Below are 57671 nucleotides of genomic sequence, written 5' to 3' on the forward strand. Positions count from 1 at the left end.
GATGTCCGCCGTCAGCGCGTCGGGTCGGTGCAGTGTCGTCGTGCCGTCGGGCAGGAGGTAGAGGACCGTCTCGGCCGTCACCGGCACGCGGACCAGTTCACCCGAGGTCGTCGACACCACGACGGCCGTCGACGTCAGATCGGTGATGTGGATCCCGGTGGCTCGGGTGATCGGTGCGGCGTCGTGCCCGGTGTTCATGCGTGTACCCGTCGTTCCTTGTCCTGTGCGTAGCCGGCCGCGCGGAGCATCGATAGCATCTGCGAGCGCGACTGCGCTCCCAGACGTCGACGGATCCGTGCGACGTGGTGCTCGACCGTCTTGGCCGAGATGTACATCTGGGCGCCGATCTCGCGGTACGTCAGGCCCAGTACGAGATGATGCGCCACCTCCGCCTCGCGCTCGGTCAGCGCCCCCAGCGACGCGGAACCGGGCTCGGTGGGCTCGGCCGTCGCCGCGACGGCACCGATGTCGCGGGCGATCTGCAGCAGGGCGGTGGCGTCGCGGGTGTCGGCGACGCGCAGGGCGGCGTCACTGGCGAGCCGTGCCGCGTCCCAGGCGTGCCCGAACTTCTCCAGGGTACGAGCGGACGTCTCGACCTCGGCGACGTCGGGCTCGCCCTGCAGGACGCGGAGCCATGCCTTGCCTGCGGAGGCGAGTGCTGCGGCGTGGGGACTGCGGTCGGCGAACGAGCCGAGCGCACGAGCGTGGGGAAGCAGGTCGGCCGGGGCGCCGCCGAGGATGGCGGCCTGTACGCCGTACCAGTGCCACGTGGCCGCCCAGGTCGGTGGTTCGCCGAGCGAGGCGACCAGTGCGGTGGCCGCGGAGACGGAGTGCGCGATGCGTGCCGTGTCCCCGAGACGCACTGCGGCGAGCCACAGTTCACCGAGCGGGATGAGGGAGAAGAGATCGGGCTCGGCCTCCGCGACGGTGCGCCGGGCCTCCTGCCACGCGGACATGAGGGCGCCCGTGTCTCCGCGCCGGCGGGCGGTGGCGACGCGAAGTGCGAAGTAGGACAGGGCGTCCCGTTGGGGGAGCGTGGCCGGGTCGACGCCCGAGGTGGGATCGACACCCGTGTCGCCGGCCACGAGGGCCGACCAGGCGAGCAGCAGACGGCACCGCGTGGACACCGCGCACCCCGGATCCGCGGCGATGGTCTCGGTCAGCACCGCTCGGGCGGTGGCGGGGTCGCCGGTGTGCAGAGCGATCAGTGCCGCGATCACCGCGGGATGTTCCGGCTCGGCCCGGGCGCCCACCGCGGTGTCGGCCATCGAAGCGGCGCGCAGCAGCGAACCCGTTGCCACAGTGGCGGGTTCGGTCAGCGAGTCGAGTAGCCCGCGGGCCACCAGCGTCGAGCGGGCGTTCGCCGACGTGGGCGGGACGGGGCGGAGGCCGCCGTGCGCGCGGACGAACGTCGCGGCGCAGTCGGCGTCCCCCACGGCGAGAAGCGTCGTCACCGCGTACGCCGCATCCGGTCCGATGCGGTCCGGCCCGAGCCACCGGTAGAGGTCGGCGGCGTGCGACGCGGTGCCGCGCATCAGTGCGACCGTGGACGCGACGCGAACGGCTCCGCGTACTCCGTCGGGTGACGGCGCCTCGGCGGACAGCACCGCGTCCACTGTGAGCGCCGCGGTGTCGAGATCGCCGCTCGCGAGCAGGGCGTCGGCGTAGGGCACGGAGATGTCGGTGCCCTGCGCGCCCGCCGCGGCGGCCGCGTCCCACAGTCGTCGTGCGTCGAGACGGTCTGCGGCGGAGGCCAATTCGACCAGGTGCTGTGCGAGATCCGGATCGCGCAGACCCGCATCAGCGAGCGAGACCGCGAGATCACCACCGAGACCGCCACTGTCGAGGTGCACCCGTGCCAGGCGACGCAGCACGCCGAGCATTCCGTGCTCGCCCATCACCACGCGCAGCGCATCGCGTGCGGAGTCCGACAGCAGACCCTCGTCGGACAGGACACCGCACTCCCGCGTGCGCTCCACGGCGGCGACGGCCTCGGGCATCGCGACTTCGGCGACATCGGCGACGAGGTACGGATCCGGAGCCAGACCGACCGACGCGAGCGTCACCACCACGAGGGCGGTGTGATCGTGCGCGGACAGCAGAGCGTCGAGAGCCGACCGCTCGTCAGGGGAGGTCACCGCTGCGGAATGATGAATTCAGTGACACCGTTCACGGCTGCACCCGTGTTACCGAGCAGCGCGCCGGGTAGGCCGAGCGCCCCCTCGACGAGACCTTGACCGGGAAGTCTGGTGGGTACCGACGGCAGGGTGGGTAGCTGAGCCGAGGGAACCTGCACTGACGGCACCTGCGCGGTGGGAAGATTCGGTGCCGTGAACTGAGGCACCTGCACATCCGGCGCCTGCACATCCGGCACAGCAGCGTTCGGCGCGGTGGCGCCCGGTACCGCGGCCGATCCGGTCGAGCCGGGCGCGGTCGCGCCGGGCGCCGCAGCCCCCGGTGCTGCTGCGGCGCCGCTGGTCGGCGCTCCGGCGGCTCCGGTGGTGCGCGGCTGTCCCGTCACGGGGTCGACGCCGGCGGCGGCGGTGGTCGGGGTCGCGCTCACGGAACCGTCCGCGGCGGCCGGGGCCACCGCGCTGCTGGTGGAGGGGCCGGTGTTCTCCGATGATCCGCCGACGAGGCCGGTGCCGACGGAGAGGCCACCCGCGGCCAGCAGGATCACGGCAGCGGCGACGCCACCGATGACGGCGGTGCGCTTACCGCGCGACGGGGCGTCCTTGGCGTGTGCCGAGCGCGACACCGGTGCGGGCGTGGAGGTTCGGGCCGAGGCGGGGCGCTCGGTGACCGGAGGGAGCAGGTCGGTCTCGTCGTCGTCGACGGTGGAACCGGCGGCGACGGCAGCGAGTGCCGCTGCGCCCGGGCGGTTCAGTTCTGCCCCGGCAGAAGCGATGTCGGCGGCGAGCAGTGCGGCTCCGGTCGCGGCGGTGGCCGCGGGCTGTTCGCCGACGGTCACCGGCTTGCGCAGCGCGGAGGACACGGTCTCGGTGAGCATGGGGATCGACGCGCCGCCGCCGACCAGCAGCACACGGTCCACCGCGTCGCCGTCGACACCCGCGGTGCGCAGCGCCTCGCCGATTACCCGGGTGACGTCGTCGAACGTCTCGCGCAGTAGTTCCTCGATCTCCGACCGCACCAGTCGCACGTCGGTGTCGATGCCGGGCAGGTGCACCGGCACGACCGTCTCGGTGTCGGAGGACAGTGCTTCCTTGGCCGTCGCGCAGTGCGTGCGCAGGGTCGTGAGGGCTTCGACCGTCGCGGGATCGAAGGGATCGAGCGACGAGGAGTCGACGTTGTCGAGCACGTGCGCCAACACGACCTGGTCGATGTGAGCGCCGCTGACGTCCTCGCTGCGCGCACCGCGTCCGAGGATCGCCGAATCGGCACCTGTGCGCACGACCGACACGGTCAGGGCGCTCGCACCCAGGTCCGCGACCAGCACGACGCCGTCCGCCACCGCGTCCGGCGACTGCTGCATCCATGCCGTCGCGGCGAGAGCGTCGGGAACGAAGGTGACGTCGGTGAGGCCGTGGCGGGCAGCCGCGTTGCGGAGCCGGTCCACCGTGTACTCGGGCCACGACGTCGGGTAGGTCACCACGATTGCGGCGTCGTCGTCGGCGCCGGCCGTGCGTGCCTCCCGGACGAGGCAGTCCAGCGTCGTCGCGTAGAGCTCGTCGCCGGTGTAGCTGCGTCCGTCCTCGGTGACCAGCGCGACCGGATCGCCGACGCGGCCGGCGAAGCCGGTCAGGGCCGTGGTGTCGACGGTGCCCGGCGCGGCCAGGGCGGGTTCACGGTCGGGCGTGACCGACAGTGCGGTGGATCGAACGACGGTGACGGCGTCACCGAGGTGTCCCGGACCGTCCACGGCGACCGCCGTCGAGGTGCTCGAGCCGACGTCCAGTCCCAGACCTGATGACCGTCCCTGATCCGTTGCCATGGCGCCGACTCCGTTTCCGTGCTCGTCGATATTCGTGCTCGTCAAGGCTGTGTCGGACCTGCTGTCGGGCACGTCGCCGTGACGCCGTAGCTGTCCACCGGCACTGTCGTCCCGATGGTCCGTTTCGTTACAGGTCACAAGAGTAGAGCGGTCCTATCCCCTATGCCCCCTAGTCCCCCCGATCTGCCCCGGGTCGACCCCCGGGGTGCAGGAAGGGGGCTGCGCCCCGTTGGGACACCTCACTAGTCGACCTAGTTTTGATCTCAACGTGCCGAGACAGTCGGCCCGACCACCTCGACGCCTGCACACACACCGTCTGCCGACACCGGTTCACACACACCCAGGAGATCCCGATGGCCACGAACGCCGTACTCGACTTCATCCTCAGCCTTCTTCGCGACGACAAGGCCGCCGCCGCCTACTGCGCGAACCCCCAGGCCTCGCTGGACGCTGCCGGCCTGCCCGACGTGTGCCACGCCGACATCGTGGCCGTGGCGCCCATGGTCGCCGAGTCCGGACTGTTCGCCGGCGGATCGCGTCTCGCCTCGATCGTGAACGCGGGCAGCTCCTCCAACGTCGTGAACTCGACCGTCGTGAATGCGGGCAGCGTGAACAACAGCACCGTCTTCGGCGGCAACAACGTCGCCGTCGGCGGCCCCACGTTCGGCAGCAACGCGGTGAACTTCGGAAACAACAACAACAACGGAAATTTCAGCAACAACAACTTCGGGGGCTTCGACCTGGGCGGCTTCACCTTCAGCCCGACCCTCATCGGTGGCGGCCTGGCGATCGGCAGCATCGGCAACATCGGCAACCTGAACCTCGGTGACCTGGATCTGAGCGGCCTGAACCTGGCCTCGCTCGACCTCAGCGGCCTGAACCTGGCCTCGCTGGACCTCGGCGGGATCGGCGACATCGACCTGCTCGGCGGACTCGACCTCAGCCTCATCGACCTGGGCGACCTCGACATCGCGGGCCAGTTCACCACGGTCCTCGCCCTCGTCCTGGCCAACGGACTCTCCCTCGGTGGCGACCTCGCCGCCGAGTTCGGTGCCGCACTGGGCGCGGCGTTCGACGCCTTCCTCGCCCTCGGCGGCGTCCTCGACCTCGACACGCTGGTCGACCTCAGCGCCACCCTGGCCGGTGCGCTCACCGCAGCGCTCGGCCTCGGCGTGGGTGCCGGAGCCCAGCTCACGGCCGCCCTCGACGCCGTGCTCGGCACCGTCGCCGGTCTCGACCTCGACGCCGTCGTCGGTCTGTCCGGCGTTCTCGCCAACGCACTCTCGGTGGGCGGTGTGCTCGGCGCGAATGTCGGCGCCGCACTCGGTGGCGTGCTCGGCGCGGCGGTCACCGCCGGTGGCTCGCTCGGCGCCGATCTGGCCGCCGCCCTCACCGCCGGACTCGATGTCGCCGGATCGCTCGGTGTCGTCGTCGGTGGCGCGCTCGGTGTGACCACCGACATCACCGCTGCTCTCTCGGGTGCACTCGCCGCTGCCGTCGACGTCGCCGGTGATCTCGGCGCGACGCTGACCACCATCCTCGACGCGAACGTCGTCGCCGCGCTCGCAGGCACGCTGACCACCGAGCTCTCCGCGGCTCTCGGCGCAGCCCTCGCTGCCGGCGGAGACGTCGCCGGTGAGTTCGGCGCCTCCCTCGGCGCGCTCCTCGGAGCCGTCACCGGCCTGTCCGGCGCACTCGACCTCGACGCTCTTCTCGGCGTCGGCGGCACCCTCGGCGCGACCCTCGCCGGTGTGCTCGGCCTCGGCGGCGGTATCGGTGCGCAGCTCGGCGCCGCGCTCGACGGTGTCCTGGAGTTGGCCGGTGGCCTGGACCTCGCGGCCGCCCTGGCCGGCGGAGCCGACATCGCGGCCACGCTCGGCGCCACTCTCTCCACTGCCCTCAGCGGCGTGCTGGTCGCCGGCGGTACCGTCGCCGGCACGCTCGGCGCGGCCTTCGGTGCCGCCCTCGGCGGCGTCCTGGGGGCCGACCTCGGTGCTCAGCTCGTCGGACTGCTGGCCGGTGAGCTGGACCTCGGTGCGGCACTGGCCACCATCCTCGACGGCGCTCTCGGCCTCGGCGGTTTGCTGGACATCGGCGCTCTCGCCGATCTCGGTGCCCTGCTCGACGTCGACGGCGCACTCGGCCTCGGTGCCGGTGTCCTGGCCACGCTCGGCGGTTCCCTCGAGGCTCTCCTCGGTGCGGGCGGCCTGCTCGGTGGCGATCTGACCGCACTGCTCGGTGCCGATCTCGGTGCTCAGCTCGCTGCCGCGCTGGCCGGCGCTCTCGCCGTCGGCGGCGACCTGGGCGGCGACCTCGGACTCGCCCTCGGCGGCGTGCTCGCCGGACTCGTGGACGTCGCGGGCGGTCTCGACGTCGACGCGGTGGCCGGACTCGGTGCCACCCTCGCCGCAGCCCTCACCGGCGCACTCGGTGTCGGCGCAGGACTCACCGGTGGACTCGCAGCGGGCCTCACCGCTCAGCTCGGTGCCGCTCTCGACGGTGTCCTCGGCCTGGCCGGCGATCTCGACCTGCTCGGCGGACTCGGCGTGCTGGGCGACCTGAACGTGCTGAACGACCTCAGCGTCCTCGGCGACCTGGACCTCGCGGCCACCCTCGGTACCGCACTCTCCGGCGCTCTCGCCGCCGGCGGCGCGGTGGCAGCCAACCTCGGTGCCACGCTCGGCGCGGCCCTCGGCGGTGTCCTGTCCGGCGACCTCGGCGCCGAGCTCGTCGGCCTGCTCGCCGGTGGTCTGGACCTCGGTGCCGGCCTCACCACCCTGCTGGGCGGTGTCCTCGATCCGTCCGGTGCCCTCGGCCTCGGCGGCGACCTCGTCGCCACGCTCGGCACCTCGCTCGCAGCCGTGCTCGGTGCGGGCGGTCTGCTCGACGCCGATCTCGCGGGCCTGCTGACCGGCGGCCTCGCCGCGCAGCTCTCCGCCGCACTCGCGACGGCTCTCGCGGCCGGCGGCGACGTGGCGGCGAACGTGGGCCTGGCCCTGGGCGACGTGCTCGGCACGGTCACCGCGGGTCTGGACCTGGACGGCGTCCTCGGCGCCGACCTCGCAGCGGCGCTCACCGCGGCCCTCGGCCTCGACGGCGACCTGACCGGTGGACTCACCGCGCAGCTCGCCGGCGCGCTCGACGCCGCACTCGGTGTGGTCGGAGGCGCCGACATCACGGCTGCGCTCACGGGCGCACTCGCCGCCGGTGGCGACGTCGCCGCAGGACTGGGCGCGACACTCGGCACCACCCTCGCTGCCGTGCTCGGCGCCGACCTCGGCGCCCAGCTCACCGGACTGCTGGCAGGCGGCGCCGATCTCGGCACCGCACTGACCGCCGTCCTGGGCGGCGCTCTCGACCTCGACGGGGTCTTCGGCATCGGTGCCGACGCGGCCGCCGGCCTGGTCGGCACGCTCGGCACCACGCTCGCCGCCGCACTGAACGTCGGCGGCCTGACCGACGTCGACCTCACCGCACTGCTCGGCGGCGACCTCACCGCCGTTCTGGGTGCCGCACTCTCCGGCGCCCTGGGCGCCGGCGGCGCACTGGGTGGCGACCTCGGCCTGGCACTGGGCGGGCTCGTCGGTGCTGCCACCGACCTCACGGCCGGCGCCGATCTCGGACTGGTCCTCGCCGGCGCACTCGGTGTCACCGGCGATGCCGCCGCCACGCTGTCGGGCGCACTCGACGCGATGCTGGGAGCTGCGGGCGGTCTCGACCTCACCGCGATCCTCGGTGCCGACGCGGACGTCGCCGCCACCGTCGGAGCCGCGCTCAGCGCAGCACTGTCGGCCGGTGGCCCGCTGGCCGCGAACGTGGGCGCCGCCCTCGGCGGCGTGCTCGGGACCGCCCTGTCGGGCGACCTCGGCGCACAGCTCGCAGGTCTGTTGGGCGGCGGCGTCGATCTGGACGCCGCACTCGGCACGGTCCTCGGCGGCGCACTCGGACTCGGCGGGCTGGTCGATCTCGACGGGCTCGCAGATCTGGACGGGCTCGGAGCCGTCGGCGGTCTGCTCGACGCCGACCTGCTGGGCGGCCTGACCGGCGCACTGGACACCGACATCGTCGGTGCGCTCGCCGGCTCGCTCGGCGCTGCCCTCGGCGCCGGCGGGCTGCTCACCGGTGACCTGCAGGCACTGCTCGGCGGCGATGTGGCGGCGCAGCTGTCCACCGCCCTCGGCGTGGCTCTCGGCCTCGGCGGCGACGCTGCCGGTGAACTCGGACTCGCCCTCGGCGGCGTCCTCGCCGGCGTCACCGACCTGACCGCGGGTGCCGATCTGGGTGCCGCCGTCACCGCCGCTCTCGGCATCACCGGTGAGGGTGCGGCCACCCTGGCCGGCGCCCTGAACACGGCGCTCGGACTCGGCGGGGCGCTCGATCTCGACGGCCTGGTCGGCGGAGATCTCGCCGCCACGGTCGGCGCTGCACTCGGCGGTGCTCTGGCCGCCGGCGGCGACGTCGCCGCCACGGTCGGCGCCACCCTCGGTGCCGCTCTCGGGGGCTCCCTGACCGCCGATCTGCAGGCCCAGCTCGGTGCACTGCTGGCCGGTGGGCTGGACCTCGACGCCGCGCTCGGCACGGTGCTCGGTGCGGCTCCGGATCTCGATCTGGACGCAGACCTCGCCGGCCTGCTCGGCGGCGCTGTCTCGACCGGCCTCGGCCTGGTCGCGGGAGTCGGCCTGCCCGACACGGAGCTGCCGGACCTCACGGGCAGCCTGGCCGCGGCACTGGGACTGGGCGGCGCAGCCGCAGCAGGACTGGGAACCGCACTGGGCACGGTGCTCGGCGGCACGGTGCTCGCCGATCTGGATGCGAACGGACTGCTCGAGGGTGACCTCGGCGGCATCGTCTCCGCCGCACTCGGCGACGCACTGAACGTCGGCGGTGTCCTCGACCTGGAGACCGACCCGGTCGGCCAGTTCGGCGCGGCGCTCAACGGGGCGCTCGGCCTCGTCGGCGGCGTGGACACCGGCGCCCTGGGCGACCTGCCCGCGACGCTGACCGCAGCATTCGGCGTCGGCGGCACGGCGGGTGCGGAGCTCGGCGGAGCCTTCGGCGCTCTGCTCGACATCGCCGGCGGCGGCGATCCGGTGGCGTCCCTGGGAACGGCACTCGGAGCCACGGGTGACCTCACCACGATGCTCGACGCCGCACTCGACACGGCGGTCTCCGCCGGCGGCGCGCTCGACGCCGAGGGTCTGCCGATCAGCGGACTGCTCGACGCGAACACCGGCCTCGACGGCAGCCTCAGCGCACTGACCACCCTGACCGGTGGCCTCGGCGCCGTGGGTGCGGTCGCCGGCGGACTGGACGGCACCCTCACCGGTGTCGGCGGCGCGGTCACCGATCCCGACGCGGTCACCGGTGCGGTGGCGAGCCTGGGCGGCGGCCTCGCCAGCGGCCTCGGGCTGGGCCTGAACAGCGTCACGCAGGGCGGGCTCGAGCTCGGCTCGGAGCTGCAGGGCGGCCTGACCGGCGCTGCGACCGGCGCGGGCGGCGTCTTCGGCGGCTTCGAGATCTCGCCCGACGGCGAGGTCACCGGCGGACTGGACAACACGTCCGAGTTCACCGGCGCACTCGACGGCGGCATCGACGCCACCGCCGACGCCGTGGGCCAGTTCCAGAACTCCACCGACGCCGTGCTCGGCGGCGTCACCGGAGCGACAGACGGACTGGGCCTGAGCGCGGTCACCGACGTCACCGGCGACGCGCTCGGCGCCGTGACCACGGACGGCGGACTCGGCGGCGACATCGCCGGCGAGGCCACCTCCTGGCAGGACGTCGACGCCGAGGGTGCCTTCGACGGCCCCGCGGCGGCGGTCGGCGGAGTCGGCGACGGCCTCACCGACACCGTCTCCGGGCTCGGCGGCGGACTCACCGGTGGCCTGACCGACGGCCTGTCGAACACCCTCGGCGGCGGACTGAGCTCCGCGGACGACGGCCTCGACACCGGCGCTGTGGCCGATGACAACGCGGCCGACGCGGGAGACGCCAACTGATCACCCGCGCTCTGTAACACCGACGACCCCGTACGCGCTTATGCGTACGGGGTCGTCGGCGCTTACCGTGAGGGTCACACCGCCGCAGATGGTGAATGCTCACAGACGCGCTCGACCCGTTGCCATCGCAGACAGATCGGGACCACATGCAGAACGACGCACCACCCGCCGTGCAGACCGGCGCCGGGAAGACCCCCGCGCCGACGCAGGCGACGCAACTGGCCGAGCTCCTGTCCCGGATGGGCGAGGTGGCGTCCGGTGCCGGTCGCCGCGACCTTCTCGACCGGTTGACGGCGGCGCGTGAGCGGGTGCTCGATCCGCGCCTGCGCATCGTCGTGGTCGGACCGCTCAAGCAGGGCAAGAGCCAGTTCGTGAACTCGCTGCTGGGCCTCGACGTGTGTTCGGTGGGCGACGACGAGACCACCGCGGTGCCCACGATGGTCGCGTACGCGGAGACCGAGCGGGCGGAGCTGGTGGTCGGCGAGATCGGCGCCGACCCGGTGCGCATCGACATCCCCATGGCGGACATCCATGCCGTCACACCGACCGACCCGCGCGCGGAGGGTCGCGAGATCCTGCGCCTCGAGATCTCCGTGCCCAGCCCGCTGCTGAAGGACGGGCTCGTCGTCATCGACACCCCCGGCGTCGGCGGCCACGGCAACCCGCACGCCAACAGCACCCTGGGTCTGGTCACGTCGGCGGATGCCGTTCTGGTGCTGTCCGATTCGAGTCAGGAGTTCACCGAGCCCGAGGTGGCCTTCCTGCGCCAGGTGGTGACTCTGTGCCCGGCGGTCGCGTGCCTGGTGACCAAGACCGACCTGTACCCGCACTGGCGGCGCATCGTCGAGGCCGATCGCGGGCACCTCGCGCGGCAGGGCATCGACGTCCCGCTGATGCCGATCTCGTCGATGCTCCGCTCGCACGCGCTGCGGCTGAAGGACGATTCGCTCGACAAGGAGGCCGGCTTCCCGGCTCTCTACGACTTCCTCCGCGGTGTGGTGCAGCGCGCCGACGCCACCACTCGCAAGGCCGTCGCTCTCGACGTCCGCTCGGTGTCCGAGCATCTCGCCCTCGCCCTGGGCAGTGAACTCGCGGCGCTTCGCGATCCGGAGACCGCCGCCGCGGCGGTGGCCGGTCTGCAACAGGCGCGGGCCAACGCCGAGGACATGCAGAAGCGCAGCAGTCGGTGGCAGCAGACACTCAACGACGGCATCACCGATCTGGCCGCCGACATCGACCACGACCTGCGAGACCGGCTGCGCGTCATCACCCGTGAGGCGGAGGAGGCGGTCGACGGGGGAGACCCGGGCAAGGACTGGCCGCGCATCGGTGAGTGGCTCGAGGACCAGATCGCCTCCGCCGTGGGGGACAACTTCGTCTGGGCGCACGAGCGGTCCCTGTGGCTCGCCGAGACGGTCGCTCGGCACTTCGCCGAGACGGCCGATGCGCACATCCCGGCGATGAACATCGCGAACGTCGACGGCGTCATGGACCCGGTGACCTCACTGGGGGACCTCGAGTCCGGCCGGATGGGCATCACCTCGAAGGTGCTCGTGGGCATGCGCGGCTCCTACGGCGGCGTGCTCATGTTCGGACTCATCACGACGATGATGGGACTGGCGCTGCTCAATCCGATCTCGCTCGGCGCCGGAGTCCTGTTGGGCAGCAAGGCCTACAAGGACGACAAGGAGGCGCGGGTGCTCAAGCGGCGGGCCGACGCGAAGGTCGCCATCCGCAAGTTCACCGACGACGTCAGCTTCCAGGTGGGCAAGGAGTCCAAAGACCGCCTGCGGCTCGTCCAGCGCCAGCTCCGTGACCACTTCACCGACATGGCCGATCAGACGGTGCGCTCGGTGAGCGACTCGCTGCGGGCCGCGCAGGAGGCGGCGACCGGCGCCTCGTCCGAGCGTGCCGCGCGCACAGCCGAACTGGAGCAGTCACTGAAGAAGATCTCTGCACTGCGCAGCATCGCGCAGAAGCTCGACCCCGAGGCCGTCGAGGCCGCCGAGGCAGACAAGGTCGTCGAGGCGGCTCGTGCGGACCGCACGCAGATCGGTACCGGCTCGTGAGTGTCACGCTCGACCGTGCGCGGGAACTCGTCGCGGCGGCGCAGGCGGAGTACGTGCGGGAGCCGGACGTCCGGGATGCGTTGCGCGTCTGCGCGGACCGGCTCGACGAGCCGCTGCGCGTCGCGCTCGCCGGATCACTCAAGGCCGGCAAGTCGACGCTCCTCAACGCGCTCGTCGGACAGGACATCGCCCCCACCGACGCGACCGAGTGCACCCGCGTGGTCACGTGGTACCGCCGCGGGACGTCTCCCTCGGTGACGGCCCGGTACGACGGGGACCGCTCGATGAGCATCCCGGTGTTGCGACGGGGTGGTCGACTGTCGTTCGACTTCGGCGATCTCACCGCGGACCGCGTGGACCGCCTCGACGTCGAGTGGCCGGCGCGAACCCTGGCCCGCAACACCATCATCGACACCCCCGGCACGTCGTCGCTGTCCCTGGACGTGTCCGAGCGGACGTTGTCGATGTTGACGCCCGAGGACTCCGCGTCCGGCGCCGACGCCGTGGTCTATCTCCTGCGCACCCTGAGCGCGTCCGACACGTCGTTCCTCACCCGCATCAACGACGCGGTCGGTGGCGACTCCGGCCCCCTCGGCGTGGTCGGCGTCGTCTCGCGTGCCGACGAGGTGGGCGCCGGTCGCATGGACGCGATGATGTCGGCCAAGGAAGTGGCGTCCCGCTTCGCGGTGGAGCTCGAGAAGACCGGTCTGTGCCAGGCCGTCGTGCCCGTCGCCGGCCTGCTCGCCCTCGGGGCACGGACGTTGCGGCAGAGCGAGTTCGGCGCGCTCGTCGCGTTGGCCGACGCTCCGCCCGACGACCTCCAACTGGCGATGCTGTCGGCCGACCGCTTCTCCCGCCCGGACATGCCACTCCCCGTCGATGCGGAGACGCGCGCCGGACTCGTCGACCGTTTCGGGCTCTTCGGCATCCGGATGGCCGTCACGCTCATCCGCATGGGCACGCGCGATTCGCCCTCGCTCGCACGGGAACTCGTCGAGCGCAGTGGACTCGAGGAGCTACGGCACATCATCGACGTTCAGTTCGGCGAGCGAGCCGACCAGCTCAAGGCGCACTCGGCCCTCGTCGCTCTCGATCGCGTGCTGCGCGCCTCACCGGCCGCGGGATCGCGCGCCATCATCGACGAGGTGGGATCCACCCTCGCCGACGTCCACGGGTTCAAGGAACTGCGTCTGCTCGGTCAGCTACGGGCACGCGAGGTGCGGCTGCCCGAGCCGGAGAAGGCGGAGCTCGCTCGACTGGTGGGTGCGCAGGGCACCGAGACGACGACGCGGTTGGGGCTCGATCCGGACGACTCGGTGGAACTGCAGCGCAAGACGGCCTTCGACGCGGTCCGCAGTTGGCGCTCCCGCGCGTCCCATCCGCTGCTCGACCGGTTCACGGCGCGGGCGTGCGACATCGCCGCGCGCAGCGCCGAGGGCATCCTCGCGGAGCTCGACCGCCGCTGAGATCAGCGCCGGACGGGAGCGGCTGCGAGCCATCGCCCGACGGCGGGGACGAACAGCGGAGCGGTGCCCAGCAGAGCGAGGGCCGCGACGACGAACGGCGCATACGTCGTGGGCTGCTCCAGCGCATCGGAGGTCGCGATCCAGAACGCGATCGATCCCGCGGCCGCGACGATGCCGACCACGGTCAGCGTGGATCGTCCGGTGGGGCGTCGGCCGCGGATCTGCAGGATGCCGGCCAGTCCCACCAGGAGAACGACGGCGCCGACGGCAGCACCGGCGACGAGCGTGATGAGGACCGTCGAGTCGATGTCCTCCGTCGAGGTGCCGGGGGCGTCGGCCGAGAGGACGTCGGCGAGGCGCGACCGTAGTCCCTGGTGGTCGAGTCCCAGCAGCGCGCCGGTGGCCGCCAGGACGACGAGGCACAGACTCCACAGGATCACGGCGGCATCGACGGCGCGTGGGCGCTCGTCGGGAACCGGCTCCCGCATGGGCGTCACGTGCACCGACGGGCGGGGCGGCTTCGGGGGTTGCGAGCCTTCGACACTGTCCGACGCGTTCATGGCTTCAGGCTAGAGGGTCTGTTTCCGCCCGACCCTGTTGTGGTCCGGCCCCGTCCGTTCGGGCTCGCAAAGTGATCGAGCACGAAGTCCGCGGTCGGGGTCACACGGGCTTCTAGGAAGTGGGCCCCATCACTTACGGTCAGGGCGGTAGTGGGCCCGCCTGGGCCCCGTTGTCGATGGGATGAATGTGCGGAAACTGCGGTCTGCCGGCGTCGGTCTGGTGATGTGTCTCGGTCTGTTCGGCGCGGTGGTGCCCACGGCGACCGCCGAACCCCCCGGCCCGGCGTCGAGCTTCTACACGCCCCCCTCACCGCTTCCCGCCGGGAACGACGGTGACCTCATCCGTACCGGGCCGTCGAATCTCGCACTGTCGCTTCCCTTGCCGCAGGGACCGATCCCCGGCACCGCGACGCGCCTGATGTACCGGTCGCAGGACGCCAACGACGCGCCGGTGGCCGTCACCGGGACGTACATCGACCCGTCGGCCGAGTGGACCGGCCCCGGTCCGCGCCCGCTCGTGGTGATCGCCCCCGGCACCCACGGCCAGGGTGATCAGTGCGCGCCGTCGCACCAGCTCAACAACGTCCTCACCTACACACCCGTTCTCGGACTCATGGTCGAGTACGAGCTCCTCTCCACCTACGCGTTGCTGGCCCGCGGCTACGGCATCGTCATCACCGACTACGACGGTCTGGGCACGCCGGGGGCGCACACCTACGTCAACCGCGCCGCGGAAGCGCACGCGGTGCTCGATGCGGCCCGCGCCGCGCAGCAGCTCGGCAACACCAAGGTCGGTTCCGATTCCCCGGTCGGCCTCTGGGGTTACTCCCAGGGCGGCGGCGCCGTGGCAGCGGCCGTGGAGCTCGCTCCCGAGTACGCCCCGGAGCTGGACATCAAGGGCACCTACGCCGGCGCGCCCGTCGCCGATCTCGCCGCGACGCTGGCGCAGGTCGACGGCACCATCCTCACCGGTGTCATCGGCTACACCCTGAACGGTCTGCGCCGGTCCAACCCCGAGTTGGGCCCGATCATCGACGCGTCGACCAACCCGGCCGGCAAGGCTGCGCTGGCGGCACTCGAGAATCAGTGCGTCGTGGAAAGTGCACTCACCGTGGGCTTCCACCGCACCAACGAGTGGATCACCACCGGCGAGTCGCTGTCGGACTACCTGAAGCGGATTCCCGAGGCGCAGACGGTTCTCGCCGAGAACAAGATCGGTAACCGCACACCCACCACGCCGGTCTACATCGACACCGGCACGGGCGACGACATCGTGCCGCACGGCCAGGCCGTCGATCTCGCCGCAACCTGGTGCGGGAAGGGCTCGAACGTCCAGCTGAACACGCAGCAGTTGCCGTTCTTCCTCCCCGGGCTCGCGCTCGGCCACGTCCTGCCCGACTTCATCGGACTCGGCGCCGGCACCAACTGGCTCGACGCCCGGTTCCGCGACGTCCCCACAGCGGGCAACTGCGCCTGACCCGTCACCGCCGAAGCGCCTCGATCACAGTCGATCGAGGCGCTTCGTCGCGTTCCGGACCCTCGAGGTCGACGCGTCCTTCTCCGACGCCGCCTCGGAACGCGCGTCCTGCGCCGCCTCCAGGTCCTCGCGTGCCTTCTCGAGTTGCTCGGTGAGGGCGTCGACCGACTCCTGCAGCTCGTCGACGCGATGGTCGGCGTGCTCCAGCGCCTCGGTCGCATCCTGCAGCGCAGCCTCGGCGTCGTCGAGTTCGGCCTGTGCGCGGGCTCGCTGCTCTTCCATCTCCCGTTCGGCCGTGTCGTCGGGTGCGGGTTCCGGTTCTTTCGCGGGTTCGGGATCGACGGACACCAGCCCCATCGGGCCGAACCGGCTGTACTCGGCGGCCCCCAGCATCCGGCCGCGCCGCACCTCGTCGGCGATGTCCGCATCGGACAGCGCCGCATTCAGGCTCTGGGTCACCTCGCGCCCGACGTCCTCGCCGATCGGGTGACCGCGGTCTTCTGCGATCTTCGCGGCGCGGTTCGCCAGTGCACGCACGGCGCGCTGCCGCTGCTTCGTCAGCGTGCGGAGGGTGGCGCCCGACGGTCGACCGGCCGGCCTCCGGCCTTCCCGCAGATGTTGCTGCGCCTCACGAAGTGCTTCGCCGAGGTCGAGCAGGTCTGTGACGTCGTCCTCCGCGTCGCGCACCGTCACGTTCAGTACCCACCCGACGATCGTCGGTTTGCGCAGCGCACCGATCTGCTTGGCCAGGTCCTTGTCGCCGTCGGAACGCGCCTGCTTCTGCCGGCCGGTGCGGGTGGCGACGAAGTCGGACGGGTCCAGCCCGTACAGCTCGTCGGCCACCTCGTCGAACGTCATGGTGGTCGATTATGCCGCCACGCTGTGGCCATAGAGATTATGAATAGCAAGTCCCGAAACTATCGATAGCGCGATGGGATGATGCTGCGGGCCCAGTGCGCTGAACCTTCCGTGGCCGCGAGAGACGGGGCCGCGGAAGGGACACACCGTCATGAGCACCCTGCAGAACACCCGCATCCTTCTCGTCGGCGGCTCGTCGGGCATCGCGCGGCGCATCGCCGAGGACGCGCTCGCCGCCGGCGCGGAAGTCGTCCTCGGCAGTCGACGCCCGGAGGCCCTGGCCGACACTGTCGCCGAGCTCGGCTCGGGCGCATCGGCGGTGCACTTCGACCTCGACGACGAATCGTCCATCGCCGCCGCCGTCACCACGCTCGGACCTCTCGATCACGTCGTGTCGCTCGCGGCGAACCACGCCAACGGCCCGGTCGCAGACCTCGACCGCGCCGCCGTCGAGCGCGCGTTCGCAGCCAAGGTCGTCGGACCGATCCTGCTGACCAAGCACTTCGCTCCCACGCTGCGGGACGGCGGCTCGTTCGTGTTCTTCTCCGGTGTCGCCGCATGGAAGCCGGCGCCGGGCCTCGCCGTCATGGCCACGACCAACGGTGCTGTCGCATTCCTCGCGGAAGCGTTGGCCGTCGAACTGGCACCGTTGCGGGTCAACGCCGTCTCGCCCGGCATCGTCGACTCGGGTTCGTGGGACGGCATGGGAGACGGGAAGCAGAAGATGTTCGACGCGACGGCTGCCTCCAATCCCGCACGGCGCGTGGGCCGCCCGGAAGACGTGTCGGCAGCGGTGCTGCTCGCCCTGACCAACACCTTCGTCACCGGAACCACCCTCCACGTCGACGGGGGTGGACGGCTGAGCTGAGCGCCTCAGGCGATCCGCACGCCCCTCGGCAAGGTGCGGGCCGGAACGCGGAGTCGCCGCGCGGCGACCGTGACTCCGAGAGCTCCCAGGATGACATTGACGGCCAGCCCGAGGTACCAACTGTCGCCGACCTTTCCGGATTCGAACGCGACCTGCTCGTCGTAGAAGCTGCGGTTCGAGGCGCTCACGCGGTAGGTCGACACGGTGTCCGCGCAGGTCGGCTCCGTCAGGTACGGGCCCGTGCGCGCCGTCGAGAGCGTCTCGGCTATCGGGCGCGCCACGCTGGGATCGGGTGGCCGCTCGTCCGACATCCAGACACGTACGCTCGGATTGTCATGTGCGGCCACCACATCCGGGAGAATGAGAAACGGGTTGGGCGCCAACAGCCACCAGATACGCTCGGTGTGCTCGTAGGAGCGCACCGTGGCCACGTCGCGACAGTCCGGAACGGTGTCGAACGAATCGTCCACGTACGTGTACTCGGCGCCCACCACCTCGTGGTCCTCCGCCGTGGTCGAGTAGAGCAGGCCGAACAGTGCCGGGAGGCCCAACACCAGGAAGAACACGGTGGCCTGCGTCAGGACGGCCGAACCTGCCGGCCGAGCGGTCAGGGCGGAGTACCCCAGCCCGATCCCGCAGTAGCACAGGAAGATCAGGCAGAGAACGATCACGCCCAGCACCGAGGTGCCGATGCCGTAGGGCGCGGCGACGATGCCCCACACAAGATACGGCGACGAAACGGCGACGAGGGCGAGGCACGACACCCACGACCCGAGAAGCTTGCCGACGGCCAACTGCCAGTGGCTGATCGGCGTCGCCTGCACCACGGCGAGCGTCGCGTTCTTGCGGTCACCGTTGATCGAGGTCGCCGTGAGGGTGGGGGCGAGGATCACGCCGAGGAACAGCTCGACTCCCAGCACGACCGCGTACAGGTTGCGCGCCCAGCCGTCGTAGTTCGCATCGGCTTCGTCGACGGACAGTGCCAGATACATCGATCCGAACACGGCCAGCGAGATCACCGTGAAGGTCACCGCCAGGGTGACGCGCCACCGCGTGGTGCGCAGTCGCTGCCGGAGTTCGAGGCCGATCAGTACGCCGACCACCGACCACCAGCTGCTCGTCCGTGCCGCCATGTCAGGTCCTGTCCGCGTCGAGTGCGAGGTAGGTGTCCTCGAGCTGCGAGTCCACCCGGGCGAACTCGGCGACGAGCACTCCCGAGTCGACGACCGTGCGCAGGTGTCGCGCCGCGGCCTCCTCGTCGGGGAAGTGCAGGATGTCGGCCGACGATGCAGGCCGGCCCACCGCGCGTAGTCGCCAGGATCGTTCGGTGGCGGGTGCCGACTCCCGCGTGCGCCCGTCCGTCATCACGAGCACGTCGTCCACCATCTCCGACAGTTCGGTGAGGATGTGGCTCGACACCAGCACTGCGCATCCGTTGTCGGCGAGCCGGCGGACCTCGTCGCGCAGTTCGACTCGCGAGCGCGGATCCATGCCCGATGCCGGCTCGTCGAGTAGAAGTAATCGCGGTCGGTGCACCAGTGCGCGGGCGAACCCGAGCCGCTGCTTCTGGCCGCGGGACAACTCGTGCGCGGGTCGGTCGGCGCGATCGTCGAGGTGGACCTGCTGCAGCAGTTCGGCGGCGCGGGCACGGGCGTCCTTCGACGACAGCCCGTGCAGCCGTCCGAACGTGGACAGGATCTCGGTCGCCGTGAGGCTGTCCCAGGTGCCGAAGACGTCCGGCATCCACCCCACGGCCCGCCGGAGTGCGACCGTCTCGACCGAAGACCCGTCCAGCTCGAGGGTCCCGGAGTCGGGAGCCAGGAGGCCGGCGAGCATCAGCAGCAGCGTCGTCTTGCCGGCGCCGTTGGGTCCGACCAGCCCGGTGACCGTGCCGGGAGCGAGCGTCACGTCGGCGTGCGCGACGGCAGTGTGTCCGCCGAAGGTTCGGCTGAGGCCGCGGGCCGTCAGGATCGTGCCGGGAACCGGTGACATGCCGTGGACCCTAACCGTCGGACGTGCGTGTTCAGCCACACTCTCGCGTCGAATTCCGCGGATCTGCAGAAAGCCTCGCGATCGGGTGGGTTCACACGCGCCGACCATGCGTGAGTGCCCTCGACTTGCTGCCGGAGGCGGGATCCCGTCGATCCGGTCGACCTGTGGATGCTGAGGCACGGCCGAGTGCAGGTTTTGCCACATTTTCGCGTCGAATGCTGCCGATCCGCAGAAAGCCTCGCGATCGGGTGGGTCCAGACACGCGGACCACAATCGGCCGACCACTCCGGGAACAAACTCGTACACCCCTCCGTTGAGCCGTACGACTGCCATTGAGCGTGGGTCACTCAAGTACGACTTGACGGAGCGAGAATCCGACAGGCAGACTTGAGCGCAGTTCGCTCAGGCAGACGCTCGAACGATCACAGCAGCATCTATCAGGAGGTCTTCACATGGCTCGTGCGGTCGGAATCGACCTCGGGACCACCAACTCGGTCGTGTCCGTCCTGGAGGGCGGCGAACCGGTCGTGGTGGCCAACTCCGAGGGTGCACGCACCACCCCGTCCATCGTCGCGTTCGCCAAGAACGGAGAGGTTCTCGTCGGCCAGTCCGCGAAGAACCAGGCCGTCACGAACGTCGACCGGACCATTCGCTCCGTCAAGCGCCACATCGGCACTGACTGGACCGTCGGCATCGACGACAAGAAGTACACGTCGCAGGAGATCAGCGCGCGCACGCTCATGAAGCTCAAGCGTGACGCCGAGGCGTACCTGGGCGAAGAGATCACCGACGCGGTCATCACGGTGCCCGCGTACTTCGAGGACGCACAGCGTCAGGCCACGAAGGAAGCCGGCCAGATCGCCGGCCTCAACGTCCTGCGCATCGTCAACGAGCCCACCGCCGCCGCTCTGGCGTACGGCCTGGACAAGGGCGAGAAGGAACAGACCATTCTCGTGTTCGACCTCGGTGGCGGCACGTTCGACGTGTCCCTGCTCGAGATCGGCGACGGTGTCGTCGAGGTCCGCGCCACGTCCGGCGACAACCACCTCGGTGGCGACGACTGGGACGAGCGCATCGTCACCTGGCTCGTCGACAAGTTCAAGGCTCAGAACGGCATCGATCTGACCAAGGACAAGATGGCTCTCCAGCGCCTGCGTGAGGCCGCGGAGAAGGCCAAGATCGAGCTGTCCTCGAGCCAGAGCACGTCCATCAACCTGCCGTACATCACGGTGGACTCGGACAAGAACCCGCTCTTCCTCGACGAGCAGCTCAGCCGCTCCGAGTTCCAGAAGATCACCGCCGACCTGCTCGACCGCACCCGCGCGCCGTTCCAGGCCGTGGTCAAGGACTCGGGCATCGCGGTCAAGGACATCGACCACGTCGTGCTCGTCGGTGGCTCCACCCGTATGCCGGCCGTGTCCGAGCTGGTCAAGGAGCTCTCCGGTGGACGCGAGCCCAACAAGGGCGTCAACCCGGACGAGGTCGTGGCCGTCGGCGCCGCACTGCAGGCCGGTGTGCTCAAGGGTGAGGTCAAGGACGTTCTGCTCCTCGACGTCACGCCGCTGTCGCTCGGCATCGAGACCAAGGGTGGCGTGATGACCAAGCTCATCGAGCGCAACACCACCATCCCCACCAAGCGGTCCGAGACCTTCACCACGGCGGACGACAATCAGCCGTCGGTGCAGATCCAGGTCTTTCAGGGTGAGCGCGAGATCGCGTCGCACAACAAGCTTCTCGGCTCGTTCGAGCTGACGGAGCTGCCTCCCGCACCGCGCGGTGTGCCCCAGATCGAGGTCACGTTCGACATCGACGCCAACGGCATCGTGCACGTGACGGCGAAGGACAAGGGCACAGGCAAGGAGAACACGATCAAGATCCAGGAGGGCTCCGGCCTCTCCAAGGAGGAGATCGAGCGCATGGTCAAGGACGCCGAGGCTCACGCCGAGGAGGACAAGACCCGTCGCGAGGAGGCCGAGACCCGCAACCAGGCCGAGTCGCTCGTCTACCAGACGGAGAAGTTCGTCAAGGACAACGAGGACAAGGTTCCTGCGGAGACCAAGGAAAAGGTCGAGTCGGCCATCGCGGAGGCTCGCACTGCCTTGAACGGCACCGACATCGCCGCCATCAAGGCAGCGGTGGAGAAGCTGAGCACGGAGTCGCAGGCTCTGGGTCAGGCACTGTACGAGTCGGCAGCAGCCGACGGAGCAGGTGCCGACGGCGCAGCCCCGACCGACGGTAGCGACGATGTCGTCGACGCCGAGGTCGTGGACGAGCCGGTCGACACGGACAAGAAGTGAGTGCTGAGGACACCGGGAAGGTAGACGCACCCGACGTCGACCCTGCCGTGGAGGAGTCCCTCGCGGGCTCCGCCACGGCGCCCCAGCCCGGTGACGTGGAGGACGAAGCAGAGGTTCTCGAGGCAGAGATGTCCGAGGGTTCCGTGGATTCCGAGACTGCACCCGAGAAGGACGAGCTGTCCGAGCGGACGGCCGACCTGCAGCGCCTCAGCGCCGAGTTCGCCAACTACCGGCGACGCGTCGCTCGGGACAAGCAGGTGGACATCGACAACGCCAAGGCGTCGGTGTTGGCCGAGTTGCTGGGTGTGCTCGACGATCTCGATCGGGCGCGCAAGCACGGTGACCTCGAGACGGGGCCGCTGAAGTCGGTGGCGGACAAGCTCGAATCCGTCATCACCGCACAGGGTCTCGTCGCCTTCGGTGACGAGGGCGACGCGTTCGACCCTGCGCTGCACGAGGCCGTGCAGCACGAGGGCGACGGCAACGATCCTGTCGTCGGCAGCGTGTTCCGCAAGGGGTACAAGGTGCGTGATCGAGTTCTGCGCTCCGCCATGGTCGCCGTCGTCGACGGTTCGGGCGCCGACGCGGCATCCGACCAGGCATAGTTCGACCACAACGAAGATGTGATGTGAGAGGAGGAGGCGACCGGTGAGCCAACGGGAGTGGATAGAGAAGGACTTCTACAAGGAGCTGGGCGTCTCCTCCTCCGCGTCGCAGGACGAGATCAAGAAGGCGTACCGCAAGCTCGCGCGCGACAACCATCCGGACTCCAATCCGGGGGACGCGAAGGCGGAGGAGCGCTTCAAGGCGGTCAGCGAGGCCAATGCGGTGCTCTCCGACCCCGCGAAGCGCAAGGAGTACGACGAGGCCCGATCACTGTTCGCCAGTGGTGGTTTCGGACGCGGCGGATTCTCGCCGGGCGGCGGAACCAACTTCGGCGGCGGGGGTACGGCCGGCGGGTTCGACGTCGGTGACCTCTTCGGAGGTGCCGGTGGCGGAGCCGATCTCGGTGATCTGTTCGGCGGGTTGTTCAACCGTGGTGCGGCCGGTGGTCGTACCCAGGCCGCGTCGTCACGTCCCCGGCGCGGGAGTGATCTCGCGGCCGAGGTGACTCTCGACTTCCGTGACGCGGCGGTGGGAACGTCTGTCCCGCTGTCCATCACGAGCCCGTCGTCCTGCACCACCTGTCACGGGAGCGGCGCGAAGCCCGGCACGAGCCCGCGGGTCTGCCCACGGTGCAACGGTGCCGGTGTGGTCAGCCGCAACCAGGGCGCGTTCGGCTTCAGCGAGCCGTGCGACGACTGCCGGGGCACCGGGTCGATCATCGACGATCCGTGCACCGACTGCCGCGGCACCGGCGTGCAGAACCGCACCCGGTCGGTGACGGTGCGGGTTCCGGCCGGTGTCAGTGACGGGCAACGTGTCCGAGTGGCCGGCCGAGGCGAGGCCGGTCTGCGCGGCGCTGCCGCCGGCGATCTGCTGGTGACGGTGCACGTGAAGAGCGACGCCGTGTTCGGCCGCACGGGTGACGATCTCACCCTCACGGTTCCCGTCGCGTACAGCGAACTGGTGCTCGGCACGACGCTGTCGGTGCCGACGCTCGACGGCCGAGTCGGTCTGAAGGTTCCGGCAGGCACGGTGGACGGCCGCACCTTCCGGGTGAAGGGTCGCGGCATTCCCAAGAAGTCGAAGATCGGTGACCTGTTGGTCACGGTGAAGGTGGCCGTGCCGTCCGAGTTGGACGACGCGGCACGTGATGCCCTCGAGGCCTACGCTGCGGCGGAGAAGGCGAGTGGTTTCGATCCCCGCTCCGGGTGGCCCGGAGCCTGACGGTTCTGATGCGAGAGGAGAGATGAGATGACTCGGACGCCCAGCGATCCGCAGGATGCGCGCGACGCAGGCGCGGACCCGGATGCCCGGATCTTCGTCATCTCCGTCGCCGCCGAGCTCGCCGGCATGCACGCCCAGACACTGCGCACCTACGACCGTCTCGGACTGGTGACGCCGTTCCGCACCACCGGCGGTGGGCGACGGTACTCTCCGCGCGACGTCGCGCTGCTTCGCGAGGTGCAGCGTCTCTCGCAGGACGAGGGCGTCAATCTGGCGGGTATCAAGCGCATCATCGAACTCACCAATCAGGTGGAGGCGCTGCAGGCCCGCGTCACCGAGATGGCGACCGAGCTGGCCAAGGTTCACGCCGGGTACCGACGCGATCTCGTTCCGGTGCAACGCAGTAACGCGCTCGTCGTGTGGACACCGCGCAACCCGAAGCAGACCTGACCCTCACCCCGTGCGGATGTTCTCCGCCGGGGTTCCCGTCGTCACCAGGGCACGCGTCGTGAAGCTCGACATCGCCGGTGATCCGCACACCAGCACGCGCTGCGACAGGTACGGCCCGCGCCGCGCCACCACCTCGCCGACGCGGCCGACGAGGTACTCGTGAGGTGCGAAGCCGGAGTCGGGTGCCGTCTGCAGCCGCACGGCCTCGGCGGCATCGAAGAACTCGTCGCGGTACGGCGGGTCCACGGGCTCGTCCACCACCGGGATCACCGTGAGCCATGGCGCTGATCGCGCCATCAGGGACAGCATGTCGGCGGCATAGAGATCGCGGGGGTGCCTGCCTCCCACGTAGAGGCGCACCCGCGGAGGTCGTGGCCGACGTGCCAGGCCCAGCAGCAGTGCGCGCATCGGTGCGAGACCCGTTCCGCCCGCGACCATCACGACGTCGTCGTCGGTGTCGTCGACACGGAGGTCGCCCGCCGGGTCGTCGAGAGTCCAGATGTCGCCCTCACGGGTCTCGCGGACGATGCTGCGACTGACCCAGCCTGCCGGTACCTCGCGAATGTGGAACTCGTACTTGCCGTCTCGCGACGGGGGTAGGGCGGGGGAGTACCGACGAGGCAGGTGCGGCGAGGTGGGCACCGTCACGGCGACGGACTGCCCCGCGGCGAACGGAACCAGCTCGCCGACGAGGCGGACGATCAGAAGATCACGGCGCAGCCGATGGCACTGCACCACTTGCGCTTCGACCACGGTCACCGGTCTTCGCGCATCACATCGTCGCCTGACCGATGTCCCGGTTGGAGATCATCTGGTTGGGCTCCTCGTCGCCGGTGCGTCCCAGCGCGGCGAGGAACGACCGCGCCCAGCGATCGACGTCGTGCGCGAGGACCTGCCGCCGCATCGCCCGGATGTGGCGTCGGCCCGATTCCGGCGTCTGCTCGATCGCGGCCATCATCGCGTCCTTGACGCTGTTCAGGTCGTGCGGGTTGCATTGGTACGCCTGGCGCAGTTCGGCTGCGGCGCCGGTGAACTCGCTGAGCACGAGGGAACCGCCCAGGTCGCTGCGGCACGCCACGTACTCCTTGGCGACGAGGTTCATGCCGTCGCGGATGGGCGTCACCAGCATGACGTCGGCGGCCACGTAGTAGGCGATGAGCTCCTCGCGCGGAATGGGACGGTGCAGGTAGTGCACCACCGGATGCCCGACGCGGCTGAACTCGCCGTTGATGCGCCCGACCATGCCCTCGATCTCACCGCGCATCTGCTTGTAGCTCTCGACGCGCTCGCGGCTCGGTGTGGCCAGCTGGATCATCACGACGTCCTCGGGATCCACCCGGCCCTCGGTCAGCAGTTCCAGGAACGCCTCGAGACGGACGTCGATGCCCTTGGTGTAGTCGAGTCGGTCGACGCCCAACATGATCGTCTTCGGATTGCCCAGCTCCTCGCGCATCTCTCGTGCACGATCGCGCACCGGCTTGCGCCGCGACTTCTCGTCGAGATCGCCCGAGTCGATGGAGATGGGGAAGGCGCCCACGCGCACGGACCGGAAACCCACCTGCACCACACCGAGTTTGGAGCGGACTCCGATGTTGCCGCGCGAGGTCGGCTGGCCGGCGAGACGCCGTGCGAGGTAGAGGAAGTTCTGCGCGCCACCGGGCAGATGGAAGCCGATGAGATCCGCGCCCAGCAGGCCCTCGACGATCTCGGTGCGCCACGGCATCTGCATGAACAGCTCGACGGGCGGGAACGGGATGTGCAGGAAGAAGCCGATCGTCAGATCGGGGCGCAGCATGCGCAGCATCTTCGGGACCAGTTGGAGTTGGTAGTCCTGGATCCACACGGTGGCGTTCTCGGCGGCCGCCTTGGACGTGGCCTCGGCGAAGCGTCGGTTCACCTCGACGTAGGCGTCCCACCAGCTCCGGTCGTAGACGGGCCGGACGATGACGTCGTGGTAGAGCGGCCACAGGGTGGCATTGGAGAAGCCCTCGTAGTAATCGGCGACCTCCTGCTGCGAGAGCGGGACCGGGACCAGCTCGAGGCCGTCGTCCTCGAACGGATCGACGTCGACGTCGGGGACACCGGCCCATCCGACCCAGGCGCCGTTGTTGCTCCGCAGGATCGGCTCGAGCGCGGTGACGAGACCACCGGGGCTGCGCTTCCAGACTCGGGAACCGTCGGGCGCCGTGTCGAGGTCGACAGGCAACCTGTTGGCGACGACGACGAAGTCCGAACCTGATGCGGTCACTGCTGATCCTCTGTCTCGACGTCGGGGCGCGCGGTGAGGCCGGCAGCCTGCCGCGACGGTGTCAGCACGTGCTTACCCCACTCGCCGAACGCCAATCGGAGTGCAGGAGCGAGCGGCGCTCAGGCGCGGACGGGCGGGTTGATCCCCAGCATGGACAGCAGCATGCGGCACTCGTCGGCGTCCGTCGCGTAGGCGGCGACGACGCGACGCGCCATGCGGGCGGTCTCGTCGGACAGGGTCTCGATCTCTTCGTCGGCGATGTCGGTCTCGGCGGGCTCGGTGGCCATGCGGGTCTCCCTGGGGTCGAACGATGTGGTGGTGCAGCCCGGTGGGGCGCACTCGCGTACCTGAACTCTACGAGTTCGCGCTCGTTCCCGGCAAAACCGGACGCGCACCGTGACCGGTAGCGTCTGCCCCGAACAGCTGTCGTATCGGAAGAAGGACACCCGCCATGCCCATCGGCACCATCAACGGCATCCGCCTCAACTACACCGTGACGGGCAAGGGTCCGCTCGTCGTGATGGTCATGGGGACGGGCAGCCCCGGCCGGGTGTGGCAGCTGCATCAGGTGCCGGCGCTCACGGCCGCGGGATTCCGGGTGTGCACCTTCGACAACCGCGGCATCGCCCCGACCGACGAGTGCGCGGGCGGCATGACGATGGACGATCTGGTCGCGGACACCGCGGAGCTCATCGAGTACCTGCGGTCCGGCCCCGACGAGAAGGCAGCCGTCGTGGGCACGTCGATGGGTGCGCGCGTGGCGCAGGAACTGGCCTTGACCAGGCCCGACCTGGTGTCGCGAGCGATCTTCGCGGCCGGTCACGCCCGGCTCGACGAGTTCCAGAAAGTGCTCGGCGCCGGCGAGCGCGAGCTGGCTGACAGCTCGGCGACGCTGCCGCCGAAGTACGCGGCCGCAGTGACGGCGGCCCTGAACCTCTCTCCCGCGTCGCTCGCCGACCCCGCGAAGGCACGGGACTGGCTCGACCTGTTCGAGTTCTCCGTGCAGCCGCTGACCCCGGGCCAGCGTGCCCAGCTCTCTCTGGACGAGTCGTTCGACCGCCGGTCCGCCTACCGCGACATCACGGTGCCGTGCCTGGCGATGGGCTTCGCCGACGACCGGATGATTCCCGCCTACCTCTCGCGCGAGGTGGCCGACCTGGTTCCGGGCGGTCGCTACGTGGAGATCGCCGACGCGGGGCACTACGGATACCTGGAGAAGCCCGACGAGGTCAATCAGGCGATTCTCACGTTCCTCCGCGAGTAACGCCGGAAGGGCGTTAGGTTAGCCTACGTTCATGTCTCGGGGATCTGTCGTCACCACCGCTGTGCTGCCGTTGACCGCTGCTCAGACGGAGGTCTGGACCGCGCAGCACCTGCTGGGTGACCGCACCGACTTCGTCATCTCGCTGCTCGTCGAGATCACCGGCCCGCTCGACCTCGACCGTGCGTGTGACGTCATCCGGTCGGTCATCGCCGACGCGGACGCGCTGCACGTGCGATTCGACTTCTCCGGTCCCGAGCCCGTGCAGTACCGCAGTGACGACGAGTGGTCGGTCGGGGTCGTCGACCTACGCCCGGCTGCCGACCCGATGGCCGAGGCGAAGGCCTGGATCGCGGCCGACATCGCGTCGGCGGACACCAGCGGCGCTCGCGATCTGTTCGCGACGGCGCTCCTCCGCCTGGGGGACGAGCACGTGCTCTGGCACCAGCGCTATCACCACGGCATCGTCGACGGCTTCGGCATGTCGATCATCTTCAACGAGGTCCGCGCGCGCTATGCGGATCCCGAGCGGGGAGTCGCGACCGCGGGCAGGCCGGAGGCCGGTCGTTCGAACGAAGGTGCGTGGGCTCTCGAGCCGCTGGTGGTGGCCGATGCGGAGTACCGCGCGTCCGAGGGTTTCCGTCGCGACCGCGACTACTGGCTCGACCAGATGGCCGACGCCCCCGAGCCGCCGGTGCTGCTGCCCGACGTGCCCGACACGGGGTCCGCGGTCACCGAGCGGGTCTCGGTGCCGATCGACCGACTCGCCCCGCTGTACGACGTCGCCGAGACGGAGGACGTCCGACGCACCCGCCTCGCGCCGGCGGTGTGGATCGCGTACCTGTCCGCGGTCACCGGCCGTCACGATCTCGTCGTCTCACTGCCGTCGACCGCCCGCGTGGGCCGTCGTGCGCGGACGACGCCGTTCATGGCGTCGACCATCCTTCCCGTGCGACTGCGACTCTCGCCGTCGATGACGGTGGCCGACGTCGCGCGGGAACTGCAGCGGGCATCGATCGGCGCGGTCCGGCACGGGCGCTTCCGCGGGGAGGACATCGCTCGGGAGCTGCGGGACTCCGGCGACCGCATGGTGCACGGGCCGGGCATCAACGTCCTCATGGTGGAGCACGGCATCGACATCGGCGGTTCGCCGGCGCACATGCACAGCCTCCAGACCGGACCGGTGCGCGATCTCGACGTCACCGTCACCGGCGGCCGGGACGACGAGCCGCTGGTCTTCGACCTGCGCTCGCGCCCCGGCGCCCACGACGCGCTGATCGGCCACCGGGACCGCTTCGAGTGGGTGCTCGATCAGGTTCTCGCGCAGCCTGATCGGACGCTGTCCTCCCTGTCGACGATGTCGGAGCCCGATCTCGATCGCCTGCTGCACACCTTCAACGACACCGCGGAACCGTCCGTGTCGACGTCGGTGCCCGCTCTGTTCGAGGCGCAGGTCGCCGCCACCCCCGATGCGGTGGCCGTGGTACTGGGCGAGCGGACGCTCACGTTCACCGAGCTCTCGCAGCGGGTGCACCAGCTCGCTCATGCACTTCTCGACGCGGGCCTGCCCCGTGAGGGTGTCGTCGCCGTGTCGGTGCCGCGCTCGATCGAGATGGTCGTGGGAGTGCTGGCCGCGATGGTGGCGGGCGGTGCGTTCGTCCCGCTCGATCCGGACTGGCCGGCGGATCGCCGCGAGCGGGTGCAGCAGGATGCGGACACCCGCGTCGTTCTCACCGGTGCGGGCCACGAGAAGGGCCGGTGGACGGTCGATCTCGACGACTGGCAGTTCGGCGACGGGCCGACGTCCGCACCGGACGTCGTGGTGCACGGCTCGCAGCTCGCCTACGTCATCTTCACCTCCGGCAGTACCGGGACGCCCAAGGGCGCCATGATCCGCCACGAGGCCATCTGTGCCCGCATGGTGTGGCAACGCGATCGGGTGCTCGGTTTCGGACCGGGCGACGCGTCGTTGTTCAAGGCGCCGTTGTCCTTCGACATCTCGGTGAACGAGATCCTGCTCCCGTTGCTGTCGGGTGGCACCCTCGTGATCGCCGAACCGGGAGGCGAGCGGGACGGTCTGTACCTCCTGGATGTCATCTCGCGTCGCCACGTCACCTTCGTCTACCTGGTGTCGTCCATGCTCGACGCTCTGCTGGCCCTCGACACGGACGGATCGTTGTCCGGCCTGCGGCACGTGTGGTGCGGCGGTGAGGTGCTCACTCCGGAGTTGTTCGCGCGCTTCCGCTCTCGACTCGGCACCACGCTGTACCACGGGTACGGGCCCGCGGAGGCCACCATCGGTGTGTCCCATGTGATCTACACGGGCGACGCTCCTCGCATCGCCACGTCGATCGGCCGCCCCAACCCGAACACGCGCCTCTACGTGCTCGATTCGTTGCTGCGCCCGGTGCCGGTCGGCGTCGGGGGAGAGCTCTACGCGGGCGGGTTCCTCCTCGGTCGTGGCTACGTGGGCGCACCGGACATGACCGCGTCGCGTTTCGTGGCCGACCCGTTCGGCCCCGCCGGCGCCCGGCTGTACCGCACCGGCGACCGCGCACGTTGGGCGGAGGACGGCACCCTCGACTTCCTCGGCCGGGTGGACAACCAGGTCAAGATCCGCGGCATGCGCCTCGAGCTCGAGGAGGTGGAAGCCGCGCTCGGCTCGTGCCCCGGTGTGCGACGCGCCGCCGTCGACGTGCGCCGAACCGGCGCGGGCGCGGCGTTTCTCGCCGCCTGGATCGTGCCGGACGGCGCCGCGCTGACACCCGAGGTGCTGCGCACGCACTGTGCACGCGTCCTCCCCGAGTACATGGTGCCGTCCACCTACGTGGTGCTCGATGCCTTCCCCACCACCGCGAACGGCAAGGTCGATCGGCGGGCTCTGCCCGATCCGGAGCAGGTGCGCGGCGACGCCGTGGCCCCGCGGACCGAGCGGGAGCGCGTGCTGTGCGAGGTGATGGCGTCGGCGCTCGGTGTGGAGAATGTGGGTGTCACGGACGACTTCTTCGCCCTGGGCGGCGACAGCATCGTGGCGATCACGGTGGTCGCGCAGGCCCGCGAACGAGGGCTGGCGATCGGCCCGCGCGACGTCTTCACCCTGCGTACCGCCGAGGCGATCGCCGGCGCGGCTCCGGCGGAGCTGGTGACCGTCGACGACGATCCTGTCGGTGAGGTGGTGGCCACGCCCATCGTCGCGCGGACACTCCAGCACGGCGGCATCGGCACCGCGTTCCACCAGACCGCCTCCGTGGCACTGCCTCCGGGCGCCGACCCTGTACTCGTGCGTGCGGCCGTCGAGCTCGTCGTCGCCCACCACCCGGCGCTGCGTGCTGTGTGGAGCGAGGGTCTTACCGTGCCGGCCGACACCGTGTCCCCCGAGTTCGGCACGGGCTCCGTGGCGGACACCGTGGCCCGCCTCGATTCGATGCGGCCGGGCGGCATGGTGGCCGTGTCTCTCGAGGCCGACACGCTGATTCTGTCGGTGCACCACCTCGTCGTCGACGGGGTGTCGTGGCGCATCCTGCTCGGGGATCTACTGACGGCACTCGGTGCGCTGAGCGAGGGCCGCACGCCCACGCTGCCACCGGTCACCACGTCGATCCGCCGCTGGGCGAGCCTGGTCGCCGATGCTGCGGACGCCGGCCACTTCGATCACGAACTACCCTGGTGGCGTGAGGTTCTGACGACCTCGAGCGACTCCGTCGGTGCTCGCACACTCACCGCGGCCGATCGACTGTCGGCGACGCACACGGTCACCACCCCCGCCGACGTCACGGCGGCACTGCTGACCGACGTCGCCACCGCCTACCGCACTGGGCCCACCGAGGTGCTCCTCGCAGCACTCGCCCGCACCCTCGCGTCGTGGGACGGGTACTCGGCGCCGTCGGTCGTCGTGGACGTGGAGGGACACGGCCGTGACGTCGAGGTCGTCGAGGCCCCCGCTGTCGATCTGACGCGCACCGTCGGGTGGTTCACGACCGTCCGTCCCGTTGCACTGCCGACCGGTCCGGACCCGGATGCCGATGTCCTGCTGCAGATCCGGGACTCGCTGCGCTCGGCACCTGCGTCGGGCGTCGGATACGGCGCACTGCGGTACCTGCGCCGCGAGCCCGCCCTGGCGGAGGCCGCGGCGCCGAGCGTCCTGTTCAACTACCTCGGCCGCAGTACCGACGTGGGGGTGTCCGTCACCGGCGGCTCCGACCCCGATCAGCCTGCGGCGCACGCGCTGACGATCGACGTGATCGAGACCGGGGGACAGCTCGTCTCGACCCTGCGTTGGGTGCCCGGTGTGGTGGACGACAGCATCGTGGATGCGTGGACCGCCGCACTCGACCGCGTCGCCGGATCTGCGTCGAGCGCTCGCCGAACCCCCGCCGACTTCCCGCTCGCCGCTCTCGGCGCGGTCGATGTCGCGGCGCTCCCGGACGACGTCGAGGACGTCCTGCCCCTCACCGCGGTGCAGGACGGCATCTACTTCCACAGCACCTTCGGGGACGCGGACCCGTACGTCGTGGGGCAGGTGGTCGAGATCAGTGGCCCGGTCGACAGTGCCGTGCTCCGCACCGCGCTCGAGCACGTGGTGGCTCGACACGCATCGCTGCGCACCAGCTTCCGGCCCCTCGCCGACGGGCGCGTGGTCCAGGTGGTGCACCGCACCGTCGATGTCCCGTTCACCGTGTCCGACGGCACCGTCGACGTGGTGCTGGCCGATCACGCCGGCGCCGGCATGGATCTGGGCTCCGCGCCGCTGGTGCGCTACACCCTCGTCCGCCACGACGAGACCCGCTCGTCTCTCGTGCAGTCGATCCACCACATCGTCGCGGACGGGTGGTCGATCCCGATCATGCTGCGCGAGATGCTCGCTCACTACGGGGACACTCCGGTTCTTCCGGCGGTCACGGCACCCGCGGCGTGGGTCCGCCACCTCGCCGAGCGCGACATCGACGCGTCGGCGCGGGTCTGGCGCGCCGCACTCGAGGGTGTCCGCGAGTCGGTACCCGTCCCGGCGTTCGGCGCCGCCGGCAGCGGTACCGCATCCGTGCGGGTCGACCTCTCCTCCGACCTCACCGCCGTGGTGTCGGGACGTGCGCGCGATGCCGCGGTGACGCAGGGTTCCCTGCTGCACGGAGCCTGGGGTCTCGCGCTCGCACGCGCCACCGGTCGACGCGACGTCGTGTTCGGGTCGACGGTGTCCGGACGGTCGGCACCGGTCGCCGGTATCGAGTCCATGGTGGGGCTCTTCATCGACACCATCCCGGCACGATGGAGACTGCGAGCGGACGACACCGTCGCCTCCGCGGTACAGCGCTGGCAGCAGGAGCAGGCCGATCTGCTCGATCACCACCATGTCGGTGTGCCGACGCTGCGTCGTGTCGCGGGCGTGGACTCGTTGTTCGACTCGCTGGTCGTGGTGGAGAACTACCCGTTGGGCGACACCGCCATCGCCGATCCGTCCGGCACCATCGCGTTGACGGGTATTCGGGTCGAGGAGAACTCGCCGTACCCGTTGACGCTCATGGTGATTCCGGGTGATCGGTTGACGCTGGAGCTGAAGTATGACTCGGCGCTGGTCTCGGCAGCGACGGCGCAGTCGATGCTGGACACCGTCGTCGCCGTCGCGACCGCACCGGCCGACACCCTGGTGTCCGCCGTGACGCCGACGGACCGTCCGGCGGTCGTCGACGTGCCCTCGTCCGACAGTTCGACCACCCTGGTGGATCTCCTCGAGGTGCAGCGCCGGACCACTCCGAACGGCGTCGCCCTCGTCCACGGCGAGGAGTCCCTCACCTACGCCGAGCTGCACTTGCGCGCCGAGCGGGTCGCCGCCGGTCTTCGCGAGCGTGGCGCCGGTCCGGGATCGGTGGTGGCGGTGGCGCTTCCGCGCTCGATCGATCTGGTGGTCGCACTGCTCGCGGTCGTCCGGTCGGGCGCGGCGTACCTGCCGCTCGATCCGGGGTACCCGGCCGAGCGTCTGGCCTTCATGATCGAGGACGCGCATCCCGCCGCGGTGATCGACGGCGATCTCGCACCGTTCGAGGCCGAGCCGACGGCAGCACCCGGGCCCGCCCCAGCCGACGCCGCGTACGTCATCTACACCTCGGGATCGACCGGCCGTCCCAAGGGAGTGGTGGTGCCGCACAGCGCCATCGTGCCCCGCCTCGAGTGGATGCGCGATCACACTCCGCTCGCCGTGGGCACCCGAGTGCTGCAGAAGACGCCCTCCAGTTTCGACGTCTCGGTCAGCGAGTTCTTCGGACCGCTGGTGTCCGGAGCGACGCTCGTGCTCGCGGACCCGGATGCGCACCGCGACACCGCCCGTCTCGTCGAGGTGATCCGTGCGCAGCAGATCACCTGGGTGCACTTCGTCCCCTCGATGCTCGACGCGTTCCTCACCGATCCGGACGTCGCGACGTGCACGTCGCTGCGCGTGATCGTCTGCAGCGGGGAGGCACTGTCCGCAGAGTCCGCGCGCCGCGTCGGCGATCTGCTTCCACACGTGCGCCTGGACAACCTCTACGGCCCTACCGAGGCGGCGGTCGACGTCACCGCCGCACAGGGCGTCCAGAACCACTCCGGCGACGCGGTGCCCATCGGATCTGCGCTGCCCGCCGTCGGGTTCCGCGTACTCGACGGGTGGCTGTCGCCGGTAGGACCGGACGTGCCGGGCGAGCTGTACCTGGCGGGTCCGCAGCTGGCGCGCGGGTATCTTCGCCGCCCCGGTCTCACCTCCACCAGGTTCGTCGCCGGGCCGGACGGGGAAAGGCTCTACCGCACCGGCGACATCGTGCGGTGGCGCGACGGGGCGCTGGACTACCTCGGTCGCGCCGACACCCAGGTCAAAGTGCGGGGCTTCCGTATCGAGCTCGGTGAGATCGACGCGGCGCTGCGCTCGCATCCGTCCGTCGACCGGGCCGCCACGGTGGTGCGCACCGACCGCGGGACCGCGCAGATCGCCGCCTTCCTGGTGGGGTCGGTGGACGAGGCCGCACTGCGGTCGTACCTGGCCGACCGTCTGCCCGAGCACATGGTGCCGACGACGCTGTCCGTGGTGGCTGATCTGCCGACCGGCCCCAGCGGCAAGCTCGACCGGGCAGCGCTGCTGGCCGCCGTTCGCGCGGACACTCCCACCACCACGGAGACGGGGTCGGGTCCGGTCGCGCTGTTGTGCACCCACTTCCACACCGTTCTCGGTGGAGCGGCGGTCGGTGAGGACGACGACTTCTTCGCCCGCGGCGGCGACAGCATCCTGGCCATCCGGCTCGTGAACCTGGCGCGGGGCAGCGGTCTCGAGATCAGCGCCCGCGACGTCTTCGAGAAGCGCACTCCGCGTGCGCTCGCGGAGGTCGCACGGGTCGAGACTCCGCAGGCCGCCACGGTCGCGGAGTCCGGTGTCGGGGAGGTGCGCCCGCTCCCCGTGGTGCACCGACTGTCCGAGTGGTCCGGTAGCACCGACCGCTTCAACCAGTCACTGCTGCTGGTGGTTCCGGCTCCGGTCGAGGAGACCACGCCGCAGCGCACCGTCGGCGCGCTGGTCCAACATCACGACAGCCTGCGCCTCGTCCTGACCCGTCACCTCCGCGGTGTCTGGACCACCGCGGTGCGCCCCGAGGCCTCGGTCACCGTGCACCGCGTCCACGCGGTCGATCTCGACGAGTCTGCGTTCGCCGACCTCGTCGCGCGCGAATCCGATGCCGCCACCGACCGTCTGGCTCCCGAGGCCGGCGCCGTGCTCGAGGTCGTGTGGTTCGACCGTGGCTCCGAGCCCGGCCGGCTGCTGCTCGTCGCGCATCACCTCGTCGTCGACGGGGTCTCGTGGGGCATCCTCGTCGAGGACCTCGCACTGGCGTGGATCGCGCACGACAGCGGCCAGACCCCGACGTTGGACCGCGTGCGGACCTCACTGCGGGAGTACGGGCGCCTGCTCGACGAGAGTGCCCACAGCCCCGCTCGTCTCGCGGAACTGGACCACTGGACCGCCGTCACCGCGCCGGGCGGCGCGCTCATCACCGGCCGACCTCCGGTCTCCCCGCAGACACCGAGAGACACCGACCACGCCGTGGTCGGTCAGGGCGACGTCCGCACCGTCGACGTGTCGTCCGAGGTCACCGCCGAGGTGCTCGGCAGTGTGCCCTCTCTCGTGCGCGGCGACGTCACCGACGTCGTCGCCGCAGCGCTCCGGCTCGCCCTCACCCGGTGGTCTGTCGACCGCGACGTACTGGTCGACCTCGAGCGCCACGGTCGGTCGGACGCGGCGGATCTCTCGCGCACCACGGGGTGGTTCACGTCCATCGCTCCGGTCCGGCTGCGGCCGGGAACCGATCCCGTCACGGTGCTCGCGGAGACGAAGGAGGCCCTGCGTGCGGCGCCCGACGGTGGCCTCGGATACGGGCTCCTGCGCTACGGGAATGCCCGCACCGCAGCCCTTCTCGCGCGCGGTGAGCAGTCGCAGATCCTGCTGAACTACCTGGGCCGGGTGCCGGCCGCCGGGTCGGCCCCGTTCGACAGGGCTCCGGAGACCGTGCGTACCGATCCCGATGCCGACATGGGCGGTCCCTACCGTCTGGTGATCAACGCGCACGTGACGGACGGTGCACAGCCGACTCTCTCGGCCCAGTTCGCCTGGTCGTCCGCGCACCTGTCGTCCGAGGCGGTCACCTCGCTCACCGACGAGTTCCGCACGGCGCTCGGAGATCTCGCGGAGGCCGCCCGCACACACGACGGGCCGCCGATCCTCACGCCGTCGGACGTCCCTCTCGTCGACCTCACTCCCGACGAGCTGACGGCGCTGACCGCACAGGGATCCGTCGAGACCGTGTGGCCGTTGACTCCTCTGCAGGAGGGGCTGGTCTTCGAGAGCCTGTCCGCGGGGGAGCGCGACATCTACACGGCGCAGTTCGCGCTGGACTTCGATCACCGCCTCGATCTCGATCGGCTGCGTAGTGCCCTCGCCGGGCTGCAGCGCCGCCACCCACAGCTGCGCGCAGGGTTCACGCAGACGGCCGCCGGTGTGCCGGTGCAGGTCGTGTCGTCGTCGTGCGAGGTGCCCGTGCGCGAGGCACACGCCGGAGACGACGACGAGGCCGAGCGGTGGATGCAGGAGGACCGCGACACCCCGTTCGACCTGTCGACACCACCGCTGTGGCGGGTGCTCGTGCTGCATCTCGACGGTGGGCGCGATCGCCTGGTGATCAACCGACAGTTCCTCGTCTGGGACGGCTGGTCCAACGGTGTGGTGGTGGGAGAGTTGCTCGCCCGCTACGAGAATCCGGGGCTGCCCGCGCCGGCGGACACCGCGTTCGAGCGGTACCTGACGTGGCTCGCGGAACGCGACCGCGTCGCGGCCCGCACCGTGTGGGCGACGGCGATGGCCGGTCTCGACGAGCCGACGCTGGTGGCGCACCGCGCCGCGCCGACGGTCGGTGTCCCGTTGCGCCGACGCGACGAGCTCGATGCGTCGACGACGGCCGCGCTCGTCGCCGCCACCCGTCGGCGCGGTGTCACGCTCAACGCCGTGGTCACCGCCGCTCTGGCACTGGCGATCTCGTCGGCCACCGGCCGCACCGACGTGGTCTTCGGCATCACGGTCGCGGGCCGACCGCCCGAGGTCGAGGGACTCGACACCGCACCAGGGATGTTCCTGTCGACGGTGCCCGTCCGTACCGTGCTCGATCCCCGCGAGAACGTCGACGCCCTGGTCCGCCGTGTCCAGGGCGACCGCGTGGAGGCGATGGAGTTCGATCACCTCGGTCTCGCCGAGATCATCGAGGTGTCGCCGCACCGCACTCTGTTCGACACGCTCTGCGTGGTGCAGAACTTCGTCTCCGAGGACTCGGCGGCGTCCCTGAACGCGGCGCACGGTGTCGCGGGCACCGACAGCATCGACCACACGAACTATCCGCTCACCGTCGTCGTCACGCCGGGCGCTCGGATCGCCGTGACGGTCGAGTACCGGCCGGAGGCGATCGACGTCGAGCGCGTCGACCTGATCGCGGACGAGTTCACCCGCCTGGTGGCCGGATTCGCGACCGAGGGGTCGCGTTCGGTTCTGCCGGCGCTGCCACGCCTCGACCGACAGGTCGACGAGGTTCCCGATCTCACCGTGACCGAGATGCTGCTCCGCACAGCGCAGAAGGATCCCGACGCGATCGCACTCGTCGCCGGGTCCGAGCACCTCACCTACGCCGGGTTGGCCGGCCGGGTGGAAGGTCTGGCGCGCGTCCTGCTGAGCCGCGGTGCGGGACCGGAGACCGTGGTGGCTCTCGCGTTGCCTCGCAGTCTCGACATGGTGGTCGCGCTGTTCGCCGTGTTGCGCACCGGCGCGGCCTATCTGCCCCTCGAACTCGATCATCCCGATGCTCGCATCCATGCTCTGCTCGACGACGCTCGTCCGCTGTGCACCGTGACCACGGATGCGGTCGGTCGCCGACTGAGCGGACGTGACGGCATCGTCGTGCTCGAGCCACTCCGCGACGAGTCACCGCTCACCGCAGCCGAACTGGGGGCGTTCGCGCCCGGAACGCCGCATCGGCTCGATCACCCGGCCTACGTCATCTACACGTCCGGGTCGACCGGGACGCCCAAGGGCGTCGTCACGCCGTACCGCGGACTGACCAACATGCAGCTGAACCACCGGTCCGCGATCTTCGACCCGGTGGTGGATGCGGCACACGGTCGGGCACTGCGGATCGCGCACACGGTGTCGTTCGCGTTCGACATGTCGTGGGAAGAACTCCTGTGGCTCGTCGAGGGTCACGAGGTGCACGTCGCCGACGAGGTGCTGCGCCGCGACGCCGATGCCCTGGTCCGCTACATCGACGAGGAGCGCATCGACGTCATCAATGTGACCCCCACGTACGCATCCCTCCTCCTCGAGACAGGTCTGCTCGACGGGCATCGACCGGCGCTCGTCCTGCTGGGCGGTGAAGCCGTCGGCGACGACGTGTGGTCCGCACTGCGATCCACCGACGGCGTGCTCGGCTACAACCTGTACGGCCCCACGGAGTACACGATCAACACTCTCGGCGCGGGTACCGACGAGAGCGAGACGCCGACGGTCGGGTTGCCGATCCGCGCCACCGAGGCGCACGTGCTGGACGGCTGGCTGCGGCCCGTACCGGACGGCGTGGCCGGTGAGTTGTACATCGCCGGAGCCGGACTCGCCCGTGGTTACGCGGGACGGTTCGGCCTCACGGCGGACCGCTTCGTCGCCGACTCCTTCGGGGCGGGGGAGCGCATGTACCGCACGGGTGACCTCGTGCGGCGCCGCGCCGGAACGGGACTGATCGACTACCTCGGCCGCACCGACGATCAGGTCAAGATCCGCGGTCACCGGGTGGAACTCGGTGAGGTCGCCTCGGTCGTGTCGTCGGTGGACGGCGTCCGCCGCGCCGCGGTCGTCACCTCGACGGGGCCGGGCGGGTTGGCCCGGTTGATCGCCTACGTCGACACCGACGCGGATGCCGAATCGGTACGGGCGGCCTGTGCCGTGGTCCTGCCGGACTACATGGTGCCCACCGTCGTGCTCGTCTCGTCCTTCCCGATGACCGTCAACGGCAAGCTCGACGTCGCCGCACTGCCGGCGCCGGACGAGAGTGCCGTCGACGCTGTGCCGCCGCGGACCGAGGTCGAACGCATGCTGTGCAGCGTGTTCGACGACGTGCTCGGCCGCCGCGGCACCGGGATTCACGACGACTTCTTCGATCTCGGTGGCCATTCACTGCTGGCCACTCGAGTCATCGGCCGTGCACGGACCGCGCTCGGCACCGAGCTGAGTGTGCGCGATCTGTTCGCCGCGCCGACCGTGGCGGGTCTCGCTGCACTCGTCGGATCGCGAGGCGATGACGCCCGGCCGGCTCTGCGTCGGTACGACCGGCCGGATGTCGTGCCCATGTCGGCTGCGCAGCAACGGCTCTGGCTGCTGCATCAGCTGGATCCGGACTCGGCCGCCTACAACTTCCCGATCGTGCTGCCGCTCCCCGAGCAGCTGGACGAGGATGCGTTCCGGCTCGCTCTCGCCGACGTCGTCGAACGGCACGAGTCGCTCCGCACCGTCTTCGGCGATGCGGACGGCGCTCTGGCGCAGCACGTTCTGACGGACGCGTCACCGGAGTACTCGGTTCACGAAGGCGATGCCGCCGCCGTGGTCGCCGAGATGACGGCGCGGCCGTTCGATCTGCGCCGGGAGATTCCTGTCCGCGCGGCGCTGATCCGGAACGAGGACACCTCGTGCGTCGTCGTGCTCGTCCTGCACCACATCACGACCGACGAGTGGTCGGACCGGCCGCTGCTGGCCGACCTGATGGCGGCCTACGCCGCGCGACTGTCCGGTGACACGGATGCCCGCCCTCCGCTGCCCGTGCAGTACGCGGACTACACGCTGTGGCAGGCCGACCTGCTCGGCGACGCCGCAGATCCGGAGTCGCTCGCGGGGCGTCAGCTCGCGTACTGGCAGTCCGCCCTGGCCGGCGCTCCCGACGAGATCGAACTCGCGACCGACCGGCCGCGTCCGCCGCGGCCGAGTCATCGCGGATCGGTGGTGCGTCGCACCGTCGATCCCGAGACCGTGCGCGCCCTGCGGACACTCGCGCGGAGTCTCGACGCGAGTGTCTTCATGACCCTGCACGCGGCGTCTGCGGTGCTGCTGCACCGGATCACCGGGTCCGACGACATCGTGCTCGGCGCCCCGGTGGCCGGGCGCGGTGAGGAGGGGCTCGACCAGCTCGTCGGGTTCTTCGTCAACACGCTGGTTCTGCGCACCGCGGTCGACGGCCGCTCCACGCTGCAGCGGGCGGTGGAGGAGGCGCGCAGCGTCGACCTCGAGGCCTTCGCGCACGCGGATGTGCCGTTCGACGCGGTGGTCGCGCGGGTCGCTCCTGAGCGCAGCATGTCGCGGAACCCGCTGTTCCAGGTCATGATCAGCCACCACACCGGTCCGCTCGGCGACGGTGACGCGGCGCTGATGACACCGGCGAAGTTCGACCTGGTGTTCAACTACACCGAGGATCTCACCTCGGACCGCCTGGTGCTCGAGCTCGAGTACGCCGAGGATCTGTTCGACGCGTCGACCGCCGAGGCCGTCACAGCACGTCAGCTCGCGGTACTCGACGCACTGGCGACCGACGCCACGGCGGTGGTCGACGACGTCGACATCTTCCTGCCCACCGAGCGCGACGACGTCCTCCGGCGCTTCAACGACACCGCCCGTGCGGTGCCCGAGGAGTCGCTGTTCGAGTCGTACCTGCGGTGGGTCGAGACCACTCCGGACGCGATCGCTGTGGTCGACGAGACCACGACGTGGACATACGCGGATCTGCACGAGCACGTCCTCGACATCGCCGCGGAGTTGCAGCGGCGCGGTGTCGGCCCCGAGGCCGTGGTCGCGGTCGCGGTGCCGCGGTCGGTGTGGACCATCGCGGCGACCATGGGGGTCCTCGCGGTGGGCGCGGCGTATCTCCCGCTCGACCTGAAGCATCCTGCGGACCGGCTCGAGTACATGGTCACCGATGCGGGTGCGACCCTCGCCCTGACGTCGGCCGCGGCCACCGCGCAGGTGCCGTCGGCGGCCGAACACGTCCTCGTGGAGGACATCCCGCCGTCGACCGGTGCCGAGCTCGCGCGACCGGCCTCGCTCGAACTCGCGGCGTACGTCATCTACACGTCCGGTTCGACCGGCCGCCCCAAGGGTGTCGTGGTGCCGCACGAGGGCATCTCGTCACTCGTGGCCACGGCGGAGGACCGCATGCGACTCACCACCGGATCGGTGGTCCTGCAGTTCGCGTCCGTCGGCTTCGACGTCGCGGTCTTCGAACTCGCCATGGCCCTGTGCACCGGATCGCGACTGGTCATCGTGCCCGACGACTCCCGTGTGGCGGGTCCCGAGCTCACCGACTTCTGCGCCGAGCACGGGGTGACCCACGCGATCATCCCGCCGTCGCTCATGGCGGCGCTCCCGCCGGGATGCGCACTGCCCGAGGGGTGCACCGTGCTCGTCGGTACCGAGACGGTGCCGCCCGCGGTGATCTCCGCCTGGTCCGAGCATCTGAACCTGCTCGCTGCGTACGGACTGACGGAGGCGACGGTCAACAACACTCTGTGGCAGGCCTGTCCGGGCTGGACGTCCTCCGTGCCCATCGGCGTACCCGATCCCAACGAGCGCGCGTACGTGCTCGACGATCGGCTGCGGCCCGTCCCGGTCGGGGTATCGGGGGAGCTGTACATCGCCGGCCGCGGGTTGGCGCGCGGGTACCTCGGGCAGCCGGGGCTCAGTGCCCACCGATTCGTGCCCGATGTCGCCGCTCCCGGCGGCAGGATGTACCGCACCGGCGACCGGGCACGCTGGCGTGCCGACGGCAATCTCGACTTCCTGGGGCGCGTCGACGACCAGATCAAGGTGCGGGGGTTCCGGATCGAGCCGGGCGAGATCATGGCCGCGATGGCGTCGTTCGACGGTGTCGATCAGACCGCCGTCGTCGTGCACGAGTCGTCCGAGGTGAGCCGACTCGTCGGATACGTCACCGGGCGTGACGATCTCACGGGGGCCGCGGTGCGGACGCACGCGGCGACGGTGCTGCCGGACTACATGGTGCCCACTCTCGTCGTGGTGGTCGACGGGACGTTGCCGTTGACACCCAACGGCAAGTTGGACCGAGCTGCGTTGCCGCAGCCGGAGTGGTCGTCGGTGGTCGGCGGCCGCGCTCCCACCACGGACGTCGAGCGTGCGCTGGTGCGCAGTGCCGCAGCGGTTCTGGGCCTGGACGAGCTGGGGACGGACGACGACTTCTTCGCTCTCGGCGGTCATTCGATGGCCGCGATGCAGTGGGTGTCGGCCGTCCGCGCCGAACTCGACGTCGACATCTCGGTGCGCGACGTCTTCGAGGCGTCGACCGTCCGCGCCTTGGCGGAGCGACTCGCCGATCGCGGTGGACACGAGGGACCGCACCTGACCGCGCACCCGGACAGGCCCGACGTGGTGCCGCTGAGTCCGATGCAGGAGACCAGGCTGCAGAACGGGCACGTGGTGCAGGCCGACCACGCTCTGGTTCTCGAGCTGCCCGACGTGGACACCGCGGTGCTCGCTTCCGCGGTCGGCGATGTCGCAGAGCGGCACGAACCGCTGCACTCGGTTCTGGTGCCGGGTGAGGGGTCCGCCCTCGGCGATCCGGTGGCGCTCGAAACCGTCGACGTCGGGACAGACGACATCCGCCGCCGCGCCTACGAGATCGCACAGGAACCCCTGGATCTCACGCAGCGACCGGGTCTGCGAATCATGCTGCTACAAAACGATTCCAGGGAAAAGGTAGTTCTCCTGGTCATGCACTACTGGGCCGTCGACGAGTGGTCGGTCGTCCCGTTGCTCACCGATCTGATGCACGCTGCGCAGGCGCGCTCCGGTGCCGAGGCGCCGGAGTTCACGCCGCTACCGCTGCGGTACAGCGACGTCGCGCGCTGGGCCGTCGCCCGACGGGACGCCGACGACCCGGCGATCACGTCGTGGCGCGAGACCCTGGTTGGTGTGCCGGGCCGGGTGAGTCTTCCGATCGCACTGGGTGAGTCCGGATCCGACGCCGTCGCGATCGACATCGATGTCGACGTGGTGCGAGCACTACGCAGCATCGAGGGTGCGGGTCTCGTGTCGGTTCTGCACGCTGCCTTCGCGCTCGCTCTCACCGACCTCGGTGCGGGTGAGGACCTGGCGATCGCCACGATGGTCGCCGGCCGCGACGACGAGAGCACGCACGCCATGGTGGGTGCGTTCGCCGACGTCGTGCCGATCCGCACGCGAACGGGATCCGATCTGGCGACGGTGGCTCGTCGGGTGCAGGCGGAGACCGTCGCGGCGCTGAGCCGCTCCGGTCCTTCCTATGTCGACATCGTCGAGGGCGCCGGCGTGCGCGAGATGCACCGTCCGCAGTTCCTGGTGGTGCACCACCACGTCGCAGATCTCGGCGACGCCGGCGCGGCACTCCTGCCGGTACCCGTCGGTCGACCGTGGGCCGACCTGACGCTGAGTGTCCACGAGGGCGAATCGGACCACGACGCTGCACTTTTCGCGCAGCTGCAGTTCGCTGCGGGTGCCGATCGCGGGGCGATCGGTCGGTTCGTGGAACGGCTCACTCTGCACCTGCGATCGGTCGTCGAGGGCTAGTGGACCAGCAAAGGCTAGGCTAAGCTGACCGACGGTCCCGACGTCCACGCGACGATCCGATCCGGGACGGAACGGGTGGGAGAAGCATGAGCAGTCCAGAAGTACTCGACGTCGTGGGTGTCGGTTTCGGACCTGCGAATCTCGCGCTGGCGATCGCGATCGAGGAACACAACGAGACGTGCGCGGAGCACGAGCGCGTCCGGGCGGTGTTCGTGGAACGTCAGGAGAGCTTCGGGTGGCATCCCGGCATGCTGCTCGACGGCGCGACGATGCAGATCGCGTTCCCGAAGGACCTGGTCACGTTCCGCAATCCGCGGAGCGGGTTCACCTTCTTCAACTATCTGTACGAACGCGACCGGCTGGTGGACTTCGTCAATCACCAGACGTTCTTCCCGACGCGGCACGAGTTCCACGACTACCTGTCCTGGGCTGCCGACCGGGTCGACGCCGACGTCCGCTTCAGTACGTCGGTCACGGACATCACGCAGGACGGCGACGTCCTGACCGTCCGGTGCGACGACGGCACAGTTGTGCGCACCCGCAACGTCTCCGTCGGCGCCGGGTTGACCCAGCGGGTCCCCGAGTGGGCATCGCTGTCCGCACGGTGCTTCCACAACCACGACTTCCTGCCACGTATGGCCGAGTTGCCGAAGCCGACCCACGGACGGTTCGTGGTGCTGGGTGCCGGCCAGTCGGCAGCCGAGGTGGTGCAGTACCTGCACGGTCACTACCCGCACGCCGAGGTCCACAGTGTCTTCACGCGGTACGGCTACAGCCCCGCCGACGACAGTCCCTACGCCAACCGCATCTTCGATCCGTCCGCGGTCGACGAACTGCACCGGGCACCGGCCCTCGAGCGGGAGCGGCTCATCGCGCTGCACCGCAGCACCAACTACTCGGTCGTCGACATCGAGCTGATCGAGGAGCTCTACCGCGCGGAGTACGCGGAGCGCGTCAGCGGTCACCGCCGGCTGTTCATGCGCCGCGCGTCCACCATCGACGGCGTGGTCGAGACGGCCGACGGCATCGAGGTGACCATCCGGGACAGCATCGACGGCATCGCCGACACCCTCGACTGCGACGCGCTCGTGCTCGCGACCGGCTTCCGGCCCGCGCCTCTGCGCCCGCTCCTCGGCGAACTGGCGCCCGAGGACGGCGGCCCCCGCGTCGTCACACGCGACTATCGCCTGCTGGCGACACCGGAGGCCGACACCGCCGGTGCACCCGGTGTCTACCTGCAGGGCGGCACCGAGACCACGCACGGCATCACGTCGTCGTTGCTCTCGAATGTCGCGATCAGATCCGGAGAAATCCTGAACTCCATCGTTGCGAGGCGTGCCGGTGGCGCGGTCCTTGCTAGGGTCGACACCGGTTCCACAGGCGCGGCGACCCGCGCCGAGACCGACAAGGCCCGCCGGGAACGCCCGGCATCGACGTTTGCAGTGAGCGAGGCAAGATGAGCACCAACCCGTTCGACGACGAAGACGGACGCTTCTACGTGTTGGTCAACGACGAGGATCAGCACTCGTTGTGGCCCACCTTCGCCGAGGTGCCCCAGGGATGGCGCGTCGTGTTCGGCGAGGAGAGCCGGGCAGCGTGCCTGGAGTACGTCGAGAAGAACTGGACCGACATGCGTCCCCGCAGTCTCCGCGAGGCCATGGAAGAGGACGCCGCGGGTCGTCACCGCGTCGAGAATCCCTCCTGATCTCTACTTCCAGCGCGCTGCGGACCGTCTCCGCGACCTGACCGGAAGCTTCGAGCGCACCGAGTCCGCGCGGCCCAGTCTCATGATGGGTCGACGCAGGGACTCGGTGCGTTCGACTATGCGGGGGCGGCGCAGTGTGCGCGCACCCCATTCGCCCAGCGTGACGCCGCCGGCCAGTGCGCCGCCCGTGCCCACCGCCGCCAGCAGTGCGCTGAGGCCCAGCAACGTCTGATCGTTGAGCAGGGCGAAAAGGCCGCGGTACACCGACAGACCCGGCAACAGCGGGGTGATACCGGCGACGGCGACGATCAGCGGCGGGATCAGGGCTCGGCGAGCCATGAGACCACCGGCGAAGCCGACCACCGTCGCGGCGATCGCGGACGAGAGCACCGGCCCGAAGCCGACCTGCTGCGCGATGAGGAACACCAGCGCACCGGCGAAACCCCCGGCGAACGCCGCCGTGAGACCTCGGCGCTCCGCGTAGCAGGCCAGTGCGTAGAAGAGGGCCGCGAAGGCTCCGGCCAGCACCTTGGTGGGCACCTGGGCGAGGTCCGGAGGCGCGACGTTGCTCATGACCGGCAGCTCGGCGCCCAGCAGCGCCGCCAGTCGCAGGGTCGTCGCCACGCCCGCGATGATGCCGCCCGTCATCATCAGCAGCTCGAAGAAGCGGGCCGCGGCGGTGATCGGGGCGCCCGTGATGGCGTCCTGCACCGAGCCGACCAGCGACAGCCCCGACAACAGCACTGTCACGCCGGCAGCGATGACCTGGGACGGCAGGATCGAGATGCCCAGTTGTTCCTGGAAGTTGTACAGCGTGATGGCGGGCGCCGACGCGATGAAACCGCCGACCACCTGCTGGAAGAAGAAGGGCAGACCGGCACGGTTCAGCACTCGGCCGACGCGGTCGATCACCATCGTCGACAGGAAGCTCACGGCGGCCACCAGCACACCGCCGCCGAGCAGGACGGAGATCGCCGCGGCCATGCCCGCCCACGCCAGGGTGGCGATCCACCGGTTGTAGGGGTGCGGTGCCCGGGTGACCTCCTTCAGCTCCGCCAACGCGACCGCCGGTGTCGGCACCTCCAGGCGGATCTTGCGGGCGAGAGCGTCCACGTCGGCCAGGCGCGTGAAGTCCATGGACCGGTAGTGCACGATGCGCATCGTGCTGGCCGGGGGGAGTGTCGGGCCGCGGTAGGCGCTGATGACGATCGAGTTGTAGGTGACGTCCACGTCGCACCGGGCGAGGCCGTACGTCGAGGCGATGAACTGCACCTGATTGGCGGTGTCGATGGCACCGGTCCCGGCGGCCAGGGTCACCTCACCGACACGCACCGCGAGGTCGAGCACCTCCGACACGCTGGCGTCGTCGGTGAGGTCGATGGGCTGGAGCGGACTGGGTGCACCCGCCGGGGTGTCGACGATGGCGCGTCGCTCGCCTGTCATGCGTCGTAACGTCGACGCGAAGCCCTGCAGGTAGGTCATTCCTTCTCTCGGTCCGCTCTTGTGTCCGGTTGTCCCGACGAAGGTACCGGGTCCACCCGGGTGTTCCCTGACCGAGGCGGCTCACGCCCACACACCGTTTTCGGCGTCCGGATGCGCCCACTCGTGGCACAGTGCTGGAACCACGTCGACCGTCGGGGGGCGACGACGTCCGACCCTGCAAGGACGGCCCCACCGTGCGCGTGCTCCCCGGAATCTCGGCGGCCGACGTCGACTACGAGAGCGTCGTGGCGTACCACCGCCACGGCACCGCGATCCGGCGAGCGCCCTACCTCATAGCGTTCGCATGCGTCCTGCTTCTCGTGAAGACCGGTGCGGATCTGGCCACCGTCCGAGGTGCCGGGTTCCGTCCGACGGTTCTCCTCGTGTCCGCAGCGGTCACCGCCGCTCTCGCGCTGTGGTGGCTCCGCGGACGGATGCCGGGTCGCTACGGATCGGTCGCGTTCGTGGCCGTCGCCGACATCGTCGTCCTCGCCCCGCTGGTGGTGCTGCCCCCGTCGTCGGTGATCGTCGTCCAGAGCGTGCTGTTGCTCGCGGTGGGCAATTACGCGAGCGCATTCCACGGCCTGCGCGTGTACCTCGTGCACAGCATCCTCGTCCTCGGGGTGACGACGGCGCTGGTGCTGCGAGCGCTCGCCGTGGGGTCCGAGAGCCTGGTCGTCTTGGCCGCGACCGCAGTGGTCATCGCGTTCGTCGTGTACGGCGGATCCACGCTGAACCACGTCTTCTTCACGCAGCTCCGTGACGACGCGGTGCGGGCCTATCACGATCAGCTCACCGGGCTGCGTAATCGTCTGGGCCTGCTCGTCGACGTGGAGAAGCAGATCCATGACGCCGCCGGCACGCCGGTCACGGTGTCGATCCTGTGCATCGATCTCGACGCGTTCAAGTCGATCAACGATCGGCACGGCCACGCGGCCGGCGACGAGGTGCTCAGACGCGCGGCCGGTCGGATCGCCGCGGTCGCCGGGGACGCCGTCAGTGCGCGGACGGGCGGGGAGGAGTTCGCCCTCGTGGTCGTCGGTGCGGGTGACCCCGGGCCACTGATGGCGAGCGCCCTTCTCGACGCCATTCACCGCCCCGACGATCCCACCCCCGTCACTGCGTCCATCGGTGTGGCCACCGTTCCCCTGCCGGACGGCCGCGTCGATACTCAGGACCTTCTGGACACGGTTCTCGCCTCTGCTGATCGAGCCATGTACGAGGCGAAACGTTGCGGTGGGCATCGCGCAGCAGTCGCGACGGGCGACGACGCGCACTGCCTCTGACGACCGGAAACCGTCGTCGACCTCGTTCGGTCGGTCTTTTTCGGGCTCTGTTCCCGCAATGACCGTGTCGACCGGGGATCGTGTGCCTACCATTGTGGCCGACGACGGTGTGGGGACCACCGTCGACACTGTTGTCCGTTTCGATGCAAGGCTGGCTCGAGTGCGTGTTCTCCGCGAATGGTGGTCGTCCGACATCGACTACGCGTGGGTCGCCAATTACCACCGGACCCACGCCTACCTGAGGTCGGCGCCGTACTTCATCAGCGCGGCCTGCTTCCTGCTCGCAGTGAAGACGGTCGCGGATCTGGTCACAGCTCGTGACGCCGGACTCGGCGCATCCGGGTGGGTGTTCGCCGTGGCCACCGTCGTCTCCATCGCGCTCGGTCTGATGTGGGGTCGCGGCCACTTCCTGTCCCGGACGTGGTCGCTGCGCTTCGTCATCATCGGCGACGTCACCATCGCCGCGGTGCTGTTCGCGTTACCGCCGTCCCAGATCGTCGTCATCTCCGCCGCGCTGTTGGTGACGGTGGGGAACTACGCCAATGCGTTCCACGGCGTGCGCGTCTTCGTCTGCCACGAGGCCTGGGCCATCGGCGTCGCCGGGCTGCTGTTCCTCCGACTGGTGACCACCACGTCGGTGGAGGTGTCCGCTGCCGTGTCGACCCTGGTCACCGTCCTCGTGGTCCTCTTCGCCGCGTCGTCGCTCAATCACCTGTTCTTCACCGCACTGCGTGACGACGCGGCGCGCGCGTTCTACGACCAGCTGACCGGTCTACGGAACAGACGCGGATTGCTCGTCGACGTCGAATCGATGCTCCGCAGCGCGCGACTCGCACCCGCCGACGGCGCCACCGTCGTGTCCGCCGTCTGCCTCGATCTCGACGCCTTCAAGTCCGTCAACGACCGCTTCGGCCACACCATCGGCGACGACGTCCTCCGCAGCGCCGCCGCCCGGATCGGTCGGGTGTCCTTCGACGCCGTCTCCGCGCGCATCGGCGGCGAGGAGTTCCTGGTCGTCGTCGCCGGCGACGAGTCGAGGGGACCGGCGGTCGCCCGCGCGTTGCTGCACGCCATCCATCGAGACGACGACGCGACGCCGATCTCCGCATCCATCGGGGTGGCCTCCCTGCCCCTGTCGCAGGCCCGCGGCGACACCGCCGTGATGCTCAACAGCCTGCTCGATCGCGCCGACGCCGCCATGTACCAGGCGAAGCGACAGGGCGGGAACAGGGTCAGCGTCGCCGACCCCGGAACCGACGGGGTGGGCGGGCGCCGGCAGGAGGGGCTCTCGTTATGATGGTGCCGCTCGGTTCGCCGGGCACGCCTCCTTAGCTCAGTGGTAGAGCACTCGCCTTGTAAGCGAAAGGTCGTCAGTTCAATCCTGACAGGAGGCTCCAACTAAAGGTACTTTGACCTGCGGTTACGCGACTTCGCGCGCTTCGCGGGAATGGGTCGCACGGCCCCGATGTCACGAGTTGTCACAAGTCACTCGGAACTGCTCCACCGGGGTCGAAAACCGGGCCCGCGGACGTCGTCAGTTCCCGTGGAGGTCTGACATCGTCTGGAGGCTCTGCGCCGCGATCTTGAGTGCGTCGTTCGGGGCGTGAGCGTATGTGCGCATCGTGAAGGCGGAATCCGCGTGGCCCAGCCACGCCGAGATGACGGCTATGGGAACGTTCTGCAAATGCATCAACGTCGCGCAGGTGTGGCGCGCGTCGTGCAGCCTGATCTGCGGCACCCCGGCGCGTTTACACGCCGTCTGCCAGAAGTTGGACAACGTGTCGGGGTGGTAGGCGTGGCCGAGTACGTCGCACACGATATGGGTGCCCGGTCCGTAGTTCGCACCGGCAGCGGCGCTCTCGAGGTCCTGACGCTCACGGGCGGCGATCAGAGCGGCGGTCAGCACCGGGGTCAGGGGAAGATCGCGGTTCGACCGTTCCGTCTTGGTCAGTCCGTCCACGGCCTGACCGGCGACAGACACTCGGTTGTTGCGGATCGACATGACACCGGCGTCCAGGTCGACGTCGGACCACCGAAGACCGCAGATCTCACCGCGGCGCAGGCCGGACAAGGCAAGGTTCCACGCGTGTCCCACTCGATCGGTCTGCGCGAAAGCCAACATCTGGCGCATCTCCTCGACAGAGAACGTTCGCATCTGCGGCTGGGTGCGCGGCAGTCGATCCACCAACAAGGCGACGTTCCGCACCAGCAGTCCCTGTTTGACGAGGTCGGTCAGCACCGCCGAGATGATGTTGAGCATGGGATTGATGGATTGCGGGCTCCACGGTCGACGCACCGACTGGGGTGTCATCGGTGTTCCGCCGGCGGCGAGTGCGGTCACAAGCGAGTCGAGGTGGCCTTTGGTCAACCTCTGTACCGGCATTGCTCCGTGGAACTGTCTCAGCGGTTCCAGCGCGTGGCGATACGCGTTCTTCGTCGTGGGCCTCACTCGACGGCCCGCGAGCCATGCCTCGCAGACCTCGTCGACGGACAGCGTGCTACCCGAGACGTGAACACCACGGTTGACCTCGTCGGTCACGCGGGCTAAATACGCGCGAGCGTCCTTCTCGGTATCGAATCGCCGCCGGGACTGAGATCGCGTCGTGTGCAAGTACGTGGATCCATCAGGTCGCAGGCGCGGTACCTCTCGCGTCCCCGCATCGACAGTGACCTGGTAGCGAACAACTTCTTTCGCCGTACGGCGATCGGTGACCGAGATCTTGCGGATCTGCGGGGGTAGTTGGTTTCTAGCCATCGACCGACTGAGCCGAACTGGCAGCGATGTTTCTCAGTGCTCCCGCAGGGATCCGCGTCGATCGCGTACTCGATGAGCGATCAGCCACGGGGGAGTCCATCTCCGACGGTCATGCCGAGCCCGGCCATGGTGTCCCGATGCGCTGCCGTCTGCTTGAGCGCGTTCTCGTAGATGATCTCCAGGGCTTCGATCTGGTCGGGCGAATCGTTGTTCTCGAGTGCCCTCTGCAGCTGCTTGCGTGCGCTACGCATCGCGGTGATCGAGCGGTGCCATTCGTGAGTCAGCGTCGTACGGTCTCTGCGGGCGTCGAACTGGCGGCGCACGAACACCGGAACCGGCTGCCCGGTTGCTTCGTCGGACCATCCCGAATCCTCGAGCATCAACAGGCCGCTCTCCCCTCCCACCCACCTGACGGCGTCGTGGGATTCCTGGGAAACCCCGGGGAGCACGTCCACGGTTCCGCGGGGAAGATCAGGGAACAGCAGCTGGGCCGGCGCCACGTCGAGCGCTGCGGCCAGTGTGAGGAGATCAGCGACGTCGAGCCCCCTCCGCCGCCCTGTCTCGAGGTCGGAGATCACCGCCCTCGATATGTGGTGGCCGAGCTCGGCAGTGCGGTCGGAGAGTGCCTGCCCGGACATCGGCGGGGTCGCCGACGTCCGGAGTCGGCGGACCTCGGCCCCCGTTCGATCCACGATCGCTTGGGCCCAGCTTTGCGTCATGAACACGCACTCTACCGCCTTCTGCTGGTTCTCTTGCGGTGATTACACGCGTCAGCTAGTTTGTGGTGGAACCACGTGGACACACCGTATTCAGCGGAACGGATGTGGTGAATCAACGCAGCGGAGGGTGTCATGACGAGGCAACTGTTCAGCGTGCAAGAAGGTATGGACCGCACCGGCTTGGGCCGGTCCAACTTCTTCAACAAGCTCGCATCCGGTGAGATCAAAAGCATCAAGGTAGGCAAGCGCCGCCTCATACCGGATACCGCGATCGACGAGTACATCGAACGCCTCGAGGCGCAGGCATCTTTGTCGACGGATGTCGCGTGAGCTGAGGTACTGCCCGAACAAAACGACGCCCCCGGCGCATCTCGGTGTTACCAGCACCGAGGCCGAGGGCGTCCAAACCGCCTCACATCAGATCGGAGGTTCTTACATTCGACCTTAGGTCATTCCTGCTCGTCCTTCAATGATTATTGACGGGACGAGCCGCACATCAGTTATGTGACTGATGGCGCTGAACGCTGGGCACGTTTTGGTGTCCGCGTCCGTCGTTCTCTGGCAGAGCCCGACGATAACCAGCCTGCCGCCGTTGCCTGTGCACCCTGTAGCGATCCCCGGAGACCGGCCCTGGGCACCATGCCGTCGACTGATCATTGATGACGTGGCGATACCGAAAGCCACGCGCCCATCCGGGTGCGGGGCCAGAGGGCGTGGAGCGGACAACGTGGGTGCGGACATTGGGGGTCACCCCTGGGGGGTCCGGGTGTAGCAGCACCTAGTCCGATGCAGTAGACGGAACCACTCTCCATACCAACAGTTTTCAGGTTCACTGCTCGGAGACCAAGTCTGTGGATCCGGCCAACGGTCGACTCCGGTGCGGGTTCGTTGACAACAGTGAGAGTTACCAGTGATTGCAGTATCGGCGGTGTTGTCACCATCGACCGCTACCCCAGTGATGGTGACATTGCTGGTATTACGTCCTGTGCGGGTGTTGCGTCCCGGTCAGTCATTACCGGTATCGGACTCTTCACTGGGGTGGCGTGTATGGAGGTACGCGCCGCCACTCGTCCCATACAGCCATCACTTACTTTTCTTCCTTCACCCGTATTGCAGGTATTGCGGTACGGGAAGTCTCTTTCTTCGAACTTCCGACACATGAGAGGACACACATGCCACACAACGTGATCGCCTTCTGCAACCAAAAGGGTGGCGTAGGTAAGACGACGACCACCTTTCACATCGTGGATGCCGCCCGTCGCGCCGGCCACCGAGTTCTGGCACTCGATATGGACCCTCAGGGAAACCTGAGTACCGTCCTCAGTGCCGGTGAGCCGGCACCCGGTGACGCGGGGATGGCAGATGCGTTGTCGGACCGGTCGGCCGCCACCCTCGCCGACGTCGTGGCGCCGTCCATCTGGGACGGTGTGGACCTGGTCGCCACCGACCCGAACTCGGAATCCCTCGCCTTCGTGCGGGATGAGCTGATTCTCGGCGGCGCTGGACGCGAGCGGCGACTCCGCGATGCGCTGGAGTCACTCGCTCCGAAGTATGGACTGGTGGTGATCGACTGCCCACCGAGTCTGGACCTGTTGACGATCAACTCTCTGGTGGCGGCTCGCCGAGCCCTCGTGGTCAGTCAGTCCGCGCTGTTCTCCGCGAACGGGCTAGCGCGGCTACGGCGCACCATCGACGTGGTGCGCCGCAGCTACAACCCGACGCTGGAGCTGGTGGGTGCGATCATCAACCTTCATGAACGCAACACCATTGCTGGTCGCGAGCAGCTGGCGGAGATCGCCGACTGCATCACGATCATCGGGGACCCGGTACCCAAGCGTGTAGTGCTGAAGGACTCCTCCGAGGCGCAAACCAGTCTGCTCGACTGGGGGACGACGGACGCCCGCAATTTGGCAAGCATTTACCGCCGTACATCGGAACTGCTGATGGGGGGAGTCGGCCATGATGCGTCCTGAACGTCTGAAGAGCAGCTTGGGCAACTCGAGCCCGCTCGACCCGGTGTCCGAGGTGGCTTCAATTACGGCCGCCGCTGCTCCAGCGCCACCGGCGGGGGGCAAGCCCGTCAAGACCAAGCGGACGTTCTACTTCTACGTCGAGACCAGTGAGCGACTCCTGAATGCGGCCGAGGCCCTGATGGCTACGCCGGGAGCGCCACGCGGCCCGTCCGACCTTGCTGCAGAGGCGGTGGAACGGTACGTCGATTATCTGGAGGCCACCCACAACGAAGGCCGGCCATTCGCGCAGAGAAGTGGGCCCCTGCAGAGGGGACCGCGCATTCGGTAGTTCACAACAGCAATGTCGGTCATCCGGCCTGTCAATCTCACGTGTCGATAGGCGTTTCGACCGGCGTGGTTATGGAATTCAGAATTGGTGTGTAGAGGTCGACATCCGCTGCCGGGGTGCGAATCGATACTACCAGTGAGTAGCGCACAGGTTGATCAATGCGCTTCTTGCTCGAGTTTCGCTTCCACCAGCCGCCCACCGGATAGACTGCGAGAGTCGCACAATCCGCCAATGCGGGTCCGGTGGTTTCCCAGATGTCTTGATGCAGGGAACCGTAATGCCGTTGTCGGCTGCCGAGAGTCCACCTGACCTGGCTCGATGCGGGTCCGACGTCGCCTACTTCCTCGCCTCGTGATTGACGATTCAACCGGCGTAAGAAATGCGATTCGTTCTCCAATGGGTCTTGTAATTCGAATCTAAGTCCGTGTGAGGGATATGAGTAACGCTGTCTCCAACCGCGGCGTGATGCGGTCGGTTCGATGTAGTAGGACAACGTCACAGTCAATGTGAGGTCCGCCGGACCGAGGGATTGGAGTACCTCCACGGGCCACGGGAGATCGTGCAGCCGCAGAGCGGGCATGGAATATGTTTCGCCAACAAACGGTACGAATTGATCTTCGACAACCATCGTGACGCTGTTGTTGCTAGATGTCAAAACTCCCGACTCGGTGGGGACACCCCATCCGTATCTGCGCAGTAGATGCTGTCTTGCTTCAAGTGTGCTTTCCGCGCCGATGCGAGCCGACATCTCGGGCGTCCACCGTGCAGCGTGCACCAATAGGCCCCGGATGGTTTCGGGCCAGTAGTTCGGATATGCCGCCTGTGTAATTGCCGCCAAGCGCGCAGCTTGGGCAGTGGCAGCACTAGTGGCGTTGGCCGATGTGAGTGCAGCGTTGTTGTCAGTTCCTGTCGTGCGTAACGACAGAAGGGGGTGTCGTTCTTCGAAGATCGTTCCATCGGTCAGGACGTTGCCACCCTCGAGCACAATGTCGGGTTTGATAGGCCAGGGGCGGGTCCCGAAGCGGTGTGATGTTCGGCTGTGCGGTGATAGCTCACCGGTCGCCGCGACTGGAGTCCATCCCGTGTAATCAGGGTGTGTCGGTGTGTCATTCATCGTCGTGTAAGCGCCAACTGTGATGGCGTTCCAGGCTTGTCCAGGATCTTCGATTGGCGCGTTGTCGGAACTGGCGAGATGATCGGCGCTGTATGTGTCGATGTTTCCCGCTGACACCACGATGAGGCGCGACGCGGTCGAGTCTGGAGCGGACAAGAGCTTGATGTGTTCGCCGTCGCGTTCGACATCCACCCCTGCCACCAGAGCATCGAGAGTGGCCGACCATAAGGTGGGTTGACCAGGATGGTCGGGCAAGTCCGAAATGTGTGTCACGGGCAGGCAAAAAACTCGTGGTCGCTGCGTAACTACCTCGGGCGCGGCGATTGCTTGCGCCGTGATGTCGCCGTACGTGACTGGATCGGGGACCGTCTCATAACGCCGCGGCAGGATGCGAACGGACTCAAGGCGGTGTGTAAGCACAACGGATGTCGTTCCCAGGAGATGGGCGTCGAGCGTGCTGCCGAACAGTGCGATACCCGCCATCGAAGTGCCGTGCCCGCTGCGGTCGAACCCGTCATTCCCCACCACAGTATGCAGGTCGTCCTCGTGTAACGAGCCTTCGATCAATATATGAGTGCGCGCGACTCCAGAATCGAGATGACAAACTGCAGGCGCATCGTAAGGCGCAGGAACGACGCGGCTCATCAGGTCTGAAACGTAGTCATTCTGCTCCTCGACGCCAAGATCTTCGATTGTGTCAATGAATTCGGGGCGACGAATCTCGGCAACTGGTACGGCTGTGAAAGGGAGAGCCTGTAATTGAATCCAGGGCGCTTCGATCCAGCTGACGATTCGATCTGAGAGCGTCATGGACCTGCTGGAGATCCGGAGCTGCTGCTGTCCCGCATAAGACCGCAAGAGTTCGACAGCATTCGGGTCCGGGCGCATCCAGACCTCCCACCAGTGCGTCCCCCTCGTATTGGGCTGACCGGAAGACTGCCACAAGTCTGCAAGGACCGTAGCGCGTATGCGGGCGATGTTGGCGACCAGGCCAAGGTTTGCGGGCTGCCCATTCTTGGTGTTGCGATTGGCGTAATCCTCGAACAGTTTTAGAAATTCGGGCCGATTTTGATCATTGACCCAAACCATCGCTTTCTCGGGTACGTCATTCTCGAGGTCAGCGGGAGAGACTGTGAGCAACAACCATCGAGGCAGCCCGTTGCCTCCGCTCGCTCGTTGCAAAGAATTAAGGCGCAGCGGGTATTCAGACTCGAATCCTTCGATGGTGACGATGGATCCGAGTGCGACGAGCTCTTCCATGGTAGGCGTAACTATTTCGGTTCGGTAGCGGTCGATATCCGCGAGCGAGGAAGTCAGCTCCATGCTGCGTGCCGCGGCATGAATGGCTCGATCAGCAATCGGCCGGATCCTTGCGTTGCCGCGTCCATTCGGAGAGAACGCCCGATTCGCCGCACGGCCTCGCACTGTGAGATGCGGAAGCGCAACAGGGTCAGTCAAGGCTCGCCGTTCGACGGCTGGTCAAGGCAACACGGACGTCCTCGGTGGTGACGCGATCGGCGCCGCTCAGCACCGCGGTTTTGGCGGCAGTCTCCGCGGCCCGGACAAGATCGGCGTGGGACAACCCGTGTGTTATCTCGGAGATCGATGCCCAGCGGATGCCGCGCGCCATCGTTCCTAATCGACTTCGCATTACTGACGTCGCCTGTTTAGAATCGGGCAACGAGTAAGTCAATACCATATCGAAACGCCGAAAAAGAGCTCGGTCGAGAATCGAACGGTGGTTAGTTGCCGCCACAACTAGGCTAAGTGGGCTAGCTTCTTCTAGAAAAATTAGAAAGGAGTTAAGAATGCGACGGGCCTCACCAACATCGTTTCCCGCCCTATCGCCGCCGAGTGCATCGAACTCGTCGAACAGATAGACCGCTCGCTGGTCGGACACGGCGGTGAACACTGTCCGAAGTTTGCTTGCGGTTTCGCCCATGAATTTGCTTAGTAGAGAATCAAGTCTCACTGTGATCAGAGGCAGTGACAATTCGCGAGCGAGCACTGATGCTGTCATGGTTTTACCGGTACCAGGTGGACCTTCAAGAAGCAGGCGGTGTGCGGGAGTGAAGCCGTGGTTGAGCAGCGCGGTACGTTGACGTTGTTCGGTGAGCACTCGGTCAACCTGGTCCTTGAGGTCTGCGGGCAGCACCAAATTGCGTAGCGCTACGTCAGGGTGGGTAGCGGTGACAAGGTCAGCAAGATCGCCGCGTGGGCGCGCTATGGACGTGACGCTCGACGGCGGAGTCGCTGAGCGTGACCTTTCGACGGCGTCCTTCAAATCTTGGGCGAGCCTGCCGTGTCCTTGTCTTGCTGCTTGGGCAGCCACTTGCATGGCGATCGAATAGAAGGACTGGTCGTCCCCGGCTGCATGACTTCGTACCAGCGCCTTGATGTGCTCACCCGAACCAGCCATGACTTACCACCCCTTGCCGCGCCTGTAGCCAAACACCGCTCACGGGTCCAGCTCGTGATGGGTTGGGTTATTCGTTGTGCGATTCATGCACGAGCTTGCCACCGTCGCGGGCGGACGTGCGAATCAGGGAGCCCTACGTGGATCTTCCGTAGGGTGCGGTTCGCATCCACGTCGCCTGAACAAGGATCTCGATGCCCCGTCCGCACGACCCGTCCACGAACCATTTGGGCTATCCCGAACTGCCCCACGACGCATCCGTCGTCGGTGGACGTGGATCCCCTCGCAGTTCTGGTACTGCTGATCCTGGGGCCGATTCGCTCCTCCTGAGTCTGATTCCGCCAGGTCGGCGCACCGTCGGCCAATGGTTCGCAGGCCCACCGGCGGCCGCCGCTCGAAAGTGCAGATAGCTGGCCTGGCTG

General features: G+C 68.9%; 32 protein-coding genes and 1 tRNA gene (1 of these 33 cut by a window edge). 18 read left to right on the plus strand and 15 right to left on the minus strand.

All coding sequences use genetic code 11. The features are described 5' to 3' along the window. The 3 genes in view from ASG69_RS22665 to ASG69_RS20950 are tightly spaced (each overlapping or abutting the next) and all read right to left on the minus strand, a layout consistent with a single transcriptional unit that may run on beyond the window. A protein-coding gene (locus ASG69_RS22665) for a hypothetical protein (RefSeq protein WP_056444024.1) crosses the window boundary here: on the minus strand, positions 1 to 198 show its start. It extends 900 nt beyond the left edge of the window; 198 of the gene's 1098 nt are visible here — the first part of the coding sequence; its start codon is at positions 196 to 198; its stop codon lies off the left edge, out of view. Further along, positions 195 to 2138 carry a LuxR C-terminal-related transcriptional regulator gene (locus ASG69_RS20945; protein WP_056444027.1) on the minus strand — a complete coding sequence of 648 codons (1944 nt, stop codon included), beginning with the start codon at positions 2136 to 2138 and terminating at the stop codon, positions 195 to 197. Before ASG69_RS20945 ends, ASG69_RS22665 begins: the two co-directional genes overlap by 4 nt. Beyond that, on the minus strand, positions 2135 to 3952 hold the full coding sequence (locus ASG69_RS20950; RefSeq protein WP_156380615.1) for an Hsp70 family protein: 1818 nt from the start codon (positions 3950 to 3952) through the stop codon (positions 2135 to 2137). Before ASG69_RS20950 ends, ASG69_RS20945 begins: the two co-directional genes overlap by 4 nt. Before the next feature lie 353 nt (positions 3953 to 4305). On the opposite strand from ASG69_RS20950, the gene ASG69_RS20955 reads away from it, so the two are divergent. The 3 genes from ASG69_RS20955 (at position 4306) to ASG69_RS20965 (ending at position 13486) form a co-directional block, all read left to right on the plus strand. Further along, positions 4306 to 9951: an IniB N-terminal domain-containing protein gene (locus tag ASG69_RS20955; RefSeq protein ID WP_056444033.1), complete on the plus strand. Its 5646-nt coding sequence runs from the start codon at positions 4306 to 4308 to the stop codon at positions 9949 to 9951. 146 nt (positions 9952 to 10097) lie between these two features. Then, positions 10098 to 12020 carry a dynamin family protein gene (locus tag ASG69_RS20960; RefSeq protein WP_056444035.1) on the plus strand — a complete coding sequence of 641 codons (1923 nt, stop codon included), beginning with the start codon at positions 10098 to 10100 and terminating at the stop codon, positions 12018 to 12020. Further along, the gene (locus ASG69_RS20965) at positions 12017 to 13486 is read left to right on the plus strand and encodes a dynamin family protein (protein ID WP_027506933.1); all 1470 of its coding nucleotides are present in this window, start codon (positions 12017 to 12019) and stop codon (positions 13484 to 13486) included. The genes ASG69_RS20960 and ASG69_RS20965 overlap by 4 nt, the downstream gene beginning before the upstream one ends. 2 nt (positions 13487 to 13488) lie before the next feature. On the opposite strand, the gene ASG69_RS20970 is transcribed toward ASG69_RS20965, so the two are convergent. Continuing rightward, positions 13489 to 14046 (minus strand): hypothetical protein, encoded by a 558-nt coding sequence (locus ASG69_RS20970; protein ID WP_156380616.1) that lies wholly within the window; start codon positions 14044 to 14046, stop codon positions 13489 to 13491. Positions 14047 to 14227: 181 nt separating this feature from the next. Between ASG69_RS20970 and ASG69_RS20975 the strand changes: the two genes are divergently transcribed. Next, on the plus strand, positions 14228 to 15523 hold the full coding sequence (locus ASG69_RS20975; RefSeq protein WP_235579027.1) for a lipase family protein: 1296 nt from the start codon (positions 14228 to 14230) through the stop codon (positions 15521 to 15523). 24 nt (positions 15524 to 15547) lie between these two features. Here the strand turns inward: ASG69_RS20975 and ASG69_RS20980 are convergent, their stop codons facing one another. Further along, positions 15548 to 16381 carry a hypothetical protein gene (locus ASG69_RS20980; RefSeq protein WP_056444040.1) on the minus strand — a complete coding sequence of 278 codons (834 nt, stop codon included), beginning with the start codon at positions 16379 to 16381 and terminating at the stop codon, positions 15548 to 15550. Between the two features lie 151 nt (positions 16382 to 16532). On the opposite strand from ASG69_RS20980, the gene ASG69_RS20985 reads away from it, so the two are divergent. After that, the gene (locus ASG69_RS20985) at positions 16533 to 17249 is read left to right on the plus strand and encodes an SDR family oxidoreductase (protein ID WP_056444043.1); all 717 of its coding nucleotides are present in this window, start codon (positions 16533 to 16535) and stop codon (positions 17247 to 17249) included. A 5-nt stretch (positions 17250 to 17254) separates the two neighbouring features. Here ASG69_RS20985 and ASG69_RS20990 read toward each other — a convergent pair whose 3' ends face one another. Further along, entirely contained in the window at positions 17255 to 18382 is a 1128-nt protein-coding gene (locus tag ASG69_RS20990; RefSeq protein ID WP_056444046.1) for an ABC transporter permease, read from the minus strand. A 1-nt stretch (position 18383) separates the two neighbouring features. After that, positions 18384 to 19241 (minus strand): ABC transporter ATP-binding protein, encoded by an 858-nt coding sequence (locus ASG69_RS20995; protein WP_056444049.1) that lies wholly within the window; start codon positions 19239 to 19241, stop codon positions 18384 to 18386. Positions 19242 to 19693: 452 nt separating this feature from the next. On the opposite strand from ASG69_RS20995, the gene dnaK reads away from it, so the two are divergent. From dnaK to ASG69_RS21015, 4 genes are read left to right on the plus strand one after another with little or no spacing between them, the layout of a single operon-like run. Beyond that, positions 19694 to 21538, plus strand: a complete 1845-nt coding sequence (gene dnaK / locus ASG69_RS21000) for a molecular chaperone DnaK (protein WP_027506927.1) — start codon at positions 19694 to 19696, stop codon at positions 21536 to 21538. Then, a complete protein-coding gene (gene grpE, locus ASG69_RS21005; protein WP_056444053.1) occupies positions 21535 to 22143 on the plus strand; it encodes a nucleotide exchange factor GrpE in 609 nt (202 codons plus the stop codon). The genes dnaK and grpE overlap by 4 nt, the downstream gene beginning before the upstream one ends. 43 nt (positions 22144 to 22186) lie before the next feature. After that, complete coding sequence (dnaJ, locus tag ASG69_RS21010) at positions 22187 to 23368, plus strand: molecular chaperone DnaJ (protein ID WP_027506926.1); 1182 nt, start codon at positions 22187 to 22189, stop codon at positions 23366 to 23368. 27 nt (positions 23369 to 23395) lie between these two features. Beyond that, positions 23396 to 23818 carry a heat shock protein transcriptional repressor HspR gene (locus tag ASG69_RS21015; RefSeq protein ID WP_027506925.1) on the plus strand — a complete coding sequence of 141 codons (423 nt, stop codon included), beginning with the start codon at positions 23396 to 23398 and terminating at the stop codon, positions 23816 to 23818. Between the two features lie 3 nt (positions 23819 to 23821). Here ASG69_RS21015 and ASG69_RS21020 read toward each other — a convergent pair whose 3' ends face one another. The 3 genes from ASG69_RS21020 to ASG69_RS22940 form a co-directional block, all read right to left on the minus strand. Beyond that, positions 23822 to 24577: an FAD-binding oxidoreductase gene (locus ASG69_RS21020; protein ID WP_027506924.1), complete on the minus strand. Its 756-nt coding sequence runs from the start codon at positions 24575 to 24577 to the stop codon at positions 23822 to 23824. Positions 24578 to 24590: 13 nt separating this feature from the next. Next, positions 24591 to 26066 carry an alpha,alpha-trehalose-phosphate synthase (UDP-forming) gene (locus tag ASG69_RS21025; protein ID WP_027506923.1) on the minus strand — a complete coding sequence of 492 codons (1476 nt, stop codon included), beginning with the start codon at positions 26064 to 26066 and terminating at the stop codon, positions 24591 to 24593. Between the two features lie 119 nt (positions 26067 to 26185). Further along, positions 26186 to 26353: a hypothetical protein gene (locus tag ASG69_RS22940; protein ID WP_200933864.1), complete on the minus strand. Its 168-nt coding sequence runs from the start codon at positions 26351 to 26353 to the stop codon at positions 26186 to 26188. A gap of 164 nt (positions 26354 to 26517) precedes the next feature. Between ASG69_RS22940 and ASG69_RS21030 the strand changes: the two genes are divergently transcribed. The 4 genes from ASG69_RS21030 to ASG69_RS21045 all read left to right on the plus strand — a co-directional run bounded on the left by ASG69_RS21030 (position 26518) and on the right by ASG69_RS21045 (position 45176). Further along, positions 26518 to 27330 carry an alpha/beta fold hydrolase gene (locus tag ASG69_RS21030; RefSeq protein WP_056444056.1) on the plus strand — a complete coding sequence of 271 codons (813 nt, stop codon included), beginning with the start codon at positions 26518 to 26520 and terminating at the stop codon, positions 27328 to 27330. A gap of 31 nt (positions 27331 to 27361) precedes the next feature. Then, on the plus strand, positions 27362 to 43471 hold the full coding sequence (locus ASG69_RS21035; protein WP_056444059.1) for a non-ribosomal peptide synthetase: 16110 nt from the start codon (positions 27362 to 27364) through the stop codon (positions 43469 to 43471). Positions 43472 to 43557: 86 nt separating this feature from the next. Further along, a complete protein-coding gene (locus tag ASG69_RS21040; protein WP_082544428.1) occupies positions 43558 to 44931 on the plus strand; it encodes a lysine N(6)-hydroxylase/L-ornithine N(5)-oxygenase family protein in 1374 nt (457 codons plus the stop codon). Further along, positions 44928 to 45176: an MbtH family protein gene (locus ASG69_RS21045; protein WP_027506921.1), complete on the plus strand. Its 249-nt coding sequence runs from the start codon at positions 44928 to 44930 to the stop codon at positions 45174 to 45176. The genes ASG69_RS21040 and ASG69_RS21045 overlap by 4 nt, the downstream gene beginning before the upstream one ends. Before the next feature lie 3 nt (positions 45177 to 45179). Here the strand turns inward: ASG69_RS21045 and ASG69_RS21050 are convergent, their stop codons facing one another. Further along, complete coding sequence (locus tag ASG69_RS21050) at positions 45180 to 46649, minus strand: threonine/serine ThrE exporter family protein (RefSeq protein ID WP_373425300.1); 1470 nt, start codon at positions 46647 to 46649, stop codon at positions 45180 to 45182. Between the two features lie 203 nt (positions 46650 to 46852). Here ASG69_RS21050 and ASG69_RS21055 point away from each other — a divergent pair, with 203 nt between their 5' ends. From ASG69_RS21055 to ASG69_RS21065, 3 genes are all read left to right on the plus strand, one after another. Further along, positions 46853 to 47944 (plus strand): GGDEF domain-containing protein, encoded by a 1092-nt coding sequence (locus tag ASG69_RS21055; RefSeq protein ID WP_156380617.1) that lies wholly within the window; start codon positions 46853 to 46855, stop codon positions 47942 to 47944. Between the two features lie 160 nt (positions 47945 to 48104). Then, on the plus strand, positions 48105 to 49241 hold the full coding sequence (locus tag ASG69_RS21060) for a GGDEF domain-containing protein (protein ID WP_056695894.1): 1137 nt from the start codon (positions 48105 to 48107) through the stop codon (positions 49239 to 49241). A 25-nt stretch (positions 49242 to 49266) separates the two neighbouring features. Then, a tRNA-Thr gene (locus ASG69_RS21065) sits at positions 49267 to 49341 on the plus strand. Between the two features lie 137 nt (positions 49342 to 49478). Here ASG69_RS21065 and ASG69_RS21070 read toward each other — a convergent pair. Together ASG69_RS21070 and ASG69_RS21075 are read right to left on the minus strand one after the other, a co-directional pair. Next, entirely contained in the window at positions 49479 to 50483 is a 1005-nt protein-coding gene (locus tag ASG69_RS21070; protein ID WP_235579029.1) for a tyrosine-type recombinase/integrase, read from the minus strand. A 296-nt stretch (positions 50484 to 50779) separates the two neighbouring features. Beyond that, positions 50780 to 51418, minus strand: a complete 639-nt coding sequence (locus ASG69_RS21075) for an XRE family transcriptional regulator (protein ID WP_156380618.1) — start codon at positions 51416 to 51418, stop codon at positions 50780 to 50782. Between the two features lie 132 nt (positions 51419 to 51550). On the opposite strand from ASG69_RS21075, the gene ASG69_RS21080 reads away from it, so the two are divergent. Together ASG69_RS21080 and ASG69_RS21085 are read left to right on the plus strand one after the other, a co-directional pair. Next, positions 51551 to 51748: an excisionase family DNA-binding protein gene (locus ASG69_RS21080; RefSeq protein ID WP_027506918.1), complete on the plus strand. Its 198-nt coding sequence runs from the start codon at positions 51551 to 51553 to the stop codon at positions 51746 to 51748. Positions 51749 to 52461: 713 nt separating this feature from the next. Further along, positions 52462 to 53391 (plus strand): ParA family protein, encoded by a 930-nt coding sequence (locus ASG69_RS21085; RefSeq protein WP_235579030.1) that lies wholly within the window; start codon positions 52462 to 52464, stop codon positions 53389 to 53391. Positions 53392 to 53756: 365 nt separating this feature from the next. Here the strand turns inward: ASG69_RS21085 and ASG69_RS22375 are convergent, their stop codons facing one another. After that, positions 53757 to 56156 (minus strand): S8 family peptidase, encoded by a 2400-nt coding sequence (locus ASG69_RS22375; RefSeq protein WP_156380619.1) that lies wholly within the window; start codon positions 56154 to 56156, stop codon positions 53757 to 53759. A 127-nt stretch (positions 56157 to 56283) separates the two neighbouring features. Further along, positions 56284 to 57252, minus strand: coding sequence for an AAA family ATPase (locus ASG69_RS21095; RefSeq protein WP_056444084.1), 969 nt, complete (start codon positions 57250 to 57252; stop codon positions 56284 to 56286). Positions 57253 to 57671: the final 419 nt, after the last annotated feature.

This window comes from Rhodococcus sp. Leaf225 (assembly GCF_001426145.1).
Taxonomy (GTDB): Bacteria; Actinomycetota; Actinomycetes; order Mycobacteriales; family Mycobacteriaceae; genus Rhodococcoides.

What these genes read in the sequence shown, in the direction of transcription:
- ASG69_RS20985 (WP_056444043.1), top strand. Translation starts at nt 16,533, where the DNA reads ATGAGCACCCTGCAGAACACCCGCATCCTTCTCGTCGGCGGCTCGTCG.
- ASG69_RS21030 (WP_056444056.1), top strand. Translation starts at nt 26,518, where the DNA reads ATGCCCATCGGCACCATCAACGGCATCCGCCTCAACTACACCGTGACG.
- ASG69_RS20970 (WP_156380616.1), bottom strand. Translation starts at nt 14,046, where the DNA reads ATGAACGCGTCGGACAGTGTCGAAGGCTCGCAACCCCCGAAGCCGCCC.
- ASG69_RS22375 (WP_156380619.1), bottom strand. Translation starts at nt 56,156, where the DNA reads ATGGAGCTGACTTCCTCGCTCGCGGATATCGACCGCTACCGAACCGAA.
- dnaK (WP_027506927.1), top strand. Translation starts at nt 19,694, where the DNA reads ATGGCTCGTGCGGTCGGAATCGACCTCGGGACCACCAACTCGGTCGTG.
- ASG69_RS21095 (WP_056444084.1), bottom strand. Translation starts at nt 57,252, where the DNA reads ATGGCTGGTTCGGGTGAGCACATCAAGGCGCTGGTACGAAGTCATGCA.
- ASG69_RS20990 (WP_056444046.1), bottom strand. Translation starts at nt 18,382, where the DNA reads ATGGCGGCACGGACGAGCAGCTGGTGGTCGGTGGTCGGCGTACTGATC.
- ASG69_RS20980 (WP_056444040.1), bottom strand. Translation starts at nt 16,381, where the DNA reads ATGACGTTCGACGAGGTGGCCGACGAGCTGTACGGGCTGGACCCGTCC.
- ASG69_RS21015 (WP_027506925.1), top strand. Translation starts at nt 23,396, where the DNA reads ATGACTCGGACGCCCAGCGATCCGCAGGATGCGCGCGACGCAGGCGCG.
- ASG69_RS20955 (WP_056444033.1), top strand. Translation starts at nt 4,306, where the DNA reads ATGGCCACGAACGCCGTACTCGACTTCATCCTCAGCCTTCTTCGCGAC.
- ASG69_RS20995 (WP_056444049.1), bottom strand. Translation starts at nt 19,241, where the DNA reads ATGTCACCGGTTCCCGGCACGATCCTGACGGCCCGCGGCCTCAGCCGA.
- ASG69_RS21075 (WP_156380618.1), bottom strand. Translation starts at nt 51,418, where the DNA reads ATGACGCAAAGCTGGGCCCAAGCGATCGTGGATCGAACGGGGGCCGAG.
- ASG69_RS21045 (WP_027506921.1), top strand. Translation starts at nt 44,928, where the DNA reads ATGAGCACCAACCCGTTCGACGACGAAGACGGACGCTTCTACGTGTTG.
- ASG69_RS20975 (WP_235579027.1), top strand. Translation starts at nt 14,228, where the DNA reads ATGAATGTGCGGAAACTGCGGTCTGCCGGCGTCGGTCTGGTGATGTGT.
- ASG69_RS20960 (WP_056444035.1), top strand. Translation starts at nt 10,098, where the DNA reads ATGCAGAACGACGCACCACCCGCCGTGCAGACCGGCGCCGGGAAGACC.
- ASG69_RS22940 (WP_200933864.1), bottom strand. Translation starts at nt 26,353, where the DNA reads ATGGCCACCGAGCCCGCCGAGACCGACATCGCCGACGAAGAGATCGAG.
- ASG69_RS20950 (WP_156380615.1), bottom strand. Translation starts at nt 3,952, where the DNA reads ATGGCAACGGATCAGGGACGGTCATCAGGTCTGGGACTGGACGTCGGC.
- ASG69_RS21040 (WP_082544428.1), top strand. Translation starts at nt 43,558, where the DNA reads ATGAGCAGTCCAGAAGTACTCGACGTCGTGGGTGTCGGTTTCGGACCT.
- ASG69_RS21080 (WP_027506918.1), top strand. Translation starts at nt 51,551, where the DNA reads ATGACGAGGCAACTGTTCAGCGTGCAAGAAGGTATGGACCGCACCGGC.
- ASG69_RS21035 (WP_056444059.1), top strand. Translation starts at nt 27,362, where the DNA reads ATGTCTCGGGGATCTGTCGTCACCACCGCTGTGCTGCCGTTGACCGCT.